The following is a 55,542-nucleotide window of genomic DNA, read 5'->3' as shown; positions in this document are numbered from 1 at the left end:
CGTCGCTGACGGTCGCGATGGCCTGCGTCACCTCGGCGGCGCTGAAGGCCAGCGTGTCCGGCGTCAGCTGCAACCGGTCGAATTTCGCCGTCAACTCGATCACCGCAGCATCGCCGCGCGACCGCACGTCGGCGATGATCTGCGCCACGACGGCGTCGACATCGGGGCTGTCTTCGCGTTTGGCGGACAGAAGGGCTTGGAAACCGGTTTCGAAATCGGCGGATGTCGTGTCGAGGAAAACGGGCATTTGCGTACTCCGGGGCGTTTGAACGGGTCTTATCGCCCGCCGGGGCGGGCCTCAACCCTCAGCCCGGGGGGTGCAGCGATTTGCGCAGGGGGAATTGGGGCATACCGTTCCAGTCCGCGGGCTCCCCTGCAGCGACCCAGCCATACCGGCGATAGAAGCCCAACGCGGTCCGGGTGGACATTAAATGGGCCACGGGGGCCCCTGATGTGGCCAGTTCGGCCTCGAGCCGGGACAGCAACGCGGCACCGACCCCCTGCCCTGCGTGGCCCGGATCGACATAAAGCAGCGAAATCTCGGCCGGTGCGCGCAGCCCACCGACGGCGGCCACATTTCCGTTCCGCTCGGCCAGCCAGATCTGGGTGCTGGAGATGATCCAGTTGCGAACGGACTGCGGGTCCTTGTTGGCTGTCCATGCCGCGATCTTGTCTGGTTGATTTCCGTGGTCGGCCTCACACAGCCAGGTGACGGAGCGTACCAGAACCTGACTCAACCCGAACACGTCGAACACGGTGGCCCGGCGCAGCGACACGCCGGCCTGCCCCGGAGACAGCGCCTGCGAAATGCCACGCTTGTTCTGCATGTCAGTCCGGGTGCCGAGGCGCCTTGCCCGAAGGCGCACGATAGGGGCGCGTCACATCCTTGAGCGTTGCATCAACCGCTTCCACCGTCAGTCGGATCGCGCCATCCCCGGCCAGCACAAGCAGCACCTCGCCCGTGCCATCATCCGAAGGGTGGAACTCGATATCAAGAACCGAGAGGATCAGGTCCTTGTCGGATCGATTAACCCCTTGGCTGGACACCGACAGGACCGAGTCGAATACCAGCAGCGACTGCACCCGCTCGAATTCCCGACCACGGCGCTCGGCTGCTTCCTTGTCCTCCCACCGGAACCGGTTGAGCAGCAAGGCAAAGCGGCGGCGGGTTGGTTGCCAGGTCATTTCGCTGACCGGAAAAACCGCATCCTGCGTCAGCGTTGCGATCACCTTGAGGTCCTCGGCATCCAATGCGCCAAGGTTCAGCGGCGCCTCGCGCCCGTCTTCGAATGTTGCGTCTGCCATCAGCCCTTGATCCGTTCTATTTTCGCGCCCACGCCTTCCAGCTTGCGGACCACATGCTCATATCCGCGGTCCAGATGATAGACCCGGCTGACGGTTGTTTCGCCCTCGGCCGCCAACCCGGCCAGGATCAGCGAGACCGAGGCCCGCAGATCGGTGGCCATGACTGGCGCACCCTTAAGACGCTCGACCCCGGTCACCGTCGCGGTGCCGCCATGCACCTCGATCTGCGCGCCCATGCGCACCAGTTCAGGGGCGTGCATGAAGCGGTTCTCGAAAATCCGCTCCTCCAGCACCGAGGTTCCCTCGGCCGTGCACATCAGCGCCATCATTTGCGCCTGCAGATCGGTAGGAAAGCCCGGGAACGGCTCGGTCACCACGTCCACGGCGCGCACCCGGCCATTCTTGCGAGAGACCTTCAGACCCTTTTTCGTCTCGGCGACATCCACCCCGGCGGCCGTCAGCTTCTCGACGAAGGATTCGACCAGTGACAGGCGGCCGCCCAGCAGTTCGACCTCACCGCCGCAAACGGCGGGGGCCAGCATGTAGGTACCCAGCTCGATCCGATCGGTGACCACCTGGTGCGTGGCCCCGTGCAGGCGGTCGACACCCTGGATCTCAATGGTCGAGGTGCCCTCGCCGTCAATCTGCGCGCCCATGCTGCGCAGGCATTGAACCAGATCCACGATCTCGGGCTCGCGTGCGGCGTTTTTCAGAACCGTGGTGCCCTTGGCCAGCGTCGCGGCCATGACGATGTTCTCGGTGGCACCCACTGAGGCAAAGCGCATTTCATGCACCGCGCCCTTCAATCCACCTGGCGCCTTGGCGTGCAGGTAGCCGTCCTTCAACTCGATTTCGGCACCCAGTGCTTCCAGCCCCTCGACATGCAGGTCCATCGGCCGCGCCCCGATGGCACAGCCGCCCGGCAGCGAAACCACGGCCTGCCCGAAACGCGCCAATAGCGGCCCCAGAACAAGGTTCGAGGCCCGCATTTTGCGCACGATCTCGTAATCGGCCGTGTGACTGGTCAGATCATGGCTGGACATCGCCAGAACCTGCCCGTCCTGCAGGTCCGACACCTCGGCCCCCAGCGACTGCAGCAGCGCGGTCATAGTCTTGATGTCACTCAGACGCGGCGCGTTGGTCAGCGTCAGCGGATCTTCGCTGAGCAACGTGGCCGGCATCAGCGTCAGACAGGCATTCTTGGCCCCCGCGATCGGAATTTGGCCGTGAAGCGGCCCGTTGCCCGTTACCAGAATCGAATCCATCTGCTCTTAGTCCTTGTGCTGTCCCGGCCGGTCATCCTGTGCGCTGCGCGCCTTGGCCTGCGCCTTGCGCCGCGCCAGGTTTGCCTTGAGGGCAGCCTTGAGCCGATCTTCGCGCGCGGATCCGGATTGTCCGTGTTTTTTGGGTGATTTTTTCTCTGCCATGATCTTTCTCTACAGGAGGCGAAAAAAACCGTCCAGAGACCCTTGCGCCCCGTTTCGTTTGAGTCTAATCACCCGCCCACAGCGCTGCTGTAGCTCAGAGGTAGAGCACTCCCTTGGTAAGGGAGAGGTCGAGAGTTCAATTCTCTCCAGCAGCACCATCTTCCAGTTTTTACCCGGATTCCGCTGCACGACGCCTCGATATCTTTGCAGGCGCAACTTCCCCTACGTCAACCACGCATGGCCGGAAATCACACACATCTGACACCTTCCCGCAATACTAATGCCAATATTGCAATACATAGCGGATCAATCCTGCCGATCCGTTTGATGGTGTTTTTTTAACGAGGGGGTACTTCGGTGGGACCAGGGGTGAGGCCGAAGCGCCGAATTCAAGACCGGGGCTTCCGGTCCTCCCCCGCCGATTTCACGGGGCTACCCGCCCCGCAACCTCTGCATCAGATAGACTTCGGCACCTTCGGGAATGGGTTCGGACAGACCCGCTGCAATGATCCGGCCATTGACGGCAACGGACACGCCCGCGTCGATCGGCGCCTGCAGTTGCGGATGAAGGCGCACCAGTTCGCGCAGCAGCTCGCCGGTTGTCGCAGCCTGAACCTGCACCACTTCCTGGCCCCCGGTCAGCGACCGGAGACCGGACCAGAGATGGACCTCAACCATTGCCCTTGAGGGCGGCCAGAATGCGCGGCGGCGACATCGGCAGTTGTCGCATCCGCACGCCCGCCGCGTTCGAGACCGCGTTCGCGATGGCTGCCAATGGCGGCACGATGCCGGTTTCACCCACGCCACGCACGCCGAACGGGTGGCCCGGGTTGGGCACCTCGACGATCACCGTGTCGATCATCGGCAGGTCGCTGGCCACAGGGATACGGTAGTCGAGGAACACCGGATTCTGCAGCCGGCCATCCTCGCCGTAGATGTATTCCTCGTTCAGCGCCCAGCCGATGCCCTGCGCCGCGCCGCCCTGGAACTGGCCCTCGACATAAGCCGGGTGGATCGCCTTGCCTGCGTCCTGGATGACCGTGTAGCGGGTGATCGAGGTCTTGCCGGTTTCGGGATCGACCTCGGCATCGACGATATGGGTGCCGAAGGACACGCCGGCGCCTTCGGGGGTCGCCTCGAAATGGCCCGAGATCGGCCCACCTGTGCGCCCCATGTCGGCGGTGATCTCGGCCAGCGGCAGCGGGTCGAAATCGCCCGCGTTGGGGCCGGACGGCACCACGCAGCCGTTTTCCCATTTCACCGCGTCCACGGGGATGCCCCATTTGGCCGCCGCGCGTTCGCACAGTTTCTCGACCGCGTGCTGCGCCGCCTTGATCGTGGCCAGACCGCTGGCATAGGTCACGCGCGAGCCGTGGCTGACGTCGTTGTAGCCCAGCGTGGCGGTGTCGGCGATGGTCACGCGGATGTTCTCGTACGGGATGCCCAGCACCTCGGCCGCCATCAGCGCCATCGACGCGCGCGAGCCGCCGATATCGGGCGTGCCGACCATCAGCTGCGCCGAGCCGTCCTCGGACAGGGCCAGCGACACCGAGGTCTCGCCCCCGTGGTTGAACCAGAACCCGCAGGCGACGCCCCGCCCCTGCCCCGGCTTCAGCGGCGCGGAATAATGCGGGTGGCCCTTGGCGGCCTCGAGCGTCTCGACCAGGCCGATCCGGTCATAGGTGGGGCCATAGCTGGCCTTGGTGCCCTCGCGCGCGGCGTTCTTCAGGCGAACCTCGATCGGGTCGAGGACCAGTTTCTTGCACAGTTCGTCGATGACCGATTCTACCGCAAACGCCCCCATCGGCGCGCCGGGCGCCCGATAGGCGGCCTGTTTCGGGCGGTTGGACATGACGTCATACCCCACCTGCCGCACATTGGTCAGGTTGTAGGGCGCAAAGGCGCACATCGCGGTCATGTCGCCCGGCGCACCCGGAAAGGCACCGCCTTGCAGGCGGAACACGCCCTGGGCGGCGGTGATGGTGCCGTCTTTCTTCATGCCGATCTTGACGTCCATCGAGGCCGAGGCCGTCGGCCCAGTGGCCCGCAGAACCTCGGACCGGGACATCACGATCTTGACCGGACGGTTGGCCTTGCGCGACAGCGCCAGCGCCACCGGTTCGATGAACACGGTGGTCTTGCCGCCGAACCCGCCGCCGATTTCCGATGCGGTCACGCGCAGCTGCGCGGTTTCGATCCCCAGCAATGCCGCGCAGGTTTTCTGCACGATCCAGTGGCCCTGGGTGCAGCACCATAGCTCGCCCTTGCCGTCAGCGCCCAGCGAGGCAAGGCAGGCGTGCGGTTCGATATAGCCCTGGTGGGTGGCCTCGGTGACGAAGTGATCCTCGATCACCAGATCGGCCTCGGCAAAACCCGCCTCGACATCGCCATGCCCGCTTTCGTGATAGCGCACGACGTTGGGGTGCATCCCCTCGGGCACCGAATAGTCGGCCGCGCCCTCGCGGATCACCGGAGCGTCGGGCGCCATCGCCTTGTCCACGTCGGTGACATGAGGCAGCACCTCGTATTCGACCTCGATCAGCTTGAGCGCATCCCGCGCCGCCAGCGCCGAGCTGGCCGCAACCGCCGCCACCGCGTGCCCGTCATAGAGCGCCTTTTCCCCGGCCATGACGTTTTCCAGAACGTTCCAGAACTCGCCCTCGAGCCCGGGCTTGAACGGGACATCGGCGAAATCGGCGCGGGTGACCACGGCTTTCACGTCCCGATGCGCCTCGGCCTTCGAGGTGTCGATCCGGACGATCCGCGCATGGGCGTAGGGCGAGCGCAGGATGGCGCCGAACAGCATGCCCGGCGCGGTCACGTCAGCCCCGAACCGGGCGCGGCCGGTGACCTTGTCCAACCCGTCGGGACGGTTCGGGCGGGTGCCCACGAAGGTGAAACGCGACTTGCGATCGTCGAGTGCCATTACGAAGCCTCCCGCAGCTCGGCGGCCGTCTCCAGAACGGCGCGGATGATCTTGTCATAACCCGTGCAGCGGCACAGGTTGCCGGCCAGCCAATAGCGGGCCTCTTCCTCGGTCGGGTCGGGGTTCTTTTCCAGCAGCGCCTTGGCGGCGACCAGAACGCCCGGTGTGCAGACCCCGCATTGCAGCGCGGCATGGTCGATGAACTTGCGCTGCAAGGGGTGCAGGGTTTCGTCCCGGGCCATGCCTTCGATGGTTTCGATCTGCTTGCCCTCGGCCTCAACCCCCAGCACCAGGCAGGAACAGACGAGCCGCCCGTCCAGCGTGACCGAGCAGGCGCCGCAATCGCCGGTGCCGCAGCCTTCCTTGGCGCCGGTCAGGTTCAGCTTGTCGCGCAGACAGTCCAGTAGGGTTTCGCGCGCGTCGCACAGGTATTCGACCGTGTCGCCGTTGACGGTGGTGGTGACGTGATGCTTGGTCATGCGGTCTCTCCCTTGGCGCGGGCATAGGCGATTTTCGCGGCGCGTTTTGCCAGAACGCCGGCCACTTCGGTTCGAAATTCGATCGTGCCGCGCTTATCGTCGATGGGTTTGCAGGCCGCCGAGGCGGCGGCGGCCAGCGCCGCCAGCGCGGCATCGTCCAGCGTGGTGCCGATCAGCGCCCGGGTGCAGTCTTCGACCAGCAGGACGGTGGGCGCCACGGCCCCCAGCGCAACGCGGGCCTCGGTGATCGTGTCACCATCGACGCGCAGGTTCACGCCCACGCCGACCACGGCGATGTCCATCTCGGTGCGCGGAATGAAGCGCAGATAGGCGTCGCCGCCACTCGCGCCCCGCGCCGGGATGTGCAGAGCCGAGATCAGTTCGCCCTGCGCCAGCGAGGTCTTGCCGGGGCCGGTCGGGATGTCCTCGACCGCCACGACCCGATCGCCCGCGGGGCCGGTCACCGTCGCCGTAACCCCTGCGGCCACCATGGCCGGAACCGAGTCGGCTGCGGGCGAGCCGTTGCACAAGTTGCCCGTCAGCGTGGCACGGCCCTGAACCTGGGTCGAACCGATCAGGTCCATCGCCTCGACCACACCGGGCCACTCGCGGCCCAGTTGGGGATGTTCGCTCATCTCGGCGCCGGTGACGGCCACGCCCAGCGTCCAGCTGCCGTCGGCGTGGCGGGTGATGTCGCGCACCCCGTCGATGGCCTTGATGTCGATCAGGGTGTCGGGGGTCACGATCTCGGACCGCAGTTGCACCAGAACGTCGGTGCCGCCGGCCAGAAACCGCGTGATGCCCGTAGCATGGGCAGCCAGATCCGAAGCTTCGGCAAAGCTGGCGGGGCGGTGATATTGCATGATTGTACCTCGCGCCTGTTGGTCAGGGTTCACTGGGTTTGGGGCGACGTTAGAGCAGCCGCGCGGCGGCGTCCATGGCCCGCGCGACCTATTTTTTCGCCTGAAAATGTCGCTTTCCGACCGGGGTCAGAGGTCGATCTCGACCACCCCGCCCGGCTCGGCCGCGCGGCTCTGGCACAGAATCAGTGCCGATTCCCGCTGATTGCGCGACAGGACGAAATCGCGATGCTCGACCTCGCCCGCAATCAGCCCGCATTTGCAGACGCCGCAGATGCCGTCGGCGCATTTCACGTCGACATGGATGCCGGCCTCGTTCAGCACCTGCGCCGCGTCTTTGTCGACGGGCACCTCGAGGTCACGCCCTGACCGTGCCAGCCGCAAGGTGAACGGGTGGTTTTCAAAATCGGGCTGCTCGGGCACCGAGAAATACTCCAGATGCCGGGCCTCCTCGGGCCAGCCCTGACATTCGGCAGCCTGCATCACCGCCTCCATGTAGCGGTCCGGGCCGCAGGTATAGACATGCCAGCCGTCGCGATAGCCCGCCAGGATCGTGTCTAGGTCGGCGCGGGTGCCCTCGTCCGAGACATGCAGATGCACGCGATCCGCCCAGGGCGCGGCGGCCAGATCGGCCAGATACCCGGCCTTTTCCCGTGAGGGGACGGAATAATGCAGATCGAAATCGCGGCCCAGCGCGTTCAGGCGATGCGCGAAGGCGATCATCGGGGTGATGCCGATGCCGCCGCCCATCAGCAGAGTGCGGGAGGCGGTCTCGTCCAGTTGGAAATGATTGATCGGCTTTGACACGAACACCTTGCGGCCCGGCGTGAAGATCCGGTGCAGCAGGGCCGATCCGCCGCGGCCCTGATCCTCGCGCAGGACCCCGATCTGATAGGTCATGCGGTCGGCCGGGTCCCCGGACATCGAGTATTGCCGCAGAAATTCCGGCGCCACCAACACGTCCAGATGCGCGCCGGCCGTCCAATCCGGCAAGGGCGCACCGTCCGGGGCCGAGAATTCGTATTTGCTGACATCCGGCGTCATCTTCTCGACCTTGGTCACCTCGACCCGCATGACCGGGGCGTCGCCGGAGATCGTGTAGCGATGAACCACCGACAGGTCTCCGGCGGCCAGACGCGCCTTGTACTCCTCGGCGGTGACCATCGCCTGATAGGCGGCAATCCCGGCTTCGCGGTCCATCGCAAAGGGATAGGGCCAGGGATGCGGCGCAATGGGGGCGGGATAGACGGCCAGCGTCTGATCCTCGTATTTCAGGTCAAGATCCTTTTGCAGATCGCGCCGGTTCAGCGGGTGCGCTGTGGGCCGATAGGCGCCGTCGGGCTGCAGTTCCAGATCCCACCACCATTTCTTGGTGTCGTTCAGCCCGCCATTGCCCAGCGCATCGTCCAGTTTCGCCAGCGCGGGCGCAGCGGCGGGAATGGTCATCGCAGCCCAGCGGAAGGGGCGTTCGGCGAACAGCCCTTCCAGGTTCCAGGGGCAGGTCTTCATGCAGCGCCCGCACATCGCCCCGCCGGGCGTGGTGATCCGGTAGGTGGCGCATTTCTGGCTGTCGGATTTCCAGATCTCGTAGCCGTTGAACATCAGCTTGGGCCCGGCGGTGATCGCCCCCGAGGGGCATTCGCGAGCACATTTGTTGCAGCTTTCGCAGAACCGCTGCAGGCCAAAGTCGATGGGCTTGTCGTGGGTCATGGGCATGTCGGTGGTCACCACACCCGATTTCAGGCGCGGGCCCAGGAACGGGTTCAGAATGACCTCGCCGATGCGGCTGACCTCGCCCAGCCCCGACAGCAACAGCAGCGGCGGCTGCAGCACTTCGCCATCCATCACCGTATGCGCCTTGGCCTTGTAGCCCAGATTGCGGATCTGACGGGCCAATACCCCACCCAGCAGCGAGAACCGCAGATAGGCGCGCATCGACTGGGCGACGCTGATCCAGTCATCGCCGGATGCGCCCTCCATCGTCTCATAACCCTGGTCGATGATCATGCTAACGGCCTGATCGTGGGGCGGCACGATTTCCTCGCCGGTAGCGTCGTGGGAATACCACGCCCATTCGGGGCAGCGGCAGAGGCCCACGGCATCGACGCCCAGGAAATAGCTGGCCGCCTTCAGGTTGGAGGCGTTGCGATCTGCGTCATTGGGTTTGGGGCCATCGGCGCTGTCGCCATCCTGCAGCAGGACGAAGGCCCCCAGCGCGCGCCGTTGGGCAAAGCTGGGCGCGGATTTTCGGACGTAGTGCCCGCCCTTCGCCGCGTCCTGCAGCGGTTTGCCCATGTCGCCGAACTGCGCCCGCGCAAACATGTCGGCGCGTTTGGGCACGCGGGCCACGTTCGCTTCGTCGATATAGGTGGTCGGGCTGTCCACGCGTTTGAGCGTCTCGAACGGGTGCGCGCCATCGACATAGCGGCGGCGGGCGAAAGGGTCGCGGTTCAGCGCGCTTTTGGCAAAACCCGCGCCCAGCCACCACGCGGGGCCTTGGGTGCGGAACCACGGCTGCCGGTCGCGCGGGGCCAGCGGTCGATCATGGGCGATTTCCATCTCGGTGGTCACGGCGGCCAGCCCGAACCGGCGCCCCAGCCAAGGGGCCACGGCGGTGCCATCCTCGGCCCAGACCAGCCCGGCTGCGGCGGCAAGGCGCGGCAGGTCCACGTCCGAGGACATCACCGAATGCGCCCGCGCGTCATACCCCAAAAGCCGGATGTAATTGGCGATCACCACCGCGTTTTCTGTGGCCAGCAGGCAGGCGCGGTGGTCCTGCGCATCCAGGATCCACTCGGCGCCGGGCTCGGCCGGATCGGGGTCGCGATGATGTTCGTACAGGAACACGATGGCATGGCGATGGGCGGTGATCGGCCCCGGCTGGGCCGCGACGCTGTCGCGCAGGTCGGCCATGATCACGTCGATCCCCGAGGCCAGGGTCTTCGTCTGCCGGGTCTGCAGCGCATGGGCCAACCGGTCGATATCAGGGTTGCGCCGGGGCTGGTCCAGCAGCGCCTGCGGCGGCAGAGGCCCGCAGCCCATCATCGATGCATCGTTGAAATAGCCGAATGCCTTCAGGTGGTTGGCGCGTTCAGCCGGATCGTGAGGCATCTCGGCCCGGGCCGGATTGACGAAACCATCGCGGATGGTGTCCAGCATCGCCTGAAACTCGCCCATTGCGTTGACGATGCTGTGGGGCTTTTCGGGGCGGTCGAAACTCAGCACCGGCATGGGCGCCAGCGCCGACAGATCGGGCAGCGCATCCTGTCGCCGCAGCCGCTCAAGCGGATAAGGACCCATGTGAACGGGTCGGTTCTTGTCCGAGAAAAAGCGGATCCCCATCGCGTGCCTCCTGTTGCCAAGCTTCCCCTAGCGCGGCATGAACAGCAACACCATTCATGGCGGATCATAAACGGTATGAAGAAAATTGATTTCACGGATCTGGACGGCAAGGTCCTGCGCACCTTCCTGACGATCCTCGAGGAAAACTCGGTGTCCAAGGCCGCCGACCGGCTGGGTGTCACGCAATCGGCCATCAGCCACACGTTGGCCAAGCTGCGGCAGGTGCTGGGCGACCCGCTGTTCGTGCGGTCGGGCCAGGGGCTGCGCGCAACCGAGCGAGCGCTGGCGCTGAAAGACCCGGTGCAGAGGGTGCTGGACGGGATGCGCGCCCTGACCGATGAGCGGCCCTTTGACCCGCTGTCAGAAGAGATCACCGTCCAGATCGCCACCAACGACATGCCGCGCGAGCTGATCTTTCCGCAGTTGCTGCGCAGGGCGCGGGCCGATGGGGTGCGGCTGCGGCTGGGGTTCATGCCCTCGGGCGTGCCCGACCCTGAACTGCTGCGCAGCGACCGGTGCCAGCTGATGCTGACCCCGCTGCCGCCGGACGGCCCTGACATCTTTCAGAAACTGCTGGTGAGCAGCCCCCTGATGGTGTTCTACGACGCCGAACGGCGCGACCCGCCCGCCGACTGGGCCGCCTATTGCACCTCGGACCATGTCGAGGTGCGGTTTCCCGATGGGCGCAACGCGCGGGCGGTGATGCGCGGCGTGGATCAAAGCCAGATCCGCCCGCCCACCGTGACCCTGCCGCATTTCAACGCGATCCCGACCTTCGTGAAGGGCAGCGACCTGATCTCGACCGACACGGCGCTGATGAAACAGGGGCCTTTGGCGGCACTGGACTGTGCGCCCCTGCCCTTCGATTGTCAGCCGGTGTCGATCTACATGGTCTGGCACCAGCGGTTCGCCAACGATCCCGCCCATCGCTGGCTGCGGGGGCGTATCGCGGCGATTGCCGCCACGCTTCAGGCCTGAGCCCGCAGCCAGTCGCGCATCAGCGCCACCAGATCCGGCTGCCGCGGCTTGCGCGGGGTGACGATATGGAACCCCAGATCATCCAGCAGCACCTGCGCCAGCGGTTGCACCAACCGTCGCGCCGTCAGCTCAGCCGCGACCAGTGGCGCATTGGCCAGCGCAAAGCCCTGCCCGGCCACGGCGGCGTCGATGGCCAGGCTGGTCTGGCTGAAATTCATCGTCCTCGGGCGCCCCTGAACGCCGGCGCGTTCCAGAAACAGGGGCCACAGGCCGTGTGAATCGCTCAGCATTACATGCGCCAGCAGGTCCTGCGCCGATGTCACTTGCGCGGCCAGGTCAGGGCTGCCGACGACGACGAATTCGGTGGGGAACAGCGGCTCGGCCACCAGACCGTCGCCAAATGGCGCGCGGCCCTGCCGCACCGCGATGTCCACCCCGTCCGTCTGGAAATCGGCCAGCCGCTCGCGCGCATCGACCTGCACCGAGACATCCGGGTTGCGCGCGGTGAAATCGCCCAGCCGAGGCACCAGCCATTTCGAAGCAAAGCTGGGTGTGACCGACAGGGTGATCTGACGCTGGCCGGACAGGTCATCGACCGCCTCTTCGATCAGTCGGAAGGCGCGGCGCAGGGGCGCGTGGAACCGCCGTCCGGCCTCGGTCAGGCGCAGGCCGCGCGGCAGACGGTCGAACAACTGGGTACCCAACCGCGCCTCGAGGCCGCGGACCTGCTGCGCCACCGCCCCTTGGGTGACACCCAGTTCCTGCGCCGCCAGCCTGAAGTTCAGGTGACGCGCCGACGCCTCGAAGGCGCGTAGGGCGTTAAGCGGAGGAAGGGCAGCCATGGCGTCATCACAGTAGATTTTCTACAGTCATAGGTCAGAAGAACTGATTGGTCAAACGGCCGGCTGCGCTTCATCTTGGCGACAGATGGAAACGGAGAACGAAGATGACGGAAAAAGTGGCTCTGATCACCGCCGGCGGCAGCGGCATGGGCGCGGATGCGGCGCGGCGTCTGGCGGCGGACGGGTTCAAGGTGGGCATCCTGTCCTCGTCCGGCAAGGGCGAGGCGCTGGCCGCCGAGCTGGGCGGCGTGGGTGTGACCGGTTCGAACCAGTCGAATGACGACCTGCAGAGGCTGGTCGATGCGGCGATGGCCCATTGGGGGCGGATCGACGTGCTGGTAAACTCGGCCGGGCATGGCCCGCGCGCGCCGGTGCTGGAGCTGACCGATGAGGACTGGCATCAGGGAATGGAGGTCTATTTCCTGAACGCGGTGCGCCCCACAAGGCTGGTGACGCCGATCATGCAGGCGCAGGGCGGCGGGGCGATCATCAACATCTCGACCTTCGCGGCGTTTGAGCCGGACCCGGTATTTCCGACCTCGGGCGTGTTCCGGGCGGGGCTGGCGGCGTTCACCAAGCTGTTCGCCGACAGATATGCCGCCGAGAACATCCGCATGAACAACGTCCTGCCCGGCTTCATCGACAGCCTGCCCGAAAAAGAGGAGTTCAAGGCCAGGATCCCCATGGGCCGCTATGGGCGCAGCTATGACGAGATCGCCTCGGTCATCGCGTTCTTGGCCTCCGAAGGCGGCGGCTACATCACCGGGCAAAACATCCGGGTGGATGGCGGGATCACCCGCGCGGTCTGATCAGTCAGACCCTTGCCTTGATCAGATGGGTCAGCGCCGCGCCGGTCTCAAAAAAGGCGCGGCGCAGGCCTTTCCAGCTTTCGCTGTGCGCAGGCACCGGCGGCAGCGGCAGGCGGGCGGGGTCGCCCGACAGCAGGCTGTCGGCCATCATGCGGCCGAACACCGTGCCCGGCCCGATCCCGCGCCCGGAATAGCCATGCGCCGACAGCGCGTTCGGCCCGATCTGCACCAGTTTCGGGATATGGTCCGAGGTCATGGCGATGCGCCCATGCCAGCCGTCCTTCAGCGGCTGATCGGCCAGAGCGGGGAAGATCTGCGCCAGTTTGCGCGTGATCCAGCCGCGATGGGCGAAACTGCCCGCGTGGCCCAGATCGCCCATCGCCCCGATCACCAGCCGCCCGGCCTGATCCATGCGGAACGAGGTCATGATCAGCCCGGTATCCCAACAGCCCTCGCCCCCCGGCAGCAGGGTGGCGCAGATGTCCTCGGGCAGCGGGTCGGTGGCGTATTGGAAGTAGTAAACCGGTACATAGGCCTGTCGGGTGTCGGGCAGCCCCGCGTGATAGGCGTTGGTGGCTTGGATCAGCGCCTTGGCGCGCACAGAACCCAGCGGTGTGTCCAGATGCCAGACATCGCCATCATGGCGCAGGGTCTGCACCGGGCTGTTGGCGTGGATCGCGGCCCCGGCCTGCCGCGCGGCGCGGGCGAGGCCCTGCACATAGGCCAGAGGCTGGATCGTCCCGGCGCGCGGGTCGAAGATGGCGCCGTGAAAGGCCTCGCTGCCGGTGCGGCGGGCGGTTTCCTGCGCCGACAGCAGTTCGACCGGCGCGCCGTCGGCTGACAACTGTTGGCGGCGGGTTTGGAGGTCGCGCAGGCCCTTGGGCGAATGGGCCAGGTGCAGGGTTCCGGCCTGCACCGGCTCGCAATCGATGGCGTGGTCACGGATCAGGCGGAACACTTCGGCCGGGGCCTGCGCCAGCAGGGTGATCAGCCGGTCGCCGGCCTCGTGGCCCAGATGGGCGCGGATCTCGGCCGGGGGCAGCCACAGCCCGGCATTGGCCAGCCCGACATTGCGGCCCGACCCGCCATGGCCGATCTGGTGCGCCTCAAGCAGACAGACCGAAGCCCCCGCCTGCGCCGCGTGCAGCGCCGCCGAACAGCCCGTGTAGCCGCCGCCGATCACGGCAAGGTCCACCGTGGCGGACCCGGTCAGGGGCGGAGCGTCCACCCGCTCGCGGCTGGTCTTGGTCCACAGGCTGGTTTCCGGATCGGTGGTCATGGCGGGATGTCCTTGAATGCGCGCGCAGATTTCCCGAGGGCTCAGCCGATGGCAAGGGGTCTTTGATCCTCGCGCCCCAAAGCGATCAGGAACGGGTCCTGTGCCTGCAGGGCCTGAAAGCTCTCTTTGTCGGACATGCCGCGCCAGTTGGCCAGCACCAGCGATTGCGCCACCGCGCCGCCTAATGTCGCGCCAGGGCCGGTGACGATGAACAGGTCGGGTGCGAATTCGCGGGCGGCGGTCTGCACCGCGCGGGTGAAATCGTAAGGCTCGGTCACCTGATGGCCCAGCGTATAATCCCACAGCGCGCCCGTGTCGGTGGCGCCGGGCCACCAGATCTTGCCGCGCCCGTCGATCATCGGCAGGTCGGGCTGGGTGAACAGCGTGGCGGGCAGTTGGCGGCGACCCTCCTGCGCCACGGGGGCCTGCAGGCGCGTGTGAAAGGCCGCGTGATTGGCCAGCCGCATCGGGAACCGTTGCTGCACCAAGGGCTGCGCGGCCTCGAACGCCTTGAGCCCGGCCTCATTGCCGGCCAGAACCAGCATCCCGCCCAGGTCGATCGACAGGGCGAGGTCATGTTCCGGCAGAGAGTCGATGCGCGCCACCTCGGCCAAGAGCTCGGCCTTTCGGGCCGGGTCGTCGCGCCAGTCGTCACCGGTGAAGGGATAGACCAGCTGCCCGCCGATCAGGTGGGTCTGCATCAGCGCGCCCATGGTGTTGACCACCCGGAACCCGTTTTCCGGCGACAGCGCGCCAGCAGCGGCCAGCGCGATATACCAGCCCATCGAGTTGCCAGTGACGGCCACCACCTCGATATCCTCGGCCAGCGCCTGCGCATCGGCCAGCACCGCGGCGTAGATCAGCGGCGAGGCCACGTCGCCGCGGGAATACTTGCTGACCGAGAATCGCGACGCGCCGTCCAGTGCGGTCACCGCCTCCTGGCCCGTCTCGGCGCGGATGGCGTCGAATTCGCGGAACAACTCCATGCGGTCTGCGTGGTGGCGGTGCAGATAGCCAAGCTCGGGCTTGTTGTAGGTGCCCCGGCCGGGGCAGATCACGACGGCGGTGCGGGTCATTTCTTGGCTCCGGTCAGGGTCAGGGCGGCGGCCACGATGCCATCCTTCGAGGGCAGCGGCGCGGCATAGGCGGGGCCGGTGGCGATGAAGCAATCCTCGGCCACCACGCGGGCGGTGGGCAGGTCGGTCTGTTCGGCAAAGAGCGTCATCAGGGCCTCGGACTGGCTGCCGGTGCGGCGGCATTCATCGACGATCAGGACGTGTTTGCAGCCCTTGGTGGCCTCCAGCAGCGCCTGTTCCGGCAGCGGCGCCAGCCAGCGCATGTCGATGATGCGGGTCTTGAGGCCCGCCGCTGCCAGTTCGGGCAGCGCCTGTTTCGACAGGTAATGGCCGTTGCCGTAAGTCACGATCGCCAGATCGGTGCCTTCGCCATGCACGCCCACCTCGCCCAGCGCGATGCATTCGCTGGGCGCGGGATAGCGGGTCATCCACGCGCTGTCCTGCCCTTCGTGCAGGTCGCGCATCGGGTAGAGCGCGATGGGTTCCAGGAACACCACAACCCGCTGCTCCTCGCGCGCACGGCGCACGCATTCGCGCAGCATCCGCGCCGCGTCCGCCCCGGTCGAGGGGCAGGCGATGATGACGCCCGGAATGTCGCGCAGCACCGCCAGCGAGTTGTCGTTGTGGAAATGCCCGCCAAAGCCTTTCTGGTAGCCCAGCCCCGCGATCCGCACGACCATCGGGTTGGTGAACTGCCCGTTCGAGAAGAAGGGCAGCGTGGCGGCCTCGCCCCGGATCTGGTCCTCGGCATTGTGCAGATAGGCGAGGAACTGGATCTCGGGGATCGGGACAAAGCCGTTGTGGGCCATGCCGATGGCAAGGCCAAGGATGGACTGTTCGTCCAGCAGCGTGTCGATCACCCGGTCGGGGCCGAAACGCACCTGCAGCTTCTGCGTCACGCCATAGACGCCGCCCTTGCGGCCCACGTCCTCGCCCATGCAGACGATCTCGCCATGTTCCAGCATCAGGTCGGTCAGCGCCCAGTTGATCAGGCGCGCCATCGGCTGCGGGTCGTCCATCGCGCGCAGGTCGCTGCCGAAGGCGGCGGCGCGGGCCTCGGCGCTGGGGCCGTTGGTAGGTTTGCAGGGGCGCTTGGGCGGGATGAGGCTGGCCGCGACCTCGGCGGCGGTGGCCAGATGTGGGCGGGTGGCAGCCTGCGCCGCGATGCGGTCGGTGCGGGCGCAGGTCTGTTCATAGATATTCAGCGCCTGTTCGGGCGACAGCGCCCCGGCCTGATCCAGCAGGCGCACCGAATGCAGCAGCGGGTCGTTGGCCTCGTCGGCCTCGACCTCGGCGCGGCTGAGATAGGTGGTGGGCACATCCGCCCCCGCATGGCCATACAGCCGCACGGTTTTCAGGTGCAGGAAGGCCGGCTTGCGCCGGGTGCGGACGTATTCGGCCGCTTGCTGCGCCACCGCGAAGGTTTCATAGATGTCCAACCCGTTGGCCTGGAAATACCTGATGCCCGGACGATACTCCATCGAAGCCTGAATCCAGCCCTTGGGCGTCTTGACCGAGATGCCGATGCCGTTGTCCTCGCAGACAAAGAGCAGCGGCAGCGGGATCGACTGCACGCTGGTCCAGCCGGCGGTGTTGATCGCCCCCTGCGCGGTGGAGTGGTTGGCCGAAGCGTCGCCAAAGGAGCACATCGCGATGCCGTCCTCGGGCAGTTGCCGGTGTTCGGGGTCATGCCGCCGCGCCGCACCCAGGCTATAGGCCGCCCCCACCGCCTTGGGCAGGTGGCTGGCGATGGTCGAGGTCTGCGGCGGGATCATCAGCGCCTTGGAGCCCAGCACCTTGTGCCGCCCGCCCGAGGTCGGGTCCTCCTTGGAACAGGCGAAACTCAGCAGCATGTCCCAGGCGATCTGCTGGCCGGGCACCTGCTCGGCCCGGGCGATCTGAAAGGCGGCGTCGCGATAGTGCAGAAAGGCGATGTCGGTCGGGCGCAGGGCATGGGCCACGGCGGCCATGCCTTCGTGCCCCGACGAGCCGATGGTGTAGAACCCCTGCCCCGCCTTCTGCATCGCCCGGCTGGTGCGGTCCAGCGCGCGGCTGAGGACCTGAGAGCGGAACAGCGAGACCACCTCGGGCGCAGTCAGGCCCGGGCGCGGCGGCGCGCCCGCGGGCAGGTCGCGGTTGGCAACGCGGGTCAGGAAGTTTTCGTGAACGATCTGGGCGCGATCCATCTGGGTTCCCCGGTCAGGTCAGAGTTTGGCCGTGGCGTCGGCAATCCGGCGCAGGCCTTGGGTCAGGCTATCGGGGTCATAGGCAAAGGAAAGCCGAAAATGCCCCGGCATGCCGAAGGCCCGCCCCGGCACCACCGCGATGCCCGCCTGATCCAGCAGATGACGGCAGAACTCGGGGTCCGACGGCATCGCGGCAGGCGTCTGCGGAAAGACGTAGAAGGCGCCGCAGGGCACTGGGCAGTCCAAACCGGCGGCCTTCAGGCCATCCACGACCAGATCGCGGCGCGCACGCATCGCCTCGCGGCGTTCGGCCAACAGATCCTGCGGGCCGGTCAGCGCGGCCAGTGCTGCCGCCTGCGCGATGGAACAGGCACCCGAGGTGATCTGCCCCTGCGCCGCCGCCATCGCCTTGATCAGCGGCGCGGGGCCGATCCCCCAGCCGATGCGCCAGCCGGTCATCGAATAGGCCTTGGACACGCCATTCACCGTCAGCGTGCGGTCGGCCAGCGCCGGAACCGCCTGGGTAAAGGGCGTGAAGGGCACATAGGCGAGGTGCTGATAGATCTCGTCCGAGGTTACCCAGACCTGCGGGTGCTGTTCCAACACAGCGCCCAGCGCCTGCAATTCGGCCTCAGAGTAAACCGCCCCGGTCGGGTTCGACGGTGTGTTCAACAGCAGCCAGCGGGTACGCGGGGTGATCGCCCTCTCCAGCTGTTCTGGGGTCAGCTTGAAGCCCTGTTCGCGCGGACAATCCAGCACGACCGGCACGCCGCCCGCCAGTTTCACCATGTCTGCATAGCTGGTCCAGAAAGGCGCGGTGGTGATGACCTCATCGCCCGGATCGAGCGACGCGAGGAACGCGCCGGCCAGCACCTGCTTGGCCCCGGTCGAGACGACGACCTGCGCCGGCTCGACCCCGGCCTGTTCTGCGATAGCGGCACGCAGGGCCGGCGTTCCGGCGGTGGCGGGGTATCGGGTCTGCCCTTCCAGCGCCGCCTTGTGGGCGGCCTCGACCACGTGCGGCGGCGTGGGAAAGTCGGGCTCGCCGGTGCTGAGCGCGATCACGTCCACACCCTGCGCACGCAACAGCGCGGCCCGTTCCGAAATTTGGACGATCTCGGACAACTCGATCCCGTCGAGTCTCCCTGCCCGCCGAAATCCGCTCGAACTGTTCTGAATGGTCATAATCGCCCCGCTGCACTTTTCTACCGCCGCGCCTTTTTGCTATTGGATTGAAGGATCCACCAGTGATATTCCCTCCACAAGCCATGAGGAAAAATCATATGCTGGCGCCGCGTCGATTTCTGCCGTCTATTTCTTCCCTGTTGGCGCTCGAAGCCGTCGACCGCCTGGGCAGCGCCTCGGCAGCTGCCGATGAGCTCTCGCTGACCCAAAGCGCGGTCAGTCGCCAGTTGAAGGCCGTCGAAGAACAGCTGGGCGTCGCACTGATCCAACGCGACCGAATGCGCCTGCAACTCACACCCGCTGGCAAGGAATACGTGGAAACTGCCCGAACGGCGCTGCAGCAACTGGCGCAGGCCTCACTGAAGCTGAAGGCCAACCCTTCCGGCGGTTCTTTGCAACTGTCGATCCTGCCCGCCTTCGGTATGCACTGGCTGGCGCCACGGCTTCAGGATTTCGCGCAACGCCACCCCGAAGTGACGATGAACCTCAGCACACGGCTCAAGCCATTCGACTTCGGCACCGAACCCTTCGACGCAGCCATCCACTTCGGCCAGCGCGACTGGGCCGGGGTGAACTATCTGCCGATCATGTGCGAAGAGGTTCTGCCGGTCTGCGCGCCAGCCCTGCTGCCAGCCGAAGCCCCGAACGCTGAATCGCTGGTCGACGCACCACTGCTGCATCTGGATACCCGGCCCGATGCGTGGGAACGCTGGTTCGCCGCGCAAAGCACCCCTGTCGAGGGCGTCCGAGGCATGCTGTTCGACCAGTTCTCGACCATGATCCAGGCTACGATCCATGGGTTGGGCGTAGCACTGCTGCCCAGCTACCTGATTTCAGCCGAGCTCGAGGCCGGCCGGTTGGTTCCGGCCTGTGCAGCTCCGCCGGTCAGCCTGGGCGACTACTATCTTGTCTGGCCGCAAAATCGCACGGAACCGGCCCCTCTTGTCTCGTTCCGCGCATGGCTGCAGGGGCAGCTGCCTTAGCCGATCCGCCTCCGCCGCGGCCGAGCATCGCTCGGGCGCGGCCGGGCCCAACCGGAGGAGGCGGCCCGCAAGGGCCGTTGACGACGGGCGGGAGCGCCCGGTCAGACGTCGATCGAGCGGGCGATGAGTTCCTTCATCACCTCGTTGGTGCCACCATAGATCATCTGCACCCGCGCATCCGCGTAAAGCCGCGCGATCGGGTATTCCATCATGAAGCCATAGCCGCCGAACAGCTGCAGACATTCATGCATGATCTCGTTTTGCACCTCGGAGCCCCAGTATTTCACCATCGAGGCGGTGGCCGCGTCCAGCTGACCGGCCTCCAGCTTGCCGATGCAGTCATTGACGAAGCTGCGCAGCACCTCGGCCTTGGTCTTGCATTCCGCCAGCTTGAAGCGGGTGTTCTGGAAGTCCATCACTCGTTGGCCGAACGCCTTGCGCTCTTGGGTGTATTTCACCGTTTCAGCGATGGCGAAGTCGATCGCGCCCAGCGCCATGATGCCGATGGTCAGACGTTCCCACGGCAGTTGCTTCATCAGCTGATAGAAGCCTTGCCCCTCCTCGGAGCCTAGCAGGTTGGTCATCGGCACCTTGACGTCCTCGAAGAACAGCTCGGCCGTGTCATTGGCCTTCATGCCCAGCTTCTTGAGGTTGCGTCCCCGGCGGAAGCCCTCGGCCCCCTCGGTCTCGACCGCGATCAGCGACACGCCCTTGGAACCCAGCGACTTGTCGGTCTTGGCGGCCACGATGATCAGGTCGGCGGTCTGGCCATTGGTGATGAAGATCTTGGACCCGTTCATCCGGTAGGAATTGCCATCCTTCTCGGCGGTGGTACGGATCGCCTGAACGTCCGAGCCTGTGCCCGGTTCGGTCATGGCTAGCGCGCCGACCATCTCGCCCGAGGCCAGCTTGGGCAGCCATTTCTTCTTTTGGTCCTCGCTGCCATAGGCGGTGATGTAATGGATCACGATCGACTGGATGCCATAGCCCCAGCCCGCATCCCCGCGCGAGGTCTGCTGATAGATCGTGACCGCATCAAAACCCATGCCGCCGCCGACGCCGCCGAATTCCTCGGGGATGGCCCCGGCCATCAGCCCGGTTTCCCCGGCCTTCCGCCAGAAGTCGCGATCGACGACGCCCTGCTCGGCCCAGGCTTCGATGTTGGGCACAAGTTCATCATCCATGAACCGCCCGGCCATTTCGGCAAACATGCGGTGTTCGTCAGTGACCCAGGAAGCGGTCGAGGTAAAAAGCGACATGATTGGTTCTCCGGAATTCTGTTGGCGAAAAAGGTAGCTTTCGTCGCCGATTCCGCCAATCCGGGTGACGCCGCGTCGGTTTGCGCTGCTACGCAACGTCCTTTGGCGTCAATGCCCTACGCGGTGCCGGGCACCGGGCGGCGGCGGCGTTTCCGGGGCGCCGGCGAAACACTGGGCGATGGCCATCCACTCCTGCGCGACCGGCCCCTGCACCGACAGGCCAGTGTCCGCCACGTTTCGGGTCTGGGTCACTACGCGGGCAAAATCGACAGCAGGCCCTTCGATCAGGTCGGCGCCGGGCGCGCCGAATTCCCACAGCGCCCCCGACGGCGCGATCAGGCGCAGATGGGGAGCCACCGGAGGTACCGGGCGGCCATGTACCGTGTAGGTCCAGCCAAAGGTGTTCACCCCCAGCACGACGATGTTGCGGATCCGGTCGGTCTCGGGCCGGGTCAGGCCAAGAATGTCGAATACCTCCTGCCCATGCGCCCAGGTCTCCATCTGCCGGGCGGTCATCGAGGACCGCACCGACATGTCCGGCCCCACCCATTTGACCCGCGACTTGGGGTCCAGCCCCGACCAGTCGCGGCCAATTCGGCTGCATAGATCAGACCATGCGGCGCGCAGATCATGTCCTCGTTCGGTGATTGCAGCGTTTTCCGTCGCGCGAAATCCCTCGGCCTGGATACGCGGCATCACCTGCTGCACCCGGGCTTGGAACGCATCCGGGTCGCGTTGTGACAGGTCGGCCATTTGGTTCCAGAAATGCAGGTGCACCAACACGTCGTCGATCGTCCAGTCTTTGAACTGGGTCACGATCTGCCAGTCCGCGGCACCCAGCCCCGTCAGTGCGTCATCAAGAACCTGACATTCTTCCAGAAAATCCGAAGCCTGCTGCATATACCCCCCTTTTACCTGCTTCAGGGACTAAAGCGGGTTTTCATGGGTCAAGCCAGCGCGTTTTTCAGCAAGACGACAGCCGCCTCCTTGGCGTCGCGCGCGGGATCGCCGTTGCGAAGCAGCACGGCGGTGACGATCGCGCCCTCTTTCAGCAGCAGCAGCTGGCAGGCCAGCTTGTCCGGGTCCCGCGCGCCAGCCTTGCGACACAGGTCGGTGAAATATTCCAGCAGCAGGCGCTTGTGCTCGCCCGCCTGCACATGGATCGGGTGGTCGGGATCCTGGTATTCGGCCCCCGCCTTGATGAACATGCAGCCGCGGAAATTGTCCTCGCGGAACCATTCGCCCAGCGCATCGAACGCGGCCAGCAATTGATCGGCGGGGGTGTCGGCCAGCTCCTCGATCCGGCGCACGAACCAGTTGCGGAAATTCTCGTCCCGCAGTCGCAGCACCGCCAGGATCAGCTCCTCCTTGGTGCGGAAATGCTTGTACATCGAGGTCTTGGACACGCCGGTTTCGACCACCAGCCGGTCCATTCCGGTGGCGTGAAACCCGTCGCGGTAAAACACCTGCAGTGCTTTGCGGACCAGCTCGTCCCGTTTGTTCGGACGCATGATTCGGCTCCCTCATGTACAGATCAGTACATAATGCCTTTGCCGCGCAGGCGCAATTCACACCGATGTAGACACTGTTTTTAGGTCTTATTTTCCATGACGAAGGCCAGAACGAAAAACTTTTTTTGACCCAAGGGTTGAAAACATTAACCGATCTGTACACCTTATCAGCACAGTTTACTGATCTGTACACCCAAAGGATTTGACCGATGCGACGCCGCGCCAGCCCATTTCCCGCAAGCTATGTTCCCTTCCTTCTGACCGTGGCCCTACTGGCCGCCACCCTCGCCTGAAGGCCCTGACCATGCCGCGCCCTCCCCTGCCCCCGTTCACGACGCAGACCGCCATCGAAAAGGTTCGCAAGGCCGAAGACGCCTGGAACAGCCGCAACCCCGACATCGTGACCCCGGCCTATACCGAGGACAGCCAGTGGCGGAACCGGTCCGAGTTCCTGACCGGCCACGCCCAGATCCACGCCTTTCTGACCCGCAAATGGCGCACGGAACTGGACTATCGCCTGATCAAGGAGCTGTGGGCCTGTGACGGGAACCGCATCGCGGTGCGCTATGCCTATGAGTGGCATGACGACAGCGGCCAGTGGTTCCGCTCCTACGGTAACGAGAACTGGGAGTTCGCCGCCGATGGCCGGATGTCCCAGCGACATACATCGTTGAACGATCTGCCGATCACCGAAGCCCAGCGCCTGTTTCACTGGCCCCTGGGGCCGCGGCCCACCGACCATCCCGGCCTGTCCGACCTGAACCTGTGAAAGGAGTCACCCGCATGCCCCGCGCCTTTTCCGAACTGACCTTCACCCCCGGCGTCCGCGCCCATCAAGAGCGGATGGGGTCAGCCGCCTCTTATTCCAAGTTCATCAACGGCGGCCCGCAGCAGGGTCACCTGATCGGCCCCACCGAGCAGGCCTTCATCGAGGCGCGCGACGGGTTCTATCAATCCACCGTGTCCGAGACCGGATGGCCCTATGTCCAGTATCGCGGCGGCCCGGCCGGGTTTCTGAAGGTGCTGGACGACCGGACCATCGGCTATGCCGATTTCACGGGCAACAAACAGTATATCTCGCGCGGGAATCTGGACGGCAATGACCGGATCGCGCTGATCCTTATGGACTATGCCAACCAGCGCAGGCTCAAGATCCTGGGCCGCGTGGACTTTCGCGAAGGGGCCGAGGCCGCGCGCGACCTTTTCCCTGACGCGGCCGAGGCCGAACGCGCGGCGATCATCCATGTCGCGGCGCTGGACTGGAACTGCCCGCGCCACATCACCCCTCGCTTCACCGAGGCCGAGCTGCGCCCGCATCTGAACGCGCTTGGCCGCCAATTGGCCCAGCTGCAGGCCGAGAACGACCAACTGAAGCAGGCCCTGGCCCGAAAGGCCTGAGCCACCCCCAAGACCCCGAACCCGTCAGCAACAGGAGTATCAATGCCATGCTACGCGCGATTACCAACACCCTCGCCACCCTGACCGCCGGATCGGTCTTTGCCGTTTCGGTCGTGACCGTCGGCTTCTACCTCTCGCCCGAGGCCGTGCGCGCCGCCGAGCCCGACCCGTTTCAGACCCAGTTCCGGGCACAGACCATCGAAGCGATGCAGAGCGCTTATCCCGTGCTCACCCCCTACACAGAATCCAAGGCGCAACCAAAGCCCGAGTCTTCACCCAAGCTGCCGACAAACTGACAATTGAGGACCGAGATCTTGAATCCCCGCGCGTCTCGGGCACCGCCCGCGCTATCGACTGAGCCGAGCGCGGCCCGAGTGCACCATTGCCTCGATCCCCGCGGCGCAGAATTCAACCAATTGGTCGATCCCGGACAGATCGCCCCCCTGTGACAGTGCCTGCACCCGCCAGGCGCTGTTGAGATGCGCCAGCATCGCTGAGACCGAATAGACCTGGCCAGTGGCCAAAAGCGCCGGGTCGGCCTGCGGATACAGTGCGGCGATCTCACGGATGAAGAGCTGAGCGGTGGGGTCGAAACACTCGGCCGCAATATGGCGCCAGCGCGGATCGACCGACACATGCGCCACCAGCCGCCCGTAGGCCATCCAGCCCGGGCCGCCGGATTCGGCAAGACTGACATAGGGGCGGATGAAACAGTCCAGAATGCCCCGCAAGGTCAGCGGGCCCTGCGTGCGCCGTTCCTCCAGCGCCTGCGTCCGGATCTGCGCCAGTTCGTCGGCGCGGCGTGCGACGGTCTGGAAGAACAGCTCTTCCTTGCCGCCGCCATGGTGGTGAACCAGCCCCACCTGAACCCCGGCGCGCGTGGCGATGTCGCGGATCGAGGCGCCCTCGAATCCCCGTTCGGCAAACAGCGCCTCGGCCGCGTCCAGAATCCGCGCCTTGGTTTCCAGCGATCGGGCCGACGGCGCCCTTTGCCTTTGTTTTTCAATGTATTTCGCGCTCATGTTTTTCATCTTGCCTTATTTTGGACGATCGTTCAAGTTAAGCGCCACGAGCAGGGGAGGGTTCATGACACAAGCGCGCAAGGCATGTGCCTTGATCGGCGCAGGTCCGATGGGGCTGGCGGCGGCCAAGGTGCTGAAGGAACAGGGCATCCCGTTCCAGGGGTTCGAGCTGCATTCCGATGTGGGCGGGTTGTGGGATATCGATGCGCCGCGGTCGACCATGTACGAATCCGCGCATCTGATCTCGTCCAAGACGATGACCGAATTTGCCGATTTTCCGATGGGCGACGACGTGGCCGAATACCCGTCGCACCGGCAGATGCGCGACTATTTTCGGGCCTTTGCCGATCATTTCGGACTGCGCGATCACTACAGGTTCAATGCCGAGGTGATCGACGCGTCGCCGCTGGGTGCGCCGGGCGATGGTTGGCGGCTGACCTGGCGGGACGACCAGGGAACGCATAGCGGTGAGTTTGCCGGGGTGCTGATCGCGAACGGTACCCTGTCGGAGCCCAACATGCCCGATTTTCCCGGCAAGTTCGACGGCGAGTTGATCCACGCCTCGCAGTACCGCTATCCCAGCCAGTTCGACGGCAAGCGGGTGCTGGTCGTGGGCGCGGGCAATTCCGGGTGCGACATTGCGGTGGACGCCATCCATCACGCCGCGCAGTGCGACCTTTCGATGCGGCGCGGATACTATTTCGTGCCGAAATACGTCTTTGGCAAACCCGCCGACACGCTGGGCGGGATGATCCGCCTGCCCATGTGGCTAAAGCGCCGGATCGACGGGCTGATCCTGCGCTGGTTCGTGGGCGACCCGCAGAAATACGGCTTTCCCAAGCCTGACTACAAACTGTACGAAAGCCACCCGGTGGTGAATTCGCTGGTCCTGTACCACGCAGGCCACGGCGACCTGCGCATTCGCCCCGATATCGACCGGATCGAGGGCCGCACCGTTCACTTCAAGGACGGCAGCGCCAGCGACTATGACATGATCCTGGCCGCGACCGGGTACAAGCTGCATTACCCGTTCATCGACCCCAACCTGCTGAACTGGCAGGGCGACGCGCCGCATCTGTACCTGAACGCCATGCATCCCGAACGCGACGACCTGTTCGTGCTGGGCATGATCGAGGCCACCGGGCTGGGCTGGCAAGGTCGCCACGAGCAGGCCGAAATGGTGGCGCGCTATATCAAGGGTCTTCAGTCCGGCTGCCCCGTGGCCGCGGCGCTGAAGGCGGAAAAACAAGAAGACTATCAGCGCGCCACCGGAGGCATGCAGTACCTGAACCTGCCCCGCATGGCCTATTACGTCGACAAGGCGACCTATCGCAAGGCGGTGACGGATTGGATCGCGCGGTTCCGGAAAGCCCGCGCATGACCGGCATCGACGAGATCACGCTGAATTTCAGCCCCGGCTCGCTGACCCTGCTGAACGCGATTCTGGCGATCGTGATGTTCTCGATCGCCATCGACCTGTCGCCACGCGACTTCGACCGGCTGCGGCGCGCGCCCAAGCCAGTGGTGGTGGGACTGGCCTCGCAATTCCTGGTGCTGCCGGCGCTGACCTTCCTGCTGGTCTGGCTGACCGAGCCGCGCCCGTCGATCGCCTTGGGGCTGATCCTGGTCGCGGCCTGCCCGGGGGGCAACATCTCGAATTTCATCACCCATCGGGCGGGCGGAAACGCGGCGCTTTCGGTGTCGATGACCGCCTTCGCCACCATCGGGGCCATCGTGATGACCCCGTTCAACATCGCGCTGTGGGGCGGGCTGTATCCGCCGACCCGCGCCATTCTGCAGCAGACCCAGATCGACCCGGTGCAAATCGCCATCATCGTCGGGCTGATGCTGATCCTGCCGCTGGTTCTGGGGGTGACCCTGAACCAGAAGCGCCCCGCCCTGACGGCGCGGCTGCGCGGGCCGCTGCAGATCCTGTCCATGGCCATTTTCGTGGCTTTCATCGTGCTCGCCCTGGCGGCCAACTGGAGTTTCTTCCTAGGCTACGCCGGGGCGGTCGCCGGGCTTGTGATCCTTCACAACGCACTGGCACTGGGGGGCGGTTGGGTTGTGGCCACTCTGACCCGGCTGTCCCCCTTTGACCGGCGTGCAATCACGATCGAGACCGGCATCCAGAATTCGGGCCTTGGACTGGTGCTGATCTTCGCCTTTTTCAACGGCTTGGGCGGCATGGCCGTGGTGGCCGCCTTCTGGGGGATCTGGCATGCCATCTCGGGGCTGGCTCTGGCGCAGTTGATGGCCCGGACCGAGGCTGCCCGATGACCCGCATTCTGATCACCGGCGCTGCGGGGCTGGTCGGCCGCGCCCTGCTGAACGAGCTGAGCGACCATGAGGTGTTTGCCACCGACCTGCGCCGCCCGGACATGCTGCCGGACGAGGTTCCGTTTCTACGCATGGATGTCACCACGGGCGACCCGGCCCGGGTGATCGCCAAGGTGAAGCCCGAGGTGGTCGTGCATCTGGCCTCGATCGTCACGCCTCCGCCCGGCATGTCGCGGGCCGAGGCCCATGCGGTGGATGTGGGGGGCACGCGCAACTTGGTCGATGCCGCGCTGGCCCATGGCGTGCGGCGGCTGGTCGTCACCTCGTCGGGAGCGGCCTATGGCTATCACGCGGACAACCCGGTGCCGCTGCGCGAAACCGATCCGGTGCGCGGCAACCCCGAGTTTCCCTATTCCGACCACAAGCGGCAGGTCGAGGAATTGCTGGCCGAGGCCCGAACCGCCGCGCCGCAGCTGGAGCAGGTGGTGCTGCGGGTGGGCACGGTGCTGGGCGACGGCACCGACAACCAGATCACCGCCCTGTTCCGCAAACCCCGCCTGCTGGCGGTGGCGGGCAGCGACAGCCCCTTCGTGTTCATCTGGACCCGCGATCTGGCCCGCATCCTGAAACGCGCAGCCACCGATGGGCCGCCCGGGGTGTACAACGTGGCCGGGGACGGCGCGCTGGGCGTCGACGATCTGGCTCGCGCGCTGGACAAACCCGTGCTGCGCCTGCCGGCGTGGGCGCTCAAGGCGGCGCTGGCCGTGGCCCGCCCTCTGGGCCTGTCGCGCTATGGACCTGAACAGGTGCGGTTCCTGCAATACCGACCGGTTCTGGACAATACGGCGCTGAAGACCGTGTTCGGCTATGTCCCGCAGAAGACCAGCGCCGAGGTGTTCGACCTTTGGAAAAGGAGTGTGGGCCTATGAAAACCGCAGTGATCTCGGGCGGGGCCGGCGGGCTGGGTCAGGCGCTCTCGGCCGCGCTGCAAGAGCGTGGATGGCGCGTGGTCCTGCTGGATCTGAAGGTGGATGGGGTGCAGGACACCGCTACGCAGATGGCGATTGCCTGCGATCTGACCGATCCGGCGCAACTGGCGCGTGCCGTGAACGATACGCTTGCGCATTGCGACAGCATCGATCTGGTTGTCTACAACGCTGGGATCACCCAGATCTGCGGGTTCGATCAGTCCGACGACACCAGCCACCGCAAGGTGTTCGAGATCAACTATTTCGCGGCCGTCTCGATGGCCCGCGCCTTTCTGCCCGCGCTGCGCCGGTCGCGCGGGGCGCATCTGGCGATCTCGTCGGTGGCGGGATTTGCGCCCCTGTATCACCGCACGGCTTATGCGGCCTCGAAACACGCGCTGGACGGTTTCTTCAAATCGCTGCGGTCCGAAGAACGGCCCCATGGCGTGCGGGTGCATATCGCGGCGCCCTCATTCGTGGCGACCAACCCGGGCCGGGCCGAGCGGCAGCCCGATGGCACCGCACGCCCCGGATCGGCCAGCGACGGCATGGACGAGATGACCCCCGAGGCGGCCGCCCGCGTGATCCTGCAAGGGCTGGATCGCGGGCGGCCCGTCATCCCGGTGGGCCGGGTGGCGCGGCTGGCCTGGTGGCTGAACCGGCTGGCCCCAGGCCTGTACCAGCGCCTGATGGAGCGCAATATCAGCGGCGCGTGACGCGCGGCCATTATTTGCGGCCCGTTTCCCGGTGCGGGGTTGCCCTTTGGCCGCGGCTTTGCTTTGTCTCTGGCAAGCATTCCGGCCAGTGGGCGTTTCATGTCCCGGACCGGTCACAGGGAGGATCTCGAAAATGGCGAAAGTTGCATTCCTTGGCCTGGGCGTCATGGGCTATCCGATGGCCGGGCATCTGCAGGCGGCCGGGCATGAGGTGACCGTCTACAACCGCACCGCGGCCAAGGCGGAGAAATGGGTGTCGCAGCATGGTGGCCAGATGGCGACCACGCCGCGCGGTGCCGCCGAGGGGGCCGAGTTCGTGATGGCCTGCGTCGGCAACGACGACGATCTGCGCATGGTCTGCACCGGCGAGGATGGCGCGTTCGGCGGCATGGCGGAAGGCTCGGTTTTCGTTGACCACACCACCGTTTCGGCCAAGGTCACGCGCGAGCTGTATGCGGCGGCAAAGGCGCGCGGGATCTCTTTTGTCGATGCGCCGATCTCGGGCGGTCAGGCCGGGGCCGAGAACGGGGTTCTGTCGATCATGTGCGGCGGCGATCAGGCTGCCTATGACCGGGCCGAGCCGGTGATGCAGATTTATGCCAAGATCTGCCGCCGCATTGGAGACAGCGGCGCGGGCCAGATGACCAAGATGTGCAATCAGATCGCCATCGCAGGGCTGGTGCAGGGCCTGAGCGAAGCGCTGCATTTCGCCGAGAAGGCCGGGCTGGACGGGCGCGCGGTGGTCGAGGTAATCAGCCAGGGGGCCGCCGGAAGCTGGCAGATGTCGAACCGTTACGAGACCATGCTGGATGACCATTTCGACCACGGCTTTGCTGTGGACTGGATGCGCAAGGACCTTGGCATCTGCCTGGACACGGCGGACGAGACCGGAGCATCGCTGCCGGTGACCGCGCTGGTCGATCAGTTCTACAAGGATGTGCAGAAGATGGGCGGCGCCCGCTGGGACACTTCGTCACTGATCAAACGCCTGCGGGCCATGGGGTAAGTTGGGGGCTGTCTGCCCCCCATCGCGCCCGGGCGCGATTCCCCCCGAGGATATATTCAGCCAGATGAAGAGGGCCCCGGCGCGCACGGGGCGGAAGTTCGAATGAATGATGTCAGTGAGTTTTGGGCGGCCGCGCTGCGGCGGGTCTGGGGGCTGGACGCGCGGCTCTCGCGGCTGGATGGCGAGTATGACCTGAATTTCCTGGTGCAAGCCACCAATGGGCAGGATTATGTTCTGAAGGTCATGCGGGCCGGGTGTGACTCGCAGTTGGTGGATCTGCAGATCAAGGCGTTGGAGCATATCGCGGCCGAGGCCCCGGGGCTACCGTTTCCCAAGGTCATCCCCGGTCTGGACGGCGGTTTGCTGCTGCAGATCGACGACGACGCGGGACGGCCTCGTCTGGCGTGGCTGTTGGAGCGGCTGCCGGGCCGGTGCTATGCCAAGACGGTGCCGAAATCCGAGGACCTGATCCTGAAACTGGGCCGGGTATTGGGGGCGACCGATCGGGCGCTGGAGCGGTTTTCGCATCCCGGCCTGGAGCGGCCGGAGTTCAAATGGGACCTGACCCAGGCCGGCTGGATCGCTGACAAGCTGGATGCGGTTGCCGACCCCGATCGCGCGGCCCTTCTGCGCGAGATTTGTGCACAGTTCGATGCCGTCGCGGACATGCTGGCCGAGCTGCCCCGGCAGGCCATCCACAATGACGTGAATGACTACAACATCCTGGTCGAAGGAGAGCTGTCGGAGCGCCGGCAGGTTTCGGGCCTCATCGATTTGGGCGACATGTGCGCCGCGCCGCGGGTGTGCGAACTGGCGATCGCTGGGGCGTATGTGGTGCTGGATCACCCCCGCCCTGAACGGGCACTGGCCGCGCTGGTGCGGGGCTATCACGCCGCAAACCGGCTGCGCCCGCAGGAGGTGGATTTGCTCTGGCCTCTGCTGCGGATGCGGCTGGCCGTGTCGGTCGTCAACTCCACGCTGATGGCCGCAGAAAACCCGGACGACCCGTATGTGACGATCAGCCAGGCACCGGCCTGGCGCTTTCTGAAGGACGCATCGGTCAATGGCAAGATGATGCCCGCGCGGCTGCGGGCGGCCTGCGGGCTGCACGTCACCGACGGGGCCGAGCGCATACACGCATACTTGGCCGAGCATCGTGGTCAGTTTGCGCAGCTGTTGGGGCAGGATCTGGCGGACGTTCCGATGGGTTCGCTGTCGGTCGAAAATTCGACCTGGCCGCAGAACCCGTTTCACATGCCGCTGGACGAGGCCGCGCGGGTTGGCGCGGAGTTCGGTGCGGGCCCGTGGCTGGGCTATTACAACGAACCGCGCTTGATCTATGCCGAGCCTGCGTTCCGCAAGGGTCCGTGGAAGGCGTCGGACCGGCGCACGGTGCATTTGGCGGTGGATGTGTTCGCGCCGGCGGGGACGCCTTTGATGGCGCCGCTGAGCGGGCGGGTCGAGGCGGTCGAGAACCGGGCGAACCATCTGGACTATGGCGGCGTGGTAATCCTGCATCACGAAACCCCCGAAGGTGACGCGTTCTATACGCTGTACGGGCATCTGGACCCTGAGGTCTGTGACCGGCTGAAACCGGGCGATCCGGTGGCGCAGGGGGCGACATTCGCCCGGCTGGGCGATGCTGGCCAGAACGGCGGCTGGGCACCGCATGTGCATTTCCAGCTGGCCCTGACCACGGACGGCATGCAGGCCGACTGGCCGGGCGTCGCCGACCCGGACGAGCTGGACCTGTGGCACGCGGTCTGCCCGAACCCGGCGGCCCTGCTGAACCTGCCGGACGAGAAGGTCTTTTATCGCCCGACCGACAAGGCCGAGATCCTGAACAAACGGCGCGACCATTTCGGCGGCAACCTGTCGCTGACCTATGACGACCCGGTCATGCTGGTGCGTGGCTGGAAGCATCACCTGTTCGACGAATGGGGGCGGCCCTATCTGGATGCCTACAACAACGTTCCGCATGTGGGGCACGCGCATCCGCGCATTCAGGCCGTGGCGGCGGATCAGTTGAAGCGGATGAACTCCAACACCCGCTATCTGCACCCCGCGCAGGTGGAATTTGCCGACAAGCTGCTGTCGAAACTGCCCGATCACCTGCAGGTGTGCTTCTTCGTCAACTCGGGCACCGAGGCCAACGAGCTGGCCCTGCGCCTGGCGCGGGCGCATAGCGGGGCCAAGGGCATGGTGACGCCCGATCACGGCTATCACGGCAACACCAATGCGGCGGTGGCCATTTCCGCCTACAAGTTCAACAAGCCCAGCGGCGTGGGCCAGGCCGATTGGGTCGAACTGGTCGAGGTGGCCGACGATTATCGCGGCCGGTTCAAACGTGACGACCCCGACCGCGCGCAGAAATATGCCGACCTGGTCGACGACGCGATTGCCGCTCTGCAGCGCAAGGGGCACGGGGTCGCGGGGTTCATCGCCGAGACCTTCCCCTCGGTCGGGGGTCAGATCATCCCGCCAAAAGGCTATCTGCCAGCGGTTTACGAAAAGATCCGCGCCGCCGGCGGCGTCTGCATCGCCGACGAGGTGCAGACGGGCCTGGGCCGGCTGGGCGAGTACTATTTCGGCTTCGAACATCAGGGCGCGTCCCCTGATATCGTGGTTCTGGGCAAACCCATCGGCAACGGCCACCCCCTGGGCGTGCTGGTCACCACGCGCGATATCGCCGACAGTTTCGACAACGGGATCGAGTTCTTCTCGACCTTCGGCGGCTCGACCCTGTCCTGCCGGATCGGCAAGGAGGTGCTGGACATCGTCGATGACGAGGGCCTGCAGGAGAATGCCCGCGTGATGGGCGCACGGCTGATGGATGGTCTGCGCGCGATCGAAGCCGAGTTCGCCTGCGTGGGCGACGTGCGGGGGATGGGCCTGTTTCTTGGGGTCGAACTGATCAACCCCGACGGCTCGGAAGGCACCGAGATCTGCCGGTACGTCAAGAACCGGATGCGGGACCACCGCATCCTGATCGGCAGCGAGGGGCCGAAGGACAACATCCTGAAGATCCGCCCACCTTTGACCATCGAGGCCGAAGATGTGGACATGATCCTGTGGGCGCTGCGGTCTGTGTTGGCCGAGGTGGGCGACTATGCCCCTGCCCCGGTGTGCGACCACAGCCATCACCATGACGGGTGCGGCTGCTGCTGAGAAACGCCCCGGCCGAATTCGGCCAGGGCACTGAACCGCGCTGTCAGTGCAGCACGGCCGAGGGGGTCTGATGGCCGGTGGTCGGCAGTGGAACGGCGGAGGTCATGCGCCGCAGGGCCAGCCCGAACTCTTCGGACAGTGACGCCAGCGCGGGCGCGAAATCGGGGCGTACGATCAAGGCGGCCAGCATCATCGCATCCTCGCGCGCCCCTTCCGAGGCCGCGGCGATCATCTGCGCGAAACAGCTTTCGTCCGCGCCCAGACAGGCGCAGCCCAGCCCGTGCCGGATCAAGGGGCGGCGGGCGTGATGGGCGCACAGGCTGCACAGACGATCCAGCGCCAGCATGGCCAGCTGCCCATGATCGGCGCCCAGCGCGATGTCGAAGTCATGTGCGGCGTCGGCACGGCCGGCGGCCCCGTCACTCCACATCCGCAGGTACATGACGGCGCCAGCCTCGATCGGGGTCAGATCGGCCAGCCGTCCGACCGGGGCGCCGCCCCGGGTCGATGCGCCGCTCATTTTGTCAGGATCAATTTACCCGCGCGGGTGATGCGCAGGGTATACAGCTGGTCGCCCAGTTCGATATGGGCCAGGTTGCCGCCCTGCGTCAGGTCCTCGGCCTTGTGGGCCGGCAGCATCGAAACGGCATAGGCTTGGGTCGGATTCGGGTTCTGCGCGTTCATCGGGTCATCTCCGGTTGTGTTCAGGCAAAGCGCCTTTTCCGTTCAACTTTCATGGATCTGGCTGGCCCGGAACCGGGTTGGCTGCGTGTCTCCATGCTTAATCTGATAAAAATACTAAGGTATGTCAAGTGCCGGTTTCCTGCTATTCGCACACCGAACCATTGCGCCCTTGCGGCAGGCCCGTTAGGCCGGGTCTCGGCACTTAGAGACGGGAGCGGAGATGACGGCGGCAATCGTGTTTGATCTGGATGGCACGCTGGTGGACAGCCTGGCCGACATTGCGGCAGCAGCGAACCGGATGCTGGCCGATCAGGGCTATGCGCCCCTGCCCGAAGAAACGATCCGGGGATTCGTCGGCAATGGTCTGCCAAAACTGGTTGAGCGCGTGATCCTCCACTGCGGACTGAGCATTGAGCGCCATTCCGAACTGACACAGGTCACGCTGAACCATTACAGCCAGGCATCAAGTGCGATCACCAGGCCTTATCCAGGTGTCAAAGACGCTCTGCGACGACTGCGGGCTGCAAATATCGCGCTAGGGGTCTGCACCAACAAACCGGAAGCGCCCGCGCAGCATATCCTTGAGGTTCTGGAGCTGGCGCAGTTCTTCGACGTGGTGATCGGCGGAGATACAGTGAAATCCCGCAAACCCGACCCCGCCCACCTGACCGCCACGTTCGAGGCACTGGGCACAAACGACGCGCGGGTCTTTGTGGGCGACAGCGAAGTGGACGCAGAAACCGCCCAACGTGCCCAAGTCCCATTTATTCTGTATTCGGAAGGGTATCGAAAGTCGCCGGTCTCGGAACTTCCCCATTTGGCCAGCTTCGACGACTTTGCGCGCCTCCCTAACCTGGCAATGCGCATCACGGGCTTATCTGGTACCGGGCTCTAAGGCTTTGGCTGTCAAGGGATTCAACTTTTTTGGGGGTTTTTGAGGGGCCGGCTGAGGGGGTAGGTAGCCAGCCCCTCTTCGGGGAAAGTGGTAGGCCAAGTTTGACCTTGGTTGATCAGACAATAGCCCAGCCCACCTATGCCCGAAATTGGGGGTTTCCCGTAGAGAGCCATTTTTTCGAAAAATTCGCCGAAAATCCTTCGCTGACGTCCAGCGCCTGATCACTCAGGCCCCGAACCATCGGCCGGGGGCGGCGCGGCTGGGCTCGCTTTGTCCAATAGCGTCTCGTACATGTGCGGATAGACGAAACGAGCAGCCGCACGGGCGATCACCAGTTCCTCGTTGGTGGGGATGACCATGACCTGAACCCGGGACAGCGGTGTCGAGATGATCCGGGCGTGGTCCGTATTGGCATCATGGTCCAGTTCAATCCCCAACCACCCCATGTTGACGCAAATCCTTTCGCGCACTAGCGCAGAATTCTCGCCGATCCCACCCGTGAACACCACCGCATCCAGCCCGCCCAGCACAGCCGCAAGGGCACCGAGTTCACGCCGCGCACGGAAATTGAAATAGCTGATGGCCCGGCGCGCGCTGCCGCTGTCGGACTTTTCCAGCGTGCGCATGTCGCTGGACAGACCGGACAGACCCAGCAGACCGGATTTGCGATACAGAAGTTCGGTGATCTCATCCACGCTCATGCCCTTCTGGTCCATGAGGTAGAGGACGACACCGGGATCCAATTGGCCGCATCGGGTTCCCATAGGCAGACCGTCTATGGCCGAGAACCCCATGCTGGACCCGACCGAGCGGCCGTGGATCATACCGCACATCGACGCGCCGTTGCCCAGATGCGCCACGATGACCCGACCGCCATGCAGCAGCGGCGCGGTCTTGGCCAGATGGCCCGAGATGTATTCGTAGCTGAGGCCGTGAAACCCATAGCGGCGAACGCCCTTGTCATAATACTCGGTCGGCAAGGCAAACGTATCGTTGACCCAGGGGTGACTGCGGTGAAAGGCGGTGTCGAAACAGGCAACCTGCACCGCATCGGGGAACCGCTCGACCGAGGCGCGAACGCCGCTGAGGTTATAAGGTTGATGCAATGGTGCGAAGGGCGAGAGTTTGTCCAGCGCCGCAAGACTTTCCGGCGTCAGCAAGATCGGGTGATCATGGTCAGGACCACCATGAACGATGCGGTGGCCGACGGCTGCAATATTGGCCGCGGGAAATTGCTGGACGATCAGGTCCAGAACATGGTTCAGGGCCTCGTGATGATCGGCAATCCCGTCTGCCACATCACCGCCCAACGTGCGGCCATCCGACGTTTTGGCGCGGATGGTCGCGCCCGCGGCGCCAATGCGGTCGACGATTCCGGTGCAGATTGCAACCGGGTCATCGGATGGCAACGAAAACAGCCCGAACTTCATAGACGACGAGCCTGCGTTCAGCGTGATGACATGGCTCATGACCGCCCCCCGGCAATGCGGGCGGCGTGCAGGGCAGCCACGGCGCAGGATGCCAAACGCGCCTTGTCGTCATCCGCGCGGCTGTTCAGGATGATCGGCACCTTCGCCCCCAGAACCACCCCTGCCGCTTCGGCGTTGGCGATATATGTCAGCTGTTTGGCCAGCATGTTGCCCGCATCCAGGTTTGGAACCACAAGTATGTCGGCCTGTCCGGCCACTGGCGAGACGATCCCCTTGATCCGTGCTGCGGCCATGCTGACCGCATTGTCCATGGCCAGCGGACCGTCGACCAAGCCTCCTATGATCTGGCCCCGTTCAGCCATTTTGGACAGCAACGCCGCGTCGATCGAGGACCGAATGGCCGGGTTCACCGTCTCGACCGCCGACAGAACGCCGACCTTGGGCGTTTCCATCCCGATCGAGATCGCCAGATCAATCGCGTTCTGGGTAATGTCGATCTTGGTTTGCAGATCGGGCTCGATATTGATCGCGGCGTCAGTCACCAGCAGCGGGTGCGGTTGCCCGGGCACGTCCATGACGAAAACATGGGTAAAGCGCCGGCCCGCGCGCAATCCCTGATCCTTCCGCAATGCGGCCCTCAGCAGATCATCGGTGTGCAGATGCCCCTTCATCAGCGCCCCGGCCCGGCCTTCGACCACAAGGTCGACGGCGATGCGGGCGGCTTCGCTGTGCTCTTCCGCGGCGACAATCTCGAAACCATCCAGCTTTTCGCCCAGTTCCTGCGCCGCCTGCCCGATCAGGTCCGGGCGACCGACAAGTATCGGCTCAATGATCGTTTCCCGCGCAGCCAGGATCGCGCCGCCCAGCGAGTTCGGGTCCTCCGGCGCGACGACGGCGGTCGGGATGGGATCCAGCGGCCGGGATTTCTCCAGCAACGCGTCGAAGTGACGGTGCCGCTGAACGATCAGGCCGGGAACCTCGATTTCGCGGAACGACAGGGCGCGGTCCGGCGCTATTACCACGGCTTTGCCGCTGACGATGACCGCATCATCCCTGCATCGGGTGACGGTGGTATCCAGGACCACCTCGCGGTTTGCACGCTTTTCCGTAACGACCACGCGCGCCAAAAGCTCGTCCCCGGCCATGGCACGGCCCACGAAGTCGAACTGTTGCGATTTGTAAAGCGTCCCGGCCCCGGGAAGGATGTTTCCCAGAACCGCCGAGATCAGCGCGCCAACGAACAGCGATGGCGCCACCGCCTCGGGCCGGTCGTCTCCATCCCCGTCCTCATGGGCCAGGTGCAGCGGGTTGTGATTGCCCGAATTCGCGGCGAAGGCATAAAAGTCATCCTCGGTGCACAGACGCTTCAGTTCGGCCGTGTCCCCGATGTTGAGCTGATCATAGGGTTTGTTGTGATACTGCATCTGGTTCAACCTGCGAATATTGCGCGCCGAACGCGGCCATGGCTGGGCCGAGCGACCGGAGCTGTGTTGCCCGGAACCTGATGGATTACACGCGAAATGTCCAACTCATACCCCAGCACGTCACGTCATTTTGGCGCGCAGGAAGACCTTGCACGAGCGATGCAACAAGACGTTGACAGCCACCCGGTTTTTTTTGACGCGCCCGCCATCTGGCTTCGGAAAAGGCGATGGAACGCGGCACAACCAAGCGCCAGAGTTGAACGGGATACCCCTGATTGGTAAGTCTGAGCGACCTTGGATGCCGGTACACATACCATGATCGCCCCTCAGCGATTGAACCCCCACCAGCGGCGTCCCGACGAGCACTAGCGAGGCCGAACCGTTCCCTTGACGACCGAGTTGCAGAATACGTTGATCCTGTCCGCGGTCGTGGTGGTCTTGGCCATTCTGGTTTGGCCACGTGTCGCCAATTCCCGGATGTGGAGAGCCTCGATCACCCCGCTGGCGTCGATCATCGGCAGCGGGTTCCTTGTTCTTGGTCCAATCCTGGACGTCAGTTTTGGCGATCTGGCCCCGCTTGCCATGCTGGGCCTCTGCGCCGCGGCCTGGGGGTTTGGAAGCGCAATTCGATACAACATCCGCGACATTGCGCACAGATCCGACCGGGGTGCCGGTATCGAGCGGGCCGAAAGGGTCGCGTCGGCAAGCCTGTCTTTTGCCTACTTCATTTCGGTCGCCTACTACCTGAACCTGTTCGGCTCGTTTGGCGTGAGCTTGACCCAGGTGGATGACGCGTTTCATGCCCGCCTTGTGACCTCGGGCGTGCTTGTGCTGATCCTTTTCGTTGGCTGCACCCGGGGGTTTTCCGCGCTGGAACGGTTGGAGCAGATTTCAGTCGGCCTGAAACTGGCAATCATCGCCGGGCTGCTTGTCGGACTTGCCACGTATTTTGCCGAGCAATACAGCCACGATGCACTTGTCTTTGACCCGCCGGCCGAGCGCGGCTCGCACGGGTTCATGTTATTGGCCGGGCTGATCGTCACCGTGCAGGGATTTGAAACCTCGCGTTACCTCGGCCACGCCTATGATGCGGAAACGCGCATTCGCTCCATGCGGTGGGCCCAGTTGATCGCAAGCGCGGTTTACCTGATCTATATCGGCCTGTTGACCTATTCGGTCGAACCGGGCGGCTTGGTTCTGGACGAAACGGCGATCATTGACCTGATGCAGGTTGTCGCCCCGATACTGCCCGTTCTTCTGGTTATTGCGGCCCTGTCGGCCCAGTTCAGCGCCGCTGTCGCGGATACCAGCGGGTCCGGTGGACTGCTGTCCGAGATTTCAGGCGGGCGCGTCTCTGAACGGACCGCCTATACCGTTTTGGTCGGTGTCGGGTTGATACTGACCTGGACATCGAATGTCTTTGAAATCATCAGCTATGCGTCGCGCGCCTTTGCAGCCTATTACGCGCTGCAGGCCGGCATCGCGGCCCGGTCGGCGTCTCAGCAGAACCTGCCCTTCCGCGCGTTGGTGTTTGCACTGTTCTGCATTCTTGGCGCAGCAATCGCGGTATTCGGATTGCCCGTCGAATGACGCTCTGACCTTACCCAGCCAATAACTGGCCGACAGACTCTGTGTCAGCCGCGTCCCGCGATCAGATCGCTGGCCTTCTCACCGATCATGATGGCGGGCGCATTGGTGTTTCCGCTGACGATTTCCGGCATGATCGAGCAATCTGCAACGCGCAACCCCTCGATCCCTTTTACCTTCAAATCAGGTCCGACAACGGCCGCGTCGGTCGTACCCATCGCGCAGGTTCCGGTCGGATGATAGATCGACACTGAATTCGAACGCGCCCAGTCCAACGTCCCCTCATAGTCATCACAGGACAGATCCGCCGTCGGTCGGAACTCCTCGGAGATCTTTGAGGCCAACGGATTGTGGCGCGCAATATTGCGAGCGATGTTGACGCCAGCGACGATCGTTCGGCAATCGGTCTCTGTCGACAGATAATTCGGGATGATTTTGACATAGCTGGCGGGGTCCGGTCCATCCAACCGCAACTCTCCACGGCTTTCCGGCCTGAGTTGGCAGACCGACATCGTGAAGGCCGAAAACGGGTGCACGCCTTCACCCGGGCTGTCCGCCGACCAGGGCTGGACGTGGAATTGGATGTCCGGGGTTTGAACATCGGGACGGGTCTTCATGAAACCGGTTGCCAGACTGGCCGCCATGGTCATGGGACCGGCCCGGAACAACGCGTATTTCAGCGCGATGCGGGCCTGGTTGAACAGGCTCCGCACCTCATCGTTCAGGGTCGGCTCGTTGCATTTGAATACCAGACGCGCCTGCAGGTGGTCCTGCAGCCCCTTGCCGACGTTCGGCAAGGCGTGAACAGGTTCGACTCCGTTTGCCTTCAAATGATCGGGGTCACCAATGCCTGACAGCATCAGGATCTGCGGAGAGTTGATTGCCCCCCCGGACAGGATGACCTCGCGCCGGGCCTTCACCGTTTTGGTTTCGCCCGACCGATCGCGGTAAACAACGCCTATTGCGCGCTTGCCGTCCATGGCAACCCGCGTCACCAGCGCGCGCGTGATGATCGTCAGGTTCTGCCGGTTGCGGATGGGCTTGAGATAGGCGACGGCCGCACTGCAACGACGGCCGTTGCGCGTGGTAAGCTGAAAATACCCGACGCCCTCTTGGTTGGCGCCGTTGTAGTCTGGATTGAACGGATAGCCTGCGGCCTGCGCCGCGGCGACCCAGGCATCGCAGATCGGGCGCTGTATGCGCATATTGGAGACGGACAGCGGGCCACCTACGCCGTGATACTCGTCCTCTCCGCGCTCTTGATCTTCGCTGCGTTTGAATAGCGGCAAAACATCGTCCCAGCCCCACCCGACGTTTCCCATCTGGCGCCAGCGGTCGTAATCCTCTTTCTGCCCGCGAACATAGAGAAGCCCGTTCAACGAGGACGACCCGCCCAATACTTTTCCGCGCGGCCAATCAATGGAACGCCCATTCAGGCCCGGGTCAGGCTCGGTGCGATAACACCAATCGACCGAGGGGTTGTGCATGGTCTTGAAGTAGCCGACCGGGATGTGAATCCACGGGTTGGTGTCCGGTCCGCCCGCCTCGATCAATGCAACTTTGGTTTGGGGATCAGCACTAAGCCGATTGGCGATGACACATCCCGCAGAACCGGCACCGACAATCACATAGTCCACTTCCATGATCGGCTCCTCCCGAAGTTGCTAAAAAAACCCTATGCAAGATGCATGAATTAAGCTAGCATTTTTTGATACAAAACGTCTCAATAATTGCGAAACGGGAGGATAGCAATGGAGATCGGACGAAAGTTAAGTGGCATTTCACGGCGGGACTTTTTCCGCGTTGCCGGACGCTATGGCATGAGTTCCACTCTGCTGGCAGCGGGGGGTTTCGGTGGGGCCATGAGCCTTGCCAATCTCGCGCAGGCGGCTGAATCCACGTATGAAAAACGATTCTCGAAAGAGCCCAAGCATACGCTGAAATTCGGCGCGGCAGGTTTCAACACGCGCAACCTTCTCATCGAACGGGCCGGCGCCATCGAGTTCGCCCGCGACCTCGAAGAGCGCACGGACGGTGAGATTCGCATTGAGTTCATCGGCGACAACCAGATCTGCGGTCAGCTGAGCTGTGTCGAGAAAACCCAGCAGGGAATCGTGGACATTTACGCGGCCTCGACCCAGAACTCGGCCGGTGGCGCACCCTATCTGAACGTGTTGGACTATGCCTACATGTTCCCAAGCCGCGCGGCGCAGTATCATTTCTTCTACAGCCCCGCCAGCCAGCGGATCCTGCGCGAGCCGCTCGAAAAGCGCCACGGGTTGAAGTTCCTGTTCACCCACTGCGAATTGCGCGGGCTGCAGATGGGGTCGACCTTTGCGGACAAGCCCACCGTCACCAAACTGGAAGAGCTGTTTGGCACCAAGAACCGCGTGACCGGCACTCAGCTGGGTCGGATCGCGATGCAGCTGCTGAACCTGAACCCGGTTCCGGTGGCTTGGGAAGAAACGCTGGATGCGCTGAAGACCGGTCTGATCGATGGGGCCGAAACCTGGGCATCGGCGGTGGCCTACGCGAACATGGCACCGGTCGTTTCCCAGTCGGTCAACCTCAAGTTCTTCTGCGGTACCGAACACACGTCGATGTCGGCCAAGGTCTTCGACAGCCTGGGCGGCGAGCTGCAGGATGCGGTCATGGAATCGTCCTACTTCACGCAGGCCCTGATCCAGGGTGCAAACGAAGCCGCGCTGCTGAACACGGTCGGCTTCTCGGATCCGCAGCTGCCCAACACGATCTTCGCCGAGAACGGTGTGCGTGCGGCCTTCCTGCCGGACGACCAGATCAAGCTGGCCGAGGAAATGTGTGCCCCGAACTTCAACCCGGAACCCTGGGCAGAATGGCGCGAGCGCCTGAACAAGTGGGCCGGCGGCATCGACACCTATCAGGAGATCTACGACATCGCGCGCGAGATCCCGGCAGACACCCTGCCGGAAAATGTCGAGCCGCGCCGTTGGTGGATGGGCCAAGCCTGATAAACTGATTTGAACCGGCCCTGCGTGGGCCGCTTCAACCGAAGACCGACTGGGAGGACGGGGTTCATGTCATTTTGGGCAGACATCGGCGCGATATTCAGCGCCTTTCTCAGCCAGGATTCCTTTGAAATTCAATCAGCGTTGGAGTCCGACGCAGCGTGGGTTGTCGGCGCCGTCGTCGCTGCGCTGGGTGGGCTTCTGGTCATGCTGATCTATCGCAAGGTTCCCTTCATCGAGCGCCATCTGGAACGATCCGTGATGGTGTATTCCTATCTCGCCATTGCGCTGATCATCTTCTGGGGCGTGATCGACAGGTTCGTCTTCAATGACCAGGAACCCTGGTCCACAACGATTCCACCCTTGCTGTTCATGGTGATGGCGTGGTTTGGGGCCTCCTACAACGTGCGCCTCAGAACGCATCTGAGCTTCAGCGAATTCCGGACCGCGATGCCACGTGGCGGGCAGTTGGCCTGCCTGATCCTGGACGCGGTGCTATGGTTCATCTTCGCGGTCATAGTCATCGTGACCACGTCCCGGCTGGTGGCCTTGTCAGCGTCCAACTTCCAGATCGTTCTGGGCACGGACAACATCATGCAGTGGTGGTTCCTGCTGGCTGCACCTTTGTCTTTCTTTCTTATGGTCGGCCGAGTGTTCCAAAACCTGGCGGACGATCTGCGCAACTTCAAAACAGGCGAGCCGCTGATCAAGCAGGCCGTGATCGGGGCAGACTGATGGCAGACGGAACTTGGGTTACTTTGATTTCGCTCGGCGTGACATTCCTGTTCATGTTGGGCGTACCGGTCCTTCTGGTCATCGGCTACTGGGTGATCGGCTGCTCGTTTGTTCTGGGCCTGACGCTCGACAACATGGGCGCCGAGCTTTTGAACGTGTTCAACAAGGGCTTCGCGCTGCTGGCCATGCCCCTGTTCATCCTGACCGGAGACCTGATCAACAAGTCGGGTATCGCCCGAAGGCTCAGCGATTTCGCCTATGCCTGTCTCGGCTGGATACGCGGCGGTCTGGCGATGGCTTCGCTTGGGGCCTGCGGGTTGTTCGCGGCGATCTCGGGGTCGAACTCGGCCACGACAGCCACGATCGGATCGATGCTGCACCCCGAGATGGTCAAAGGCGGCTATGACGAACGCTTCAGCGCCGCCACCGCCGCGGCAGGCGGCACAGTCGGCATCATCATCCCGCCGTCGATCATCTTCATCGTCTACGGTTTCCTGATGAACCTGCCGATTTCCGAACTGTTCGTGGCCGGCATCCTGCCCGGCGCGCTGATGGTGATCGGGATGCAGTTTGCCTGCTGGATCATCTGCCGCATGAACGGCTGGGGTCACCTGATCCCGCTGCAACTGAACCGAGTTCTGAAAACCGCCTTCGGCGCGTGGCTGGGCTTTTTTGCCATCGGGCTTGTGCTGTGGGGCATCTACACCGGCAAGTTCTCTCCGACCGAGGCCGCCGGGGTCACCGTTGGCTTCTGCGTCATCGCCGGGCTGGTGAGTTATCCGATCAACCGGATCATGGGTGCCCGCGACGATGTTTCCCCAACGGACAAGAGCTTTGCCGAAATGCTGGTGGTCGAGGGTTTCACGATCCCCGAGATCCCGTCAATCGTCATCCGTTCGGCACAGATAACCGGGATCCTGGCGCCTCTGATTGCCATCTCGGTGGTAATGCAGCAGATCCTTTCCCTGCTGGGGGCCCAGGAAACGATCGGCAATTTCGTGACCTCGATGGGGGGTTACCATGCTGTTCTGTTCACCTCGATGGTGATCGTGTTTTTCTCGGGCATGGTTCTGGAAAGCCTGCCGGTGACCATCATTCTGGCCCCGATTCTGGCGCCGATCGCAGCTTCGGTCGGGATTGATCCGATCCACTTCTCGGTGATCTTCCTTGTCGGAGCATCCATTGGCTTCATCACGCCGCCATACGGGCTGAACCTGTATGTCGCCTCGGGAGTTACAGGCGTGCCGTATTTCCGGCTTCTGCGGTATACGGTGCCTTATCTGGTGGCGTTGCTCTCGGTCTGGATTCTGGTGTCACTGGTGCCTGATCTGGCCTTGATACTACTGCCGAAAAACTAGACTGTAGCCGGATGACCGCGACGGACACACAAGACAAGGACACCCAGATTCCAACGAACCTGCGCCTGTTGCTGATCTTGGAAGAGGTCGCGCGGCGCGGGGTCGCGGTCAAACCGGCAGATCTGATCGAAGCGTTGGGTCTGGCAAAGCCGACGGTCCACCGGCTGCTGCAGACGGCCGAGGCCGAAGGGTTCCTTCAACGAGATCTGGACGGCCGGTCCTATGGGCCCGGCCCCCGGTTGCGGCAGATGTCCGTGAACACCGTGTCGTCCGAACATCTCCGCACGGCCCGCCTGGCCATTCTGCGCGGAGTAGCCGACGAAATTGGTGAGACCTGCAACCTTGCCATCCCCGACCGCGAGGGGATGATCTATCTCGACCGGGTCGAGACCAAATGGCCACTGAGAATCCAGCTGCCGATTGGGACCCAGGTGCCATTCCACTGCACCGCCAGCGGAAAGATGTACCTCTCGACCCTGCGCCGAAACACCTTGGATGGGTTTCTCTCGGCCCGCGGGCTGACCGCTAACACCGAGAAAACCATTACCGACCCCACGGCCATGCGTGCCGAGATCGCCAAAATCGCCCAGAACGGTTACTCGACCGACGACGAGGAGTTCATGCCCGGCATGGCCGCCGTCGCGGTTCCGGTCTTTGACGAGAATGACCGGCTTGCGGCCACTCTGTCCGTGCACGCCCCCACGCAGCGGCACGATCTGACAAGCCTGAAGCAATTCCTGCCACTGCTGCAGTCCGGGGCACTCAAACTGTCGGGTCTGCTTGCTTCATAGGGTGGCGAACACGGGACCGAGCCGAGCGGAGGCGATTAGTGATCTCGCCCAACCGACTTGAGCAGACACAGAATTGACGCGTAAACTCCGACAAAAAATCAGTTGCCTGCCCGGGCTTCCGCCTCGGTACGTTGGCGTTGAATCGCGCGTTCGCGTTCGGGCCAACTGTCCTTGATGAACGCGAGGATGTCCCAGATATCCTGATCGGACAGGCTGTCGGCAAATCCCGGCATTCCGCTTTGGACCCCCGAGACTCCCATTCGCTTGAGCATCTCCTCGCCGCCCAACTTGGTATAGTCGAACAATAGGCCATCGCCATGATGCCAGGTGTGCCCGGTTCGATCATGCGGCGGGGCTGGCAGGACGCCGTCCGCATCAGGCGTTTGCCAATCGGCTTGACCCTCCAGCTTGGCCCCGTGACACGACGCACAGTTTTCGGCATAAAGCGCCGCCCCACGTAGCGGATCGGCGGATGCACCGTCAGGCACCCCTTTTGACATCCACCATTGAGCGCTGGCTACACCGATGATCACAACGGCCACCGGTGTACCCCATTTCATCATTGGCGAGATCGCTCGGCGCGGCGGCTCCACCTTTTTACCCTTCGTCATGGGCATCGAGCAGATAGGTGGCCATGGCGCGGTGGTCTTCTTCGGTCAGGAAGCGGGTGCCGTAGGTCACGACCTCGCCCATTGCGCCGCCGAATACGTCACCGTCGGGCATGATACCTGTGCGCAGGGCATAGGCCAGGCTGTCGACCGTCCAGCCCCGCCTCTGCAGGGTTGCAGAGTCGATGGCCGGCGCCTTGTCGCCGCCCGGCAATGCATCACTGCCCCTGAAGCGCTCGGAATCCGATTTGCGGGCACCCAGCAGATTGCGCCCGGTGTGGCAGGCGGCGCAGTGGGTGGCGCCTTCGACCAGCAGCCGGCCGCGGTTCCACACATCACCTTTGCCGGGGACCGGATCGGTGCGCGGAGGATCAAGGAAGGCCGCGCGCCACAGTTTCAGCCCCCAGCGCTGGTTGAAGGGAAAGGCCATCTCTTGCGCGCGGGACGGCGTGGCCGCCGGGGGCACGGTCTGGAACGCCGCCCACAGGTCGGCGATGTCCTGATCGGTGAATTCGGCGTAGAACGGGTACGGGAGGGCCGGGTAATAGGGCTGCCCGTCCGGCGCCACGCCTTGGCGTACGGCCTTGGCGAATTCCTCGATCGTCCAGCCACCGATTCCGTGGTCCGGGTCGGTGGTCAGGTTGGGGGAATACAGCGTGCCAAAGGGTGTCTTTAGCTTGACGCCGCCGGCCAGGGGCGCGCCGCCCTCGGCGAAGTTGGTGTGGCAGGCGATACAGCCGCCCGCCCGCGCCAGGTAGGCCCCGCGGTCAACGTCGCCCGTCAGGTCGGGCAGTTGCGGCGTCAGACCGATCGGCCACGCGATTACGGCGGCCAGCCCCGCCGCAGCCAGTACGGCAGAGGCAAGGACCAGACGATAGAGGCGTTTCATCGAAGCACCTTATTCCGACCGAAACCGCGTGTGACAGGCCGAGCAAGTCTGGCCCAGCATCATGAACACGCCATCGGCGGGCATCTCGGACAGCTCCTCGCGCCCGGGGGGGCCGCCCGTCATGGCCCCGCCCCCCATCATCGAAGCGCCGCCCATCATGCCCGATCCGCCCATCATGCCGGACCCTTGCCCGGCACCGGCCATCATCAGCCCGTTGTCGGCCGCCAAGGCCAGCCCCTCGGCATAGGTCTGCAGCTGTTCGGCTAGTTCGGCGAAGGCGTCCCAGTCCTGCCAGATCGCGGGTTTGGCCTCGGAGGGCATGCCATCGCTGCCTTCGGGGAACAGCCGGGTCATGCTGTCGCCGGCATGGCGGCCGATCGTCTCGGCTGCGTCTCGGACGGTGCCGGCGTCATAGGGCGTCTTGCCCTGCATCATCGGCGTCAGGGTCTTCATGGCGCCCTTCATGGCGGACATGCCGTCCATGCGTTCCTTCACGATCCCGGTGGCGCCACCATGCGCCAGGGCGGTCACGGCCACCATCCACGCCAGCACGGCGCCCGTCGTCAGCTTGAAAAAGGTCATCCTCTTGTCCTGTATGTCTGCTTCAACTCGCCCCCAGAAGAGGCCTTACCTGACTCAGGACACGGCGCGCGGCGGGGGCGGATCGAACAGGGCCACCGGCAACATCCGGTATTGGCCCGACGGGATGGCACGGCGGTTGATCGTTGAGACCAGCGCGGAAACGACGGGCGCGGCCACGGTCATGGCCCGGGTGGCCCTGTTCGACATGGTCGGGGTCGGATGCTTCCAGATCGACGACGGCATGTGTGCCCCCATCGCCCCCATGCGCAAAGGCGGGTTCCGAGAACACCAGAATACCGGCCAGAACCAGGCCCAAGGCCAGAACCCACCGTCCGATCATCCTGTCCGCCCAACTGTGCAAGGTTCAGTTTATCCCGTTCTCGCGCTGCAGTTCCCTGACATAGGCAACGATGCCCTGCACGTCTGCACGGGTCAAGCCAGCCACCGGCGGCATGTCGCCAAAGCGCCAGTGGTGGGCCTGAACACCATATTGAACCGCCCGCTGAAAAGCCTCGTCCCCGTGGTGGCTGGGCTCATAGATCTTGTGCACCAAGGGCGGAGCCAGGCCTTCCAAACCCGTGGCATTCGCCCCATGGCAGACAGCGCATTTGACGTCAAAGGCAACCTTGCCCATCTGGGCCGGCGCACTGAACGTCGCCGGCACGCTGACTTGCGCGATCGGGTCCCCCCGCGACAGCGACGAGGTGTCAGGCACCTCCATCGAGTGCCCTGCAGGTTGTTGGCTGAGGTTGTAGGCGAACACGGCAGCGCCTGCGATCAGAACGCCGCCCACCAATGGCGTCAGTTTGTTCATCGGCTCGTTTCACTCGGTTGTTTTTTGGCTTGGCGCGGGCGGCACCAAAACGGTCTGACACTGATCAAACCTGCTTGACCTGCCGGTCTTGCCGCCTTGCGCACAGTTTCGGGTGACCGTTTGCCCCATTCCCGCGCTGGAAGGTCAAGAGAAGTTTGCGGCAAATTTCCCCCAAAGCCGACGAAGGACTGCAGCACCGAAACGTCAACGCCGAGCTGGGCCGCGCACGAAGCCATCAGTTGGAACTTGAAGACTTCTTAGCGGCGCAGGCTGCGACGGGTCTTTCAGTACTTCGCCAGAGATCCGAGTATCTTCTTCCGTGTATCGGGGTCACCCGGAAAGATCCTTTGCACCAGAAATTCGGACGGAAAATCCGGCCACGTGGCCTCCAACTCATCAACAAGTCTTTGCGCTTCGTCAAAATTGCCCAGCTGATCATGAGCGACGGCCTGGAACAAAAGTGATGGCCCGCTTACGGGCGCTCCTGCAGCAGGCGCACCCTGAAAGGCATCGACAACGTTTTCGTAGTTCCCGAGCACAAGCTGCGATACGCCCCAGATATTTCTCGCCCCAAATCGGCCGGACCCGGATCTGGCCCGCGACGGATTGCTAACCTCAGCCGCAAGTTCGGGCTCGTTCGCAATCAGGGCGGCAATCCCGACAAGGTCCAGAACATGGCCATCTTCAGGCGCAAGTTCAGCAGACAAGCGGGCGTATTTCAAAGCTTCATCCGCGTCGCCCGACACCGCCAATCGCCAGCCATTCGAGGCATTGGCCCATGCACCCGACGGCGACAACTCAAGCGCCGTTCCTGACATCTCAGATGCTTGGCGCAGCAGATCCTCTCGTGTGTCCTCGTCTTGAGACAGCAGAGCCAGTGTGGCCAAGACCTGAGCCATTCCCGCATAGCCATCGGGCAAGACCGGGTCGAGCTCGGTGGAGTGCTGGAACATTCCCAAGGCGATCTGCTGGCGTTTGACATCGAAGACCGGAAAGAACATCCCCCGCGCCTGATCCGCCAGGTTGGCCGCTTGGAGTCTGACAAGCGATTGCTGACCAAGCGCAGCCCGTTCGGCCTGCCGGGTGGTGTTGGAGGGTTGCCCGACCTCGTCATTGCCGGGTCCCAGCCACATGCCCAGCATGACGATCATGGCCACAACGCCCAGCCCGACCAACAGAAGTCCACGCAGGTGCCTGGGTCTGCCGGACGGGCCGTGGCTTACCAAGTCCGACTTCGGGTCGTCCAGGGTAGCTTGGTGTGAAAACCGCGGCTTGTATCCGCCAGGATCGATGAAGATCCGAACGCCCTGGCCGTCCCAATGGTCTTCGTAAAACTCACGCAGCAAACGCCGTAGTCGCCTCGCCTCTACCCGAACCAGATTTCGACCACCGCTGCCATCAATGCTGCGACCGTACACTTCGACTGCGATGGCCTTGCCGCGGATCTGGGAACCGCGACCGGCGAGGGCTTCCTCGACGACATAGGTCAGAAACTGCTGAAGCCGGGGCGAAGTTTGGAACTCGGCGCTGGCAACAACATCACGCAGCGCCTGCCGAACCAGGTCAGGTGATGGCAGCCCAACATCTTGATCTAACAATAAATCATTGGCTTGGTTCACTGCAAACTCACCCCCAACTCACGGTGACTCACTTGGCCGCCCCGGTCAACCGCACGCATCTTGATGCGAGAATAGATATTGGGAATCGGGCTTTATCCAGTGACGGACGACCTCAAAGACGAGCTACCCGAGCTTTCGACTGTGCTTTCCAGCCAGTTCAAACCGGACGCGTTTCTGAGCGAGGCCATCGAGGACTTCGGCAAAGTCTGCGCAAAGCTCAAGGATACGTCGATCACTGCGTCCGAGCGCGAGGAATGGGCCCATATCAAATCTGAGCTTGTGAACGAGCTTCGTCGTCTGGCGAAGCGCAATCTTAGAAACGCATCCGACTGAGGGTATAGCAATGACCGACAAAGACCAAAGCAACGATCACGAAAACGAACAAAACCAGCCAGCGGATGAAATCGAAAACCCTTCGCGCCGGCATGTCATGCAGGGGCTGGCGGCAGGTGCGGTGGCAACGGGGGCTGTCAGCTACGGCTCCGGCGTAGCACAGGCGCATGAGGGGGACGGCCCTCTGGGTGAAAGCCTGAAGAACCCCTATGGCGGCCGGCCGGCCGGCGGCATCACTCTGCCAGAGTACTTCCGGCCGACGAAATACATGACCGGGTCGAACGCAAACTATTTCCCGCTTTCCGAGGAATTGGGGCCCGACGAGATGCGCATCTCCTTCTGCGGGTCAACGCCGTTTCCTCCGCGTGAGGATCAGGCAGGCACCTGTGTGATGGTCGAGCTGGGCAATGGAAAACGGTTCTTCTTCGATTTCGGGTCGGGCTGTGTGCGCAACATCATCGGGATGCAGGTGCCTGCGCAATTGATCAACGATATCTTCATCACGCATCTGCATGTCGATCACTACGCCGACATCCCCTATATCTACCCGTTCAGAGCCTGGTCGGGTGGCTACACGCCGCTGCGGATCCACGGCCCGTCCGGCCGGACACCCGAGCTTGGAACGGCGGGCATGGTGGACGGCATGAAGCAAATGCTGAAATGGCATCTGGAGGCCTTCGACGTATTCCCGATTGGAGACGGTTACGAAATCGAGGTCAACGAGTTCGATTTCCGTCAGGAAGGCGGCATCGTCTATGACGAAGATGGCGTCACCGTGCGCTCTTGGCCACGCAGCCATGCCAAGGACGGCGCCGTCGGGTATCGCCTGGATTGGAACGGCCTGAGCTTCGTTTGGACCGGGGACGGCCGACCGGATGAATTGAGCCTTGAATACGGCAAAGGCGTTGATGTGTTCGTCACCGAAATGTCCGGTCAGGATATCGGCCAGTTGATGACCTACAAATACGGCCTGCCGCAGGAGCTGTTCAACTACACGATCGATACCCATCACACCTCGCATTATGCGGTTGGCAAGATGATGGCTGAGGCACGCCCCCGGCTTGCGATGGTGACCCATTACACGCAAGACGAGGACATTGATGCCGAGATGCTGGCGGGCATCCGGGCCCATTATGATGGGCTGTTCGCCTGGGGTCTGGACGTGGCCGTGGTCAACGTCACAAAAGATGCGATCTGGTATCGGAAGGCGACACTGCCCGGCAAGTCAGGCTCGGTCGCACCGTTCCGTGAATTGGGCAAGATGGAAGCCGAAGGCAAGATCACCTTGCCCGATGAAATCAAGCCACCTGCCCCGCGGTCATCGCGCGCCGAACAGCAGGACCAAAAGTACCGCGACATGGAGATCGACCCCAAGGAATACTACCCCTCCGACGTGTTCCGCGCGCCCAACCCCGAATGGCCCAGCGACTTTGTGATCAAGACCGACGACGTCATTCCAAACCGCAAGAAGAAGACGGAGTGACAGTATGATCGAGTTTGGTTCGACTGCGGCAATTCCGGTCACAATTCTTACCGGCTTTCTCGGGGCGGGGAAAACAACCCTACTGAACCGCATCCTGACCGGCAATCATGGTCTGCGGGTTGCGGTTCTGGTCAACGATTTCGGCTCGATCAATGTGGATGCTGATCTTGTGGTTAGCCTGGAAGACGATGTGATGAGCCTGGCGAATGGTTGTGTGTGCTGCTCGATCCGGGATGACCTGATCGAAACGGTCGAGGCCGTTCTCGCCCGACCGGAGAAACCGGAATACATCGTCCTCGAGGCCAGTGGCGTATCGGACCCGTCCTCGATCGCGATGACGTTCACGGACCAGAAGTTCCGGGACATGATCCGCCTCGACAGCCTGATGTGCCTTGTCGACGCCGAGCAGCTGTTCGCTGCACCAGAGCAGATGGAGTTGAAACTCAGGCAAATCGCGTTCTCCGACATGGTCATCTTGAACAAGGTGGACCTGGTCAGCAGAGAAACAGTTCAGAAAGTGCACGACTGGCTCGGCTCGCGTTTCCGCAGGTATCGCCTGGTCGAAGCGGTCAATGCGGATGTCCCGCTGGACATATTGCTGTCGGTCGGCCGGTTTGCTGCCGAACAGCTTGAGACAGAAGTGCCGGAGCATCATGAGCATGGGCCTGACTGCGGGTGCCAACACGCTGATCATTCAGACGGCTTTTCAACAACGATGATGAAGGCCGAGCAACCCATCAGCCTGTCATCGCTGAGAGGCGCAATTCGAAAGCTTCCGGGCGACGTCTATCGCCTCAAAGGATTCGTTTTCAGCGAGGAGGACCCGGACCATCGCATTCTTGTGCAGGTCGTCGGAAAGCGCATGGACATTTCACGGGATGGCGCGTGGGGTGATCGAAAACCCGAGACGCGGCTTGTGGCGATCGGCGCGCCAGGTGCGCTTTCGGAACACGTTCTCACCGACGCCCTGTTCGAAACAGCCTAGTGATCACGCCGGTGGTTTGCCCTCAAACGGGGCGCCCGGCCCTCGTGCCACCGCCCTTGAATTTGATTTAGAGGCCGAAATAATTAGACTTGTCGCAATCGCAACCATCCTGCAGCGGGGAACCCTTTATGTTCAAAAGACTTTATTGTTTGGCGCCGGCCATCTCGATCCTGTTGTCTTCCCCGCTTTTTGCGCAGGACACGCCGATCATCCACGACGCGCAGTACTATATTCTGGAAGCGCAGAATGGCGAGCAGTGGATTGAAGACAACGCTGCCGTCGATGCGTTACTGGCCGAATTTCGGGAAGGCAATGCTGGAAATCCTCCCAACATCGTGTCCATTCTGATCGACGATTTGGGTTTCGGCGACATGGGCATTCCCGAACTGAATGCGGTCCGCGGAATTGAAACCCCCAACATCAATGCGTTCTCGGACGAAGCCATGCGCATGGTTCGAATGTATACCGAGCCCTCCTGCACGCCGACGCGCGTGGCCCAGATGACCGGGCGCCTGCCGGTGCGCATGGGTATGGGCGATACCACGGTCGACATTGCCGGCTTTGGCCTTCCCGGAGATGAGGTCACGCTGGCAGAGGTTCTGAAAGAGGCCGGCTATGCCACCAGCCATGTCGGCAAGTGGCATATGGGTGATATCGCGGAAAGCTGGGCGATGAACCAGGGTTTCGACTATGCGCAGCATGCCATCCATCAACAGGGTCAGCTGACGATCTTCAACGATGACGCCATCCGCGAGCAGGTCTCGGTCGGCATCCAGGACTTCGAAGAGGACTATATCGTAGACGATTGGTTCCGCCCCGATCCCGCCGCCATGGCCACCGTCATCGAAGGTGAGGCTGGCGGTCCAATCCGTGAAATCCGCATGCAGCCGGGCGAGCGGTGGGACGCAGAAAAATACGATGAGATGAACGAACAGTTCCAGCTCAAGGCGCTGTCTGAACTGCAGCGGCTGGCAGGCGGCGACACCCCCTTCTTTCTGCAGTACTGGCCGATGATCCCGCTGGACAACACGCGTGCAGGACGCGACGGCCCCGAAAGCGTGAATGGCGGCCTTTACGCCGACAAGTTGCAACTGCTGGACGAATATCTGGGCGTGCTCTTTGAGGAGATGGAGACGCTTGGCGTAGCCGAAAACACCATTGTAGTGCTGATGGGCGACAACGGACACTTCACGAAATATTCCCCACAGTCAGGTTTCACGCCGATGATTTTCCGCGGCGGCAAGGGAGATACGACAGAAGGCGGCGTACGTGTGGATGCCTTCATCCGCTGGCCCGGAATGATCGAGGCGGACTCGATCGTGAACAACATCATCCATGTGTCGGATCTGTATACGACCCTGTCCCGCCTGGCGGGCGCCGACGCGTTCATCCCACGGGACAGGCTTGTGGATGGGGTGGACCAATCCGCGTCAATCCTGTTCGGTGATGAGTCGAAAACGCGGCGCGATCACGTGATCATTTATTCGGTGGCGTCCCCGAAGGCGATCGTGAAGGACCAGTTGAAACTGAACCTTCCGGGTGCCGGAGAAAGTGCAATTCTGGCGAATTTTTTCGATATCTATCGGGATACGCATGAAAAGTACCCGGTTTCGACCGAAGTCGGCGCATGGGGCGGCCAGGAATTCCAGCGCATTCTGGGCCGGCATCTTACCCGCAAGAAACTGTACCCTGATACCGAACCTGCGCGCGGCGTGCCGTATGAAGGCATCGAAAACCTGCGCCCGGAAACCGTTGCCGCGGTCGAAGCCTTTCTGACCAAACAGGCTGCGGTCGAACGCTAACTGCAGTCCGACCTCACGTCGGCCCGCCACGTTCAAGAGGCACCTCCATGCTTGCCAACCTGATCTTCTATATCGGACTCGCTGTCTCGCTCGGGATTGGCTTTGTCTATTTCCGTGACCTAGGCGACGTCTCCCAGATGTTGCTGAAGGTAAAGCGAGAAAACATGATCCGCTTCATTCGCAACGAATATCGGTTGATCGGGCTTGGCCTTGCGGCTTTTGCGGTTGCGACCATAGCCCACTTTGCGTTTGGTGCCGGCATCGGCGCGATTTGGTGGTTGGGCGCGGCTCTGGCATTGGTTCTGTATGGCTTTCCCTATGTGTGGGTCCATTTGGGGTTGAGAAACCAGCTCAACACAGCCCGGTATTACAGCATTGCCGAAGCGGAACGGTTCGTCGGACCGACCGCGCCCGTGATCGTGATGACAAACGGCGATCACGCCCGGGCACATCCTGACGCCCAGATCATGCGGCCTCACCTGGCCGGCGACGCCAGGGGGCTTGGGGGCGAAGACGTCGTCATGACCTATTGTGCAATGGCCAATCTTGGTCAGGGTTACAGGCCATCCATCGAAGGAAAGCGGCTGAACCTTCAAGTTCTAGCGCAACATGGCAACAACCTGATCCTGCGGGACAACGACACCGGGGAACCGATCCAACACATCTACGGGTTCCGAGAGGCGGATCGGGACACCGCGACGGACGGTCCCGCGTGCCCATTGCGTCCGGAAGCTCAAATGAAGCCGTGGCCAACGTTCCGCATGACATTCCGTGGCTTCAAGAAAGCCTACCCCGACGGTGAGGTCTTTCTAAACAAGCCGTCAAGCAACCCGTTCCTGAGACTGCTGGACATGGCGCTGGAGATCATTTTCGGATGGGGGATCGCCAGGCAGCATCAAGAGGCTGCCCCCGTCATGGACAACATGGAGCGCGCGCCAGACACACGCCTGCCCAACAAGACACCTGTTTGGGGCGTGACTGTCGGGTCGGATGCCGTCTGTTGGACCGACGACTTCGTGGTTGACCAGAACTGGCTGGTGAACACACAAGTCGGTGGGCGTGATCTTGTGGTGCAAATAGACCCACATTTCGAAAGCCTCGGGGTCTGGTACAACGACAGCGGAAAACCAGTAAAGCGATGTGACTTTTGGGGAAATAGCGATCAGGGGCAACTCAGGCGGGTTGAAACCTTGCGCGCCGGGCTGTTCTGGCACGTCTGGGCAGAGTTCTTTCCCAACACAGATGTCAATCGCATTGGCTGCAGCGCGACGTAAGTTAGGCGGATTGGCTCATCGGGCGTGAAAGTGCCGCGCCACAGTGGAACGCTTTCGGAGAAACACTCCCAAAGCCCTTCTGCTCGGCGCCCCAAGACACTACCCTATCGGTAAAGGGCTACCCTTGACCCAAAGCTAGGGATTTTGTGGATAGTTTTGATTTTGTGGATTTGGTTGCGGGAGCAGGATTTGAACCTGCGACCTTCAGGTTATGAGCCTGACGAGCTACCGGGCTGCTCCATCCCGCGACACTTTGG

Annotated in this window: 53 protein-coding genes and 2 tRNA genes (1 of these 55 only partly in view); 24 read left to right on the top strand and 31 right to left on the bottom strand. The window is 63.6% G+C overall.

Annotated elements, in window-relative coordinates; all coding sequences use genetic code 11:
* The 5 genes in view from hisD to ACR0LD_RS00255 are tightly spaced (at most 58 nt apart) and all read right to left on the bottom strand, a layout consistent with a single transcriptional unit that may run on beyond the window.
* A protein-coding gene (gene hisD / locus ACR0LD_RS00275; RefSeq protein ID WP_480635195.1) for a histidinol dehydrogenase crosses the window boundary here: on the bottom strand, nt 1-247 show its start. Its footprint begins 1,055 nt before the window's first position; 247 of the gene's 1,302 nt are visible here — the first part of the coding sequence; its start codon is at nt 245-247; its stop codon lies beyond the left edge, outside the window.
* 58 nt (nt 248-305) lie between these two features.
* Entirely contained in the window at nt 306-827 is a 522-nt protein-coding gene (locus ACR0LD_RS00270) for a GNAT family N-acetyltransferase (RefSeq protein WP_480635193.1), read from the bottom strand.
* A 1-nt stretch (nt 828) separates the two neighbouring features.
* Complete coding sequence (locus tag ACR0LD_RS00265) at nt 829-1,305, bottom strand: DUF2948 family protein (RefSeq protein WP_170362799.1); 477 nt, start codon at nt 1,303-1,305, stop codon at nt 829-831.
* The gene (gene murA / locus ACR0LD_RS00260) at nt 1,305-2,570 is read right to left on the bottom strand and encodes a UDP-N-acetylglucosamine 1-carboxyvinyltransferase (protein WP_480635191.1); all 1,266 of its coding nucleotides are present in this window, start codon (nt 2,568-2,570) and stop codon (nt 1,305-1,307) included. Before murA ends, ACR0LD_RS00265 begins: the two co-directional genes overlap by 1 nt.
* Before the next feature lie 6 nt (nt 2,571-2,576).
* Nucleotides 2,577-2,732, bottom strand: coding sequence for a hypothetical protein (locus ACR0LD_RS00255; protein ID WP_170337448.1), 156 nt, complete (start codon nt 2,730-2,732; stop codon nt 2,577-2,579).
* 83 nt (nt 2,733-2,815) lie between these two features.
* Here ACR0LD_RS00255 and ACR0LD_RS00250 point away from each other — a divergent pair.
* Nucleotides 2,816-2,890, top strand: a tRNA-Thr gene (locus ACR0LD_RS00250).
* Nucleotides 2,891-3,164: 274 nt separating this feature from the next.
* On the opposite strand, the gene ACR0LD_RS00245 is transcribed toward ACR0LD_RS00250, so the two are convergent.
* From ACR0LD_RS00245 to ACR0LD_RS00225, 5 genes are all read right to left on the bottom strand, one after another.
* On the bottom strand, nt 3,165-3,410 hold the full coding sequence (locus tag ACR0LD_RS00245; RefSeq protein WP_040633350.1) for a MoaD/ThiS family protein: 246 nt from the start codon (nt 3,408-3,410) through the stop codon (nt 3,165-3,167).
* Complete coding sequence (locus ACR0LD_RS00240; protein ID WP_480635188.1) at nt 3,403-5,658, bottom strand: xanthine dehydrogenase family protein molybdopterin-binding subunit; 2,256 nt, start codon at nt 5,656-5,658, stop codon at nt 3,403-3,405. Before ACR0LD_RS00240 ends, ACR0LD_RS00245 begins: the two co-directional genes overlap by 8 nt.
* Nucleotides 5,658-6,137: a (2Fe-2S)-binding protein gene (locus tag ACR0LD_RS00235; RefSeq protein WP_170366720.1), complete on the bottom strand. Its 480-nt coding sequence runs from the start codon at nt 6,135-6,137 to the stop codon at nt 5,658-5,660. Before ACR0LD_RS00235 ends, ACR0LD_RS00240 begins: the two co-directional genes overlap by 1 nt.
* Entirely contained in the window at nt 6,134-7,000 is an 867-nt protein-coding gene (locus ACR0LD_RS00230; protein ID WP_170453053.1) for an FAD binding domain-containing protein, read from the bottom strand. Before ACR0LD_RS00230 ends, ACR0LD_RS00235 begins: the two co-directional genes overlap by 4 nt.
* 126 nt (nt 7,001-7,126) lie before the next feature.
* The gene (locus tag ACR0LD_RS00225; RefSeq protein WP_480635186.1) at nt 7,127-10,339 is read right to left on the bottom strand and encodes a reductive dehalogenase; all 3,213 of its coding nucleotides are present in this window, start codon (nt 10,337-10,339) and stop codon (nt 7,127-7,129) included.
* Between the two features lie 75 nt (nt 10,340-10,414).
* Here ACR0LD_RS00225 and ACR0LD_RS00220 point away from each other — a divergent pair, with 75 nt between their 5' ends.
* On the top strand, nt 10,415-11,317 hold the full coding sequence (locus tag ACR0LD_RS00220) for a LysR family transcriptional regulator (RefSeq protein ID WP_480635184.1): 903 nt from the start codon (nt 10,415-10,417) through the stop codon (nt 11,315-11,317).
* Here the strand turns inward: ACR0LD_RS00220 and ACR0LD_RS00215 are convergent.
* Nucleotides 11,308-12,159, bottom strand: coding sequence for a LysR substrate-binding domain-containing protein (locus ACR0LD_RS00215; protein WP_480635182.1), 852 nt, complete (start codon nt 12,157-12,159; stop codon nt 11,308-11,310). The two genes, ACR0LD_RS00220 and ACR0LD_RS00215, sit on opposite strands and share 10 nt — an antisense overlap.
* Nucleotides 12,160-12,263: 104 nt before the next feature.
* On the opposite strand from ACR0LD_RS00215, the gene ACR0LD_RS00210 reads away from it, so the two are divergent.
* The gene (locus ACR0LD_RS00210) at nt 12,264-12,968 is read left to right on the top strand and encodes an SDR family oxidoreductase (RefSeq protein WP_480635180.1); all 705 of its coding nucleotides are present in this window, start codon (nt 12,264-12,266) and stop codon (nt 12,966-12,968) included.
* 4 nt (nt 12,969-12,972) lie between these two features.
* On the opposite strand, the gene ACR0LD_RS00205 is transcribed toward ACR0LD_RS00210, so the two are convergent.
* From ACR0LD_RS00205 to ACR0LD_RS00190, 4 genes are read right to left on the bottom strand one after another with little or no spacing between them, the layout of a single operon-like run.
* Nucleotides 12,973-14,247, bottom strand: coding sequence for an NAD(P)/FAD-dependent oxidoreductase (locus tag ACR0LD_RS00205; protein ID WP_480635178.1), 1,275 nt, complete (start codon nt 14,245-14,247; stop codon nt 12,973-12,975).
* Nucleotides 14,248-14,288: 41 nt separating this feature from the next.
* On the bottom strand, nt 14,289-15,323 hold the full coding sequence (locus ACR0LD_RS00200; RefSeq protein ID WP_480635176.1) for an ACP S-malonyltransferase: 1,035 nt from the start codon (nt 15,321-15,323) through the stop codon (nt 14,289-14,291).
* Nucleotides 15,320-17,509 carry a dehydrogenase E1 component subunit alpha/beta gene (locus ACR0LD_RS00195; protein WP_480635174.1) on the bottom strand — a complete coding sequence of 730 codons (2,190 nt, stop codon included), beginning with the start codon at nt 17,507-17,509 and terminating at the stop codon, nt 15,320-15,322. The genes ACR0LD_RS00200 and ACR0LD_RS00195 overlap by 4 nt, the downstream gene beginning before the upstream one ends.
* A gap of 18 nt (nt 17,510-17,527) precedes the next feature.
* A complete protein-coding gene (locus tag ACR0LD_RS00190; protein ID WP_480635172.1) occupies nt 17,528-18,694 on the bottom strand; it encodes a pyridoxal phosphate-dependent aminotransferase in 1,167 nt (388 codons plus the stop codon).
* Nucleotides 18,695-18,792: 98 nt separating this feature from the next.
* Here ACR0LD_RS00190 and ACR0LD_RS00185 point away from each other — a divergent pair, with 98 nt between their 5' ends.
* Nucleotides 18,793-19,677: a LysR substrate-binding domain-containing protein gene (locus tag ACR0LD_RS00185; RefSeq protein ID WP_480635170.1), complete on the top strand. Its 885-nt coding sequence runs from the start codon at nt 18,793-18,795 to the stop codon at nt 19,675-19,677.
* 101 nt (nt 19,678-19,778) lie between these two features.
* On the opposite strand, the gene ACR0LD_RS00180 is transcribed toward ACR0LD_RS00185, so the two are convergent.
* The 3 genes from ACR0LD_RS00180 to ACR0LD_RS00170 form a co-directional block, all read right to left on the bottom strand.
* The gene (locus ACR0LD_RS00180; protein WP_480635168.1) at nt 19,779-20,936 is read right to left on the bottom strand and encodes an acyl-CoA dehydrogenase family protein; all 1,158 of its coding nucleotides are present in this window, start codon (nt 20,934-20,936) and stop codon (nt 19,779-19,781) included.
* Nucleotides 20,937-21,044: 108 nt separating this feature from the next.
* Nucleotides 21,045-21,836 carry a TIGR03084 family metal-binding protein gene (locus tag ACR0LD_RS00175; protein ID WP_480635166.1) on the bottom strand — a complete coding sequence of 264 codons (792 nt, stop codon included), beginning with the start codon at nt 21,834-21,836 and terminating at the stop codon, nt 21,045-21,047.
* Nucleotides 21,837-21,883: 47 nt separating this feature from the next.
* Nucleotides 21,884-22,447, bottom strand: coding sequence for a TetR/AcrR family transcriptional regulator (locus ACR0LD_RS00170; protein ID WP_170442315.1), 564 nt, complete (start codon nt 22,445-22,447; stop codon nt 21,884-21,886).
* Between the two features lie 304 nt (nt 22,448-22,751).
* On the opposite strand from ACR0LD_RS00170, the gene ACR0LD_RS00165 reads away from it, so the two are divergent.
* Genes ACR0LD_RS00165 through ACR0LD_RS00155 form a run of 3 tightly spaced genes read left to right on the top strand, consistent with a single transcriptional unit; the run spans nt 22,752 to nt 24,141 of the window.
* Nucleotides 22,752-23,216, top strand: a complete 465-nt coding sequence (locus tag ACR0LD_RS00165) for a nuclear transport factor 2 family protein (RefSeq protein ID WP_480635164.1) — start codon at nt 22,752-22,754, stop codon at nt 23,214-23,216.
* 14 nt (nt 23,217-23,230) lie between these two features.
* Nucleotides 23,231-23,845, top strand: coding sequence for a pyridoxamine 5'-phosphate oxidase family protein (locus ACR0LD_RS00160; protein ID WP_480635162.1), 615 nt, complete (start codon nt 23,231-23,233; stop codon nt 23,843-23,845).
* A 47-nt stretch (nt 23,846-23,892) separates the two neighbouring features.
* A complete protein-coding gene (locus ACR0LD_RS00155; RefSeq protein WP_174819685.1) occupies nt 23,893-24,141 on the top strand; it encodes a hypothetical protein in 249 nt (82 codons plus the stop codon).
* 51 nt (nt 24,142-24,192) lie between these two features.
* Here ACR0LD_RS00155 and ACR0LD_RS00150 read toward each other — a convergent pair whose 3' ends face one another.
* On the bottom strand, nt 24,193-24,867 hold the full coding sequence (locus ACR0LD_RS00150) for a TetR/AcrR family transcriptional regulator (RefSeq protein ID WP_480635160.1): 675 nt from the start codon (nt 24,865-24,867) through the stop codon (nt 24,193-24,195).
* Between the two features lie 64 nt (nt 24,868-24,931).
* Here ACR0LD_RS00150 and ACR0LD_RS00145 point away from each other — a divergent pair, with 64 nt between their 5' ends.
* The 6 genes from ACR0LD_RS00145 to ACR0LD_RS00120 all read left to right on the top strand — a co-directional run bounded on the left by ACR0LD_RS00145 (nt 24,932) and on the right by ACR0LD_RS00120 (nt 33,005).
* Nucleotides 24,932-26,248, top strand: coding sequence for a flavin-containing monooxygenase (locus tag ACR0LD_RS00145; RefSeq protein ID WP_480635158.1), 1,317 nt, complete (start codon nt 24,932-24,934; stop codon nt 26,246-26,248).
* Nucleotides 26,245-27,147: a bile acid:sodium symporter family protein gene (locus tag ACR0LD_RS00140; protein ID WP_170443686.1), complete on the top strand. Its 903-nt coding sequence runs from the start codon at nt 26,245-26,247 to the stop codon at nt 27,145-27,147. Before ACR0LD_RS00145 ends, ACR0LD_RS00140 begins: the two co-directional genes overlap by 4 nt.
* On the top strand, nt 27,144-28,076 hold the full coding sequence (locus ACR0LD_RS00135) for an SDR family oxidoreductase (RefSeq protein ID WP_480635156.1): 933 nt from the start codon (nt 27,144-27,146) through the stop codon (nt 28,074-28,076). Before ACR0LD_RS00140 ends, ACR0LD_RS00135 begins: the two co-directional genes overlap by 4 nt.
* Nucleotides 28,073-28,831: an SDR family NAD(P)-dependent oxidoreductase gene (locus tag ACR0LD_RS00130; protein WP_480635155.1), complete on the top strand. Its 759-nt coding sequence runs from the start codon at nt 28,073-28,075 to the stop codon at nt 28,829-28,831. The genes ACR0LD_RS00135 and ACR0LD_RS00130 overlap by 4 nt, the downstream gene beginning before the upstream one ends.
* Before the next feature lie 133 nt (nt 28,832-28,964).
* Nucleotides 28,965-29,837 carry an NAD(P)-dependent oxidoreductase gene (locus ACR0LD_RS00125; protein WP_480635153.1) on the top strand — a complete coding sequence of 291 codons (873 nt, stop codon included), beginning with the start codon at nt 28,965-28,967 and terminating at the stop codon, nt 29,835-29,837.
* Nucleotides 29,838-29,939: 102 nt separating this feature from the next.
* Nucleotides 29,940-33,005 (top strand): aminotransferase class III-fold pyridoxal phosphate-dependent enzyme, encoded by a 3,066-nt coding sequence (locus ACR0LD_RS00120; RefSeq protein WP_480635151.1) that lies wholly within the window; start codon nt 29,940-29,942, stop codon nt 33,003-33,005.
* 43 nt (nt 33,006-33,048) lie between these two features.
* Here ACR0LD_RS00120 and ACR0LD_RS00115 read toward each other — a convergent pair whose 3' ends face one another.
* The gene (locus ACR0LD_RS00115; RefSeq protein WP_170337651.1) at nt 33,049-33,525 is read right to left on the bottom strand and encodes a hypothetical protein; all 477 of its coding nucleotides are present in this window, start codon (nt 33,523-33,525) and stop codon (nt 33,049-33,051) included.
* Nucleotides 33,522-33,689, bottom strand: coding sequence for a hemin uptake protein HemP (gene hemP / locus ACR0LD_RS00110; RefSeq protein WP_005978533.1), 168 nt, complete (start codon nt 33,687-33,689; stop codon nt 33,522-33,524). Before hemP ends, ACR0LD_RS00115 begins: the two co-directional genes overlap by 4 nt.
* Before the next feature lie 220 nt (nt 33,690-33,909).
* On the opposite strand from hemP, the gene gph reads away from it, so the two are divergent.
* On the top strand, nt 33,910-34,584 hold the full coding sequence (gene gph / locus ACR0LD_RS00105; RefSeq protein ID WP_480635149.1) for a phosphoglycolate phosphatase: 675 nt from the start codon (nt 33,910-33,912) through the stop codon (nt 34,582-34,584).
* Nucleotides 34,585-34,805: 221 nt separating this feature from the next.
* Here gph and ACR0LD_RS00100 read toward each other — a convergent pair whose 3' ends face one another.
* Nucleotides 34,806-36,053 carry an acetate/propionate family kinase gene (locus tag ACR0LD_RS00100; RefSeq protein WP_480635147.1) on the bottom strand — a complete coding sequence of 416 codons (1,248 nt, stop codon included), beginning with the start codon at nt 36,051-36,053 and terminating at the stop codon, nt 34,806-34,808.
* Entirely contained in the window at nt 36,050-37,438 is a 1,389-nt protein-coding gene (locus ACR0LD_RS00095) for a bifunctional enoyl-CoA hydratase/phosphate acetyltransferase (RefSeq protein WP_170401398.1), read from the bottom strand. The genes ACR0LD_RS00100 and ACR0LD_RS00095 overlap by 4 nt, the downstream gene beginning before the upstream one ends.
* Before the next feature lie 387 nt (nt 37,439-37,825).
* On the opposite strand from ACR0LD_RS00095, the gene ACR0LD_RS00090 reads away from it, so the two are divergent.
* Nucleotides 37,826-39,028, top strand: a complete 1,203-nt coding sequence (locus ACR0LD_RS00090; protein ID WP_480635145.1) for an APC family permease — start codon at nt 37,826-37,828, stop codon at nt 39,026-39,028.
* A gap of 44 nt (nt 39,029-39,072) precedes the next feature.
* On the opposite strand, the gene ACR0LD_RS00085 is transcribed toward ACR0LD_RS00090, so the two are convergent.
* Entirely contained in the window at nt 39,073-40,668 is a 1,596-nt protein-coding gene (locus ACR0LD_RS00085; protein ID WP_480635143.1) for a GMC family oxidoreductase, read from the bottom strand.
* Nucleotides 40,669-40,776: 108 nt separating this feature from the next.
* Between ACR0LD_RS00085 and ACR0LD_RS00080 the strand changes: the two genes are divergently transcribed.
* The 4 genes from ACR0LD_RS00080 (at nt 40,777) to ACR0LD_RS00065 (ending at nt 44,896) form a co-directional block, all read left to right on the top strand.
* Nucleotides 40,777-42,015 carry a TRAP transporter substrate-binding protein gene (locus tag ACR0LD_RS00080; protein ID WP_093962894.1) on the top strand — a complete coding sequence of 413 codons (1,239 nt, stop codon included), beginning with the start codon at nt 40,777-40,779 and terminating at the stop codon, nt 42,013-42,015.
* Between the two features lie 66 nt (nt 42,016-42,081).
* On the top strand, nt 42,082-42,747 hold the full coding sequence (locus ACR0LD_RS00075; RefSeq protein ID WP_170357982.1) for a TRAP transporter small permease: 666 nt from the start codon (nt 42,082-42,084) through the stop codon (nt 42,745-42,747).
* Nucleotides 42,747-44,105 carry a TRAP transporter large permease gene (locus ACR0LD_RS00070; protein ID WP_093962896.1) on the top strand — a complete coding sequence of 453 codons (1,359 nt, stop codon included), beginning with the start codon at nt 42,747-42,749 and terminating at the stop codon, nt 44,103-44,105. Before ACR0LD_RS00075 ends, ACR0LD_RS00070 begins: the two co-directional genes overlap by 1 nt.
* Nucleotides 44,106-44,116: 11 nt before the next feature.
* On the top strand, nt 44,117-44,896 hold the full coding sequence (locus ACR0LD_RS00065) for an IclR family transcriptional regulator (RefSeq protein ID WP_170357980.1): 780 nt from the start codon (nt 44,117-44,119) through the stop codon (nt 44,894-44,896).
* A gap of 98 nt (nt 44,897-44,994) precedes the next feature.
* Here the strand turns inward: ACR0LD_RS00065 and ACR0LD_RS00060 are convergent, their stop codons facing one another.
* The 6 genes from ACR0LD_RS00060 to ACR0LD_RS00035 all read right to left on the bottom strand — a co-directional run bounded on the left by ACR0LD_RS00060 (nt 44,995) and on the right by ACR0LD_RS00035 (nt 49,387).
* The gene (locus ACR0LD_RS00060; protein ID WP_170366788.1) at nt 44,995-45,456 is read right to left on the bottom strand and encodes a c-type cytochrome; all 462 of its coding nucleotides are present in this window, start codon (nt 45,454-45,456) and stop codon (nt 44,995-44,997) included.
* A gap of 37 nt (nt 45,457-45,493) precedes the next feature.
* Nucleotides 45,494-46,393, bottom strand: a complete 900-nt coding sequence (locus tag ACR0LD_RS00055; RefSeq protein ID WP_480635140.1) for a c-type cytochrome — start codon at nt 46,391-46,393, stop codon at nt 45,494-45,496.
* Nucleotides 46,394-46,402: 9 nt separating this feature from the next.
* A complete protein-coding gene (locus ACR0LD_RS00050; RefSeq protein ID WP_480635138.1) occupies nt 46,403-46,975 on the bottom strand; it encodes a c-type cytochrome in 573 nt (190 codons plus the stop codon).
* Between the two features lie 54 nt (nt 46,976-47,029).
* On the bottom strand, nt 47,030-47,218 hold the full coding sequence (locus tag ACR0LD_RS00045; RefSeq protein ID WP_480635136.1) for a hypothetical protein: 189 nt from the start codon (nt 47,216-47,218) through the stop codon (nt 47,030-47,032).
* Nucleotides 47,219-47,339: 121 nt separating this feature from the next.
* Nucleotides 47,340-47,789, bottom strand: a complete 450-nt coding sequence (locus ACR0LD_RS00040; protein ID WP_170366752.1) for a c-type cytochrome — start codon at nt 47,787-47,789, stop codon at nt 47,340-47,342.
* A gap of 284 nt (nt 47,790-48,073) precedes the next feature.
* Nucleotides 48,074-49,387, bottom strand: coding sequence for a tetratricopeptide repeat protein (locus ACR0LD_RS00035; protein WP_480635135.1), 1,314 nt, complete (start codon nt 49,385-49,387; stop codon nt 48,074-48,076).
* 120 nt (nt 49,388-49,507) lie between these two features.
* Here ACR0LD_RS00035 and ACR0LD_RS00030 point away from each other — a divergent pair, with 120 nt between their 5' ends.
* The 5 genes from ACR0LD_RS00030 (at nt 49,508) to ACR0LD_RS00010 (ending at nt 55,285) form a co-directional block, all read left to right on the top strand.
* Nucleotides 49,508-49,741, top strand: a complete 234-nt coding sequence (locus ACR0LD_RS00030; protein ID WP_170438414.1) for a hypothetical protein — start codon at nt 49,508-49,510, stop codon at nt 49,739-49,741.
* A gap of 10 nt (nt 49,742-49,751) precedes the next feature.
* Nucleotides 49,752-51,224: a guanitoxin biosynthesis MBL fold metallo-hydrolase GntH gene (gene gntH, locus ACR0LD_RS00025; RefSeq protein ID WP_217361187.1), complete on the top strand. Its 1,473-nt coding sequence runs from the start codon at nt 49,752-49,754 to the stop codon at nt 51,222-51,224.
* Nucleotides 51,225-51,228: 4 nt separating this feature from the next.
* Nucleotides 51,229-52,209 carry a CobW family GTP-binding protein gene (locus ACR0LD_RS00020; RefSeq protein ID WP_480635132.1) on the top strand — a complete coding sequence of 327 codons (981 nt, stop codon included), beginning with the start codon at nt 51,229-51,231 and terminating at the stop codon, nt 52,207-52,209.
* 128 nt (nt 52,210-52,337) lie between these two features.
* Nucleotides 52,338-54,011, top strand: coding sequence for a sulfatase-like hydrolase/transferase (locus ACR0LD_RS00015; protein WP_480635130.1), 1,674 nt, complete (start codon nt 52,338-52,340; stop codon nt 54,009-54,011).
* A 47-nt stretch (nt 54,012-54,058) separates the two neighbouring features.
* Nucleotides 54,059-55,285 carry a DUF3179 domain-containing (seleno)protein gene (locus tag ACR0LD_RS00010; protein ID WP_480635128.1) on the top strand — a complete coding sequence of 409 codons (1,227 nt, stop codon included), beginning with the start codon at nt 54,059-54,061 and terminating at the stop codon, nt 55,283-55,285.
* A gap of 171 nt (nt 55,286-55,456) precedes the next feature.
* On the opposite strand, the gene ACR0LD_RS00005 is transcribed toward ACR0LD_RS00010, so the two are convergent.
* Nucleotides 55,457-55,533, bottom strand: a tRNA-Met gene (locus tag ACR0LD_RS00005).
* Nucleotides 55,534-55,542 lie beyond the last annotated feature (9 nt).

The sequence above is a fragment of the Ruegeria sp. BF8 genome, assembly GCF_056538625.1.
Note: the sequence above shows the minus strand (reverse complement) of the source record. Positions and strands in the feature narration are given on the sequence as shown.

Excerpts from the sequence above, each read along its gene's own strand:
- ACR0LD_RS00270 (WP_480635193.1), bottom strand. The coding sequence starts at position 827 with ATGCAGAACAAGCGTGGCATTTCGCAGGCGCTGTCTCCGGGGCAGGCC.
- ACR0LD_RS00265 (WP_170362799.1), bottom strand. The coding sequence starts at position 1,305 with ATGGCAGACGCAACATTCGAAGACGGGCGCGAGGCGCCGCTGAACCTT.
- murA (WP_480635191.1), bottom strand. The coding sequence starts at position 2,570 with ATGGATTCGATTCTGGTAACGGGCAACGGGCCGCTTCACGGCCAAATT.
- ACR0LD_RS00255 (WP_170337448.1), bottom strand. The coding sequence starts at position 2,732 with ATGGCAGAGAAAAAATCACCCAAAAAACACGGACAATCCGGATCCGCG.
- ACR0LD_RS00245 (WP_040633350.1), bottom strand. The coding sequence starts at position 3,410 with ATGGTTGAGGTCCATCTCTGGTCCGGTCTCCGGTCGCTGACCGGGGGC.
- ACR0LD_RS00240 (WP_480635188.1), bottom strand. The coding sequence starts at position 5,658 with ATGGCACTCGACGATCGCAAGTCGCGTTTCACCTTCGTGGGCACCCGC.
- ACR0LD_RS00235 (WP_170366720.1), bottom strand. The coding sequence starts at position 6,137 with ATGACCAAGCATCACGTCACCACCACCGTCAACGGCGACACGGTCGAA.
- ACR0LD_RS00230 (WP_170453053.1), bottom strand. The coding sequence starts at position 7,000 with ATGCAATATCACCGCCCCGCCAGCTTTGCCGAAGCTTCGGATCTGGCT.
- ACR0LD_RS00225 (WP_480635186.1), bottom strand. The coding sequence starts at position 10,339 with ATGGGGATCCGCTTTTTCTCGGACAAGAACCGACCCGTTCACATGGGT.
- ACR0LD_RS00220 (WP_480635184.1), top strand. The coding sequence starts at position 10,415 with ATGAAGAAAATTGATTTCACGGATCTGGACGGCAAGGTCCTGCGCACC.
- ACR0LD_RS00215 (WP_480635182.1), bottom strand. The coding sequence starts at position 12,159 with ATGGCTGCCCTTCCTCCGCTTAACGCCCTACGCGCCTTCGAGGCGTCG.
- ACR0LD_RS00210 (WP_480635180.1), top strand. The coding sequence starts at position 12,264 with ATGACGGAAAAAGTGGCTCTGATCACCGCCGGCGGCAGCGGCATGGGC.
- ACR0LD_RS00205 (WP_480635178.1), bottom strand. The coding sequence starts at position 14,247 with ATGACCACCGATCCGGAAACCAGCCTGTGGACCAAGACCAGCCGCGAG.
- ACR0LD_RS00200 (WP_480635176.1), bottom strand. The coding sequence starts at position 15,323 with ATGACCCGCACCGCCGTCGTGATCTGCCCCGGCCGGGGCACCTACAAC.
- ACR0LD_RS00195 (WP_480635174.1), bottom strand. The coding sequence starts at position 17,509 with ATGGATCGCGCCCAGATCGTTCACGAAAACTTCCTGACCCGCGTTGCC.
- ACR0LD_RS00190 (WP_480635172.1), bottom strand. The coding sequence starts at position 18,694 with ATGACCATTCAGAACAGTTCGAGCGGATTTCGGCGGGCAGGGAGACTC.
- ACR0LD_RS00185 (WP_480635170.1), top strand. The coding sequence starts at position 18,793 with ATGCTGGCGCCGCGTCGATTTCTGCCGTCTATTTCTTCCCTGTTGGCG.
- ACR0LD_RS00180 (WP_480635168.1), bottom strand. The coding sequence starts at position 20,936 with ATGTCGCTTTTTACCTCGACCGCTTCCTGGGTCACTGACGAACACCGC.
- ACR0LD_RS00175 (WP_480635166.1), bottom strand. The coding sequence starts at position 21,836 with ATGCAGCAGGCTTCGGATTTTCTGGAAGAATGTCAGGTTCTTGATGAC.
- ACR0LD_RS00170 (WP_170442315.1), bottom strand. The coding sequence starts at position 22,447 with ATGCGTCCGAACAAACGGGACGAGCTGGTCCGCAAAGCACTGCAGGTG.
- ACR0LD_RS00165 (WP_480635164.1), top strand. The coding sequence starts at position 22,752 with ATGCCGCGCCCTCCCCTGCCCCCGTTCACGACGCAGACCGCCATCGAA.
- ACR0LD_RS00160 (WP_480635162.1), top strand. The coding sequence starts at position 23,231 with ATGCCCCGCGCCTTTTCCGAACTGACCTTCACCCCCGGCGTCCGCGCC.
- ACR0LD_RS00155 (WP_174819685.1), top strand. The coding sequence starts at position 23,893 with ATGCTACGCGCGATTACCAACACCCTCGCCACCCTGACCGCCGGATCG.
- ACR0LD_RS00150 (WP_480635160.1), bottom strand. The coding sequence starts at position 24,867 with ATGAGCGCGAAATACATTGAAAAACAAAGGCAAAGGGCGCCGTCGGCC.
- ACR0LD_RS00145 (WP_480635158.1), top strand. The coding sequence starts at position 24,932 with ATGACACAAGCGCGCAAGGCATGTGCCTTGATCGGCGCAGGTCCGATG.
- ACR0LD_RS00140 (WP_170443686.1), top strand. The coding sequence starts at position 26,245 with ATGACCGGCATCGACGAGATCACGCTGAATTTCAGCCCCGGCTCGCTG.
- ACR0LD_RS00135 (WP_480635156.1), top strand. The coding sequence starts at position 27,144 with ATGACCCGCATTCTGATCACCGGCGCTGCGGGGCTGGTCGGCCGCGCC.
- ACR0LD_RS00130 (WP_480635155.1), top strand. The coding sequence starts at position 28,073 with ATGAAAACCGCAGTGATCTCGGGCGGGGCCGGCGGGCTGGGTCAGGCG.
- ACR0LD_RS00125 (WP_480635153.1), top strand. The coding sequence starts at position 28,965 with ATGGCGAAAGTTGCATTCCTTGGCCTGGGCGTCATGGGCTATCCGATG.
- ACR0LD_RS00120 (WP_480635151.1), top strand. The coding sequence starts at position 29,940 with ATGAATGATGTCAGTGAGTTTTGGGCGGCCGCGCTGCGGCGGGTCTGG.
- ACR0LD_RS00115 (WP_170337651.1), bottom strand. The coding sequence starts at position 33,525 with ATGAGCGGCGCATCGACCCGGGGCGGCGCCCCGGTCGGACGGCTGGCC.
- hemP (WP_005978533.1), bottom strand. The coding sequence starts at position 33,689 with ATGAACGCGCAGAACCCGAATCCGACCCAAGCCTATGCCGTTTCGATG.
- gph (WP_480635149.1), top strand. The coding sequence starts at position 33,910 with ATGACGGCGGCAATCGTGTTTGATCTGGATGGCACGCTGGTGGACAGC.
- ACR0LD_RS00100 (WP_480635147.1), bottom strand. The coding sequence starts at position 36,053 with ATGAGCCATGTCATCACGCTGAACGCAGGCTCGTCGTCTATGAAGTTC.
- ACR0LD_RS00095 (WP_170401398.1), bottom strand. The coding sequence starts at position 37,438 with ATGCAGTATCACAACAAACCCTATGATCAGCTCAACATCGGGGACACG.
- ACR0LD_RS00085 (WP_480635143.1), bottom strand. The coding sequence starts at position 40,668 with ATGGAAGTGGACTATGTGATTGTCGGTGCCGGTTCTGCGGGATGTGTC.
- ACR0LD_RS00080 (WP_093962894.1), top strand. The coding sequence starts at position 40,777 with ATGGAGATCGGACGAAAGTTAAGTGGCATTTCACGGCGGGACTTTTTC.
- ACR0LD_RS00075 (WP_170357982.1), top strand. The coding sequence starts at position 42,082 with ATGTCATTTTGGGCAGACATCGGCGCGATATTCAGCGCCTTTCTCAGC.
- ACR0LD_RS00070 (WP_093962896.1), top strand. The coding sequence starts at position 42,747 with ATGGCAGACGGAACTTGGGTTACTTTGATTTCGCTCGGCGTGACATTC.
- ACR0LD_RS00065 (WP_170357980.1), top strand. The coding sequence starts at position 44,117 with ATGACCGCGACGGACACACAAGACAAGGACACCCAGATTCCAACGAAC.
- ACR0LD_RS00060 (WP_170366788.1), bottom strand. The coding sequence starts at position 45,456 with ATGAAATGGGGTACACCGGTGGCCGTTGTGATCATCGGTGTAGCCAGC.
- ACR0LD_RS00055 (WP_480635140.1), bottom strand. The coding sequence starts at position 46,393 with ATGAAACGCCTCTATCGTCTGGTCCTTGCCTCTGCCGTACTGGCTGCG.
- ACR0LD_RS00050 (WP_480635138.1), bottom strand. The coding sequence starts at position 46,975 with ATGACCTTTTTCAAGCTGACGACGGGCGCCGTGCTGGCGTGGATGGTG.
- ACR0LD_RS00045 (WP_480635136.1), bottom strand. The coding sequence starts at position 47,218 with ATGCCGTCGTCGATCTGGAAGCATCCGACCCCGACCATGTCGAACAGG.
- ACR0LD_RS00040 (WP_170366752.1), bottom strand. The coding sequence starts at position 47,789 with ATGAACAAACTGACGCCATTGGTGGGCGGCGTTCTGATCGCAGGCGCT.
- gntH (WP_217361187.1), top strand. The coding sequence starts at position 49,752 with ATGACCGACAAAGACCAAAGCAACGATCACGAAAACGAACAAAACCAG.
- ACR0LD_RS00020 (WP_480635132.1), top strand. The coding sequence starts at position 51,229 with ATGATCGAGTTTGGTTCGACTGCGGCAATTCCGGTCACAATTCTTACC.
- ACR0LD_RS00015 (WP_480635130.1), top strand. The coding sequence starts at position 52,338 with ATGTTCAAAAGACTTTATTGTTTGGCGCCGGCCATCTCGATCCTGTTG.
- ACR0LD_RS00010 (WP_480635128.1), top strand. The coding sequence starts at position 54,059 with ATGCTTGCCAACCTGATCTTCTATATCGGACTCGCTGTCTCGCTCGGG.